Annotated in this window: 40 protein-coding genes, 1 pseudogene and 1 riboswitch (2 of these 42 only partly in view); of the genes and pseudogenes, 23 read left to right on the top strand and 18 right to left on the bottom strand. The window is 71.6% G+C overall.

Going from position 1 to position 57,671, the window contains the following annotated elements; translation table 11 throughout:
* Together AB0E90_RS04875 and AB0E90_RS04870 are read right to left on the bottom strand one after the other, a co-directional pair.
* Window positions 1-1,217, bottom strand: partial view of a fumarate reductase/succinate dehydrogenase flavoprotein subunit gene (locus tag AB0E90_RS04875; protein ID WP_360399197.1) — the 5' portion only. Its footprint begins 724 nt before the window's first position; only the first 1,217 of its 1,941 coding nucleotides appear in the window; its start codon is at window positions 1,215-1,217; its stop codon lies off the left edge, out of view.
* Window positions 1,218-1,865 (bottom strand): succinate dehydrogenase cytochrome b subunit, encoded by a 648-nt coding sequence (locus AB0E90_RS04870; protein ID WP_360399194.1) that lies wholly within the window; start codon window positions 1,863-1,865, stop codon window positions 1,218-1,220.
* 154 nt (window positions 1,866-2,019) lie between these two features.
* On the opposite strand from AB0E90_RS04870, the gene AB0E90_RS04865 reads away from it, so the two are divergent.
* Window positions 2,020-2,943 carry a LysR substrate-binding domain-containing protein gene (locus AB0E90_RS04865; protein WP_360399191.1) on the top strand — a complete coding sequence of 308 codons (924 nt, stop codon included), beginning with the start codon at window positions 2,020-2,022 and terminating at the stop codon, window positions 2,941-2,943.
* Here AB0E90_RS04865 and AB0E90_RS04860 read toward each other — a convergent pair.
* Both AB0E90_RS04860 and AB0E90_RS04855 read right to left on the bottom strand, forming a co-directional pair.
* Window positions 2,940-3,671 (bottom strand): maleylpyruvate isomerase family mycothiol-dependent enzyme, encoded by a 732-nt coding sequence (locus AB0E90_RS04860; RefSeq protein ID WP_360399188.1) that lies wholly within the window; start codon window positions 3,669-3,671, stop codon window positions 2,940-2,942. The two genes, AB0E90_RS04865 and AB0E90_RS04860, sit on opposite strands and share 4 nt — an antisense overlap.
* 9 nt (window positions 3,672-3,680) lie before the next feature.
* Entirely contained in the window at window positions 3,681-8,807 is a 5,127-nt protein-coding gene (locus tag AB0E90_RS04855) for a HEAT repeat domain-containing protein (RefSeq protein WP_360399185.1), read from the bottom strand.
* A gap of 382 nt (window positions 8,808-9,189) precedes the next feature.
* Here AB0E90_RS04855 and AB0E90_RS04850 point away from each other — a divergent pair, with 382 nt between their 5' ends.
* Window positions 9,190-10,914 carry a hypothetical protein gene (locus AB0E90_RS04850; protein WP_360399182.1) on the top strand — a complete coding sequence of 575 codons (1,725 nt, stop codon included), beginning with the start codon at window positions 9,190-9,192 and terminating at the stop codon, window positions 10,912-10,914.
* Here AB0E90_RS04850 and AB0E90_RS04845 read toward each other — a convergent pair whose 3' ends face one another.
* The 9 genes from AB0E90_RS04845 to AB0E90_RS04805 all read right to left on the bottom strand — a co-directional run bounded on the left by AB0E90_RS04845 (window position 10,915) and on the right by AB0E90_RS04805 (window position 20,465).
* On the bottom strand, window positions 10,915-12,318 hold the full coding sequence (locus AB0E90_RS04845; RefSeq protein WP_360399179.1) for an aminotransferase class V-fold PLP-dependent enzyme: 1,404 nt from the start codon (window positions 12,316-12,318) through the stop codon (window positions 10,915-10,917).
* The gene (locus AB0E90_RS04840) at window positions 12,311-13,969 is read right to left on the bottom strand and encodes an ATP-binding cassette domain-containing protein (RefSeq protein ID WP_360399176.1); all 1,659 of its coding nucleotides are present in this window, start codon (window positions 13,967-13,969) and stop codon (window positions 12,311-12,313) included. Before AB0E90_RS04840 ends, AB0E90_RS04845 begins: the two co-directional genes overlap by 8 nt.
* Window positions 13,970-14,035: 66 nt before the next feature.
* Window positions 14,036-15,481 carry a phytoene desaturase family protein gene (crtI, locus tag AB0E90_RS04835; protein WP_360399173.1) on the bottom strand — a complete coding sequence of 482 codons (1,446 nt, stop codon included), beginning with the start codon at window positions 15,479-15,481 and terminating at the stop codon, window positions 14,036-14,038.
* 13 nt (window positions 15,482-15,494) lie between these two features.
* Window positions 15,495-16,604, bottom strand: a complete 1,110-nt coding sequence (locus AB0E90_RS04830; RefSeq protein ID WP_360399170.1) for a glycosyltransferase family 2 protein — start codon at window positions 16,602-16,604, stop codon at window positions 15,495-15,497.
* The gene (locus AB0E90_RS04825) at window positions 16,601-17,377 is read right to left on the bottom strand and encodes a carotenoid biosynthesis protein (protein WP_360399167.1); all 777 of its coding nucleotides are present in this window, start codon (window positions 17,375-17,377) and stop codon (window positions 16,601-16,603) included. Before AB0E90_RS04825 ends, AB0E90_RS04830 begins: the two co-directional genes overlap by 4 nt.
* Before the next feature lie 8 nt (window positions 17,378-17,385).
* On the bottom strand, window positions 17,386-17,964 hold the full coding sequence (locus AB0E90_RS04820; protein WP_360399164.1) for a GNAT family N-acetyltransferase: 579 nt from the start codon (window positions 17,962-17,964) through the stop codon (window positions 17,386-17,388).
* Between the two features lie 2 nt (window positions 17,965-17,966).
* A complete protein-coding gene (locus AB0E90_RS04815) occupies window positions 17,967-18,644 on the bottom strand; it encodes a monooxygenase (RefSeq protein ID WP_360399161.1) in 678 nt (225 codons plus the stop codon).
* A complete protein-coding gene (locus AB0E90_RS04810; RefSeq protein WP_360399158.1) occupies window positions 18,641-19,645 on the bottom strand; it encodes an aldo/keto reductase in 1,005 nt (334 codons plus the stop codon). The genes AB0E90_RS04815 and AB0E90_RS04810 overlap by 4 nt, the downstream gene beginning before the upstream one ends.
* Window positions 19,646-19,652: 7 nt before the next feature.
* Entirely contained in the window at window positions 19,653-20,465 is an 813-nt protein-coding gene (locus tag AB0E90_RS04805) for an SDR family NAD(P)-dependent oxidoreductase (RefSeq protein WP_360399155.1), read from the bottom strand.
* A 75-nt stretch (window positions 20,466-20,540) separates the two neighbouring features.
* On the opposite strand from AB0E90_RS04805, the gene AB0E90_RS04800 reads away from it, so the two are divergent.
* From AB0E90_RS04800 to AB0E90_RS04750, 11 genes and pseudogenes are all read left to right on the top strand, one after another.
* Window positions 20,541-22,493 (top strand): amino acid transporter, encoded by a 1,953-nt coding sequence (locus AB0E90_RS04800; protein ID WP_360399152.1) that lies wholly within the window; start codon window positions 20,541-20,543, stop codon window positions 22,491-22,493.
* Between the two features lie 124 nt (window positions 22,494-22,617).
* Window positions 22,618-23,505, top strand: coding sequence for a bifunctional helix-turn-helix transcriptional regulator/GNAT family N-acetyltransferase (locus tag AB0E90_RS04795; protein WP_360399149.1), 888 nt, complete (start codon window positions 22,618-22,620; stop codon window positions 23,503-23,505).
* 382 nt (window positions 23,506-23,887) lie between these two features.
* The gene (locus tag AB0E90_RS04790; RefSeq protein WP_360399146.1) at window positions 23,888-24,388 is read left to right on the top strand and encodes an SAV_6107 family HEPN domain-containing protein; all 501 of its coding nucleotides are present in this window, start codon (window positions 23,888-23,890) and stop codon (window positions 24,386-24,388) included.
* A 762-nt stretch (window positions 24,389-25,150) separates the two neighbouring features.
* A pseudogene (locus tag AB0E90_RS04785) lies at window positions 25,151-25,792 on the top strand (hypothetical protein); the annotation flags it as partial.
* A gap of 1,198 nt (window positions 25,793-26,990) precedes the next feature.
* Window positions 26,991-29,051, top strand: coding sequence for a DNA polymerase Y family protein (locus AB0E90_RS04780; RefSeq protein WP_360399143.1), 2,061 nt, complete (start codon window positions 26,991-26,993; stop codon window positions 29,049-29,051).
* 14 nt (window positions 29,052-29,065) lie between these two features.
* Window positions 29,066-32,470 carry an error-prone DNA polymerase gene (locus AB0E90_RS04775; RefSeq protein WP_360399140.1) on the top strand — a complete coding sequence of 1,135 codons (3,405 nt, stop codon included), beginning with the start codon at window positions 29,066-29,068 and terminating at the stop codon, window positions 32,468-32,470.
* A gap of 51 nt (window positions 32,471-32,521) precedes the next feature.
* Window positions 32,522-32,905, top strand: coding sequence for an SSI family serine proteinase inhibitor (locus AB0E90_RS04770; RefSeq protein WP_360399137.1), 384 nt, complete (start codon window positions 32,522-32,524; stop codon window positions 32,903-32,905).
* Between the two features lie 47 nt (window positions 32,906-32,952).
* Complete coding sequence (locus AB0E90_RS04765) at window positions 32,953-33,705, top strand: methyltransferase domain-containing protein (protein WP_360399134.1); 753 nt, start codon at window positions 32,953-32,955, stop codon at window positions 33,703-33,705.
* Window positions 33,702-34,850: a nucleotide pyrophosphatase/phosphodiesterase family protein gene (locus tag AB0E90_RS04760; RefSeq protein ID WP_360399131.1), complete on the top strand. Its 1,149-nt coding sequence runs from the start codon at window positions 33,702-33,704 to the stop codon at window positions 34,848-34,850. The genes AB0E90_RS04765 and AB0E90_RS04760 overlap by 4 nt, the downstream gene beginning before the upstream one ends.
* Before the next feature lie 36 nt (window positions 34,851-34,886).
* Complete coding sequence (dinB, locus tag AB0E90_RS04755) at window positions 34,887-36,182, top strand: DNA polymerase IV (protein ID WP_360399128.1); 1,296 nt, start codon at window positions 34,887-34,889, stop codon at window positions 36,180-36,182.
* 95 nt (window positions 36,183-36,277) lie between these two features.
* Window positions 36,278-36,664, top strand: a complete 387-nt coding sequence (locus AB0E90_RS04750; RefSeq protein WP_360399492.1) for a DUF3040 domain-containing protein — start codon at window positions 36,278-36,280, stop codon at window positions 36,662-36,664.
* A gap of 303 nt (window positions 36,665-36,967) precedes the next feature.
* Here AB0E90_RS04750 and AB0E90_RS04745 read toward each other — a convergent pair whose 3' ends face one another.
* Entirely contained in the window at window positions 36,968-37,270 is a 303-nt protein-coding gene (locus AB0E90_RS04745; protein WP_360399125.1) for a hypothetical protein, read from the bottom strand.
* 187 nt (window positions 37,271-37,457) lie between these two features.
* On the opposite strand from AB0E90_RS04745, the gene AB0E90_RS04740 reads away from it, so the two are divergent.
* Window positions 37,458-37,952 (top strand): DUF402 domain-containing protein, encoded by a 495-nt coding sequence (locus tag AB0E90_RS04740; RefSeq protein WP_360399122.1) that lies wholly within the window; start codon window positions 37,458-37,460, stop codon window positions 37,950-37,952.
* A 187-nt stretch (window positions 37,953-38,139) separates the two neighbouring features.
* Here AB0E90_RS04740 and AB0E90_RS04735 read toward each other — a convergent pair whose 3' ends face one another.
* Genes AB0E90_RS04735 through AB0E90_RS04725 form a run of 3 tightly spaced genes read right to left on the bottom strand, consistent with a single transcriptional unit; the run spans window position 38,140 to window position 42,934 of the window.
* Window positions 38,140-40,587 carry a DUF3488 and transglutaminase-like domain-containing protein gene (locus tag AB0E90_RS04735; RefSeq protein WP_360399119.1) on the bottom strand — a complete coding sequence of 816 codons (2,448 nt, stop codon included), beginning with the start codon at window positions 40,585-40,587 and terminating at the stop codon, window positions 38,140-38,142.
* A complete protein-coding gene (locus tag AB0E90_RS04730) occupies window positions 40,584-41,882 on the bottom strand; it encodes a DUF58 domain-containing protein (RefSeq protein WP_360399116.1) in 1,299 nt (432 codons plus the stop codon). The genes AB0E90_RS04735 and AB0E90_RS04730 overlap by 4 nt, the downstream gene beginning before the upstream one ends.
* Before the next feature lie 2 nt (window positions 41,883-41,884).
* Window positions 41,885-42,934 carry a MoxR family ATPase gene (locus AB0E90_RS04725; protein WP_360399113.1) on the bottom strand — a complete coding sequence of 350 codons (1,050 nt, stop codon included), beginning with the start codon at window positions 42,932-42,934 and terminating at the stop codon, window positions 41,885-41,887.
* A 312-nt stretch (window positions 42,935-43,246) separates the two neighbouring features.
* Here AB0E90_RS04725 and AB0E90_RS04720 point away from each other — a divergent pair, with 312 nt between their 5' ends.
* Window positions 43,247-46,081 carry a M36 family metallopeptidase gene (locus tag AB0E90_RS04720; RefSeq protein WP_360399110.1) on the top strand — a complete coding sequence of 945 codons (2,835 nt, stop codon included), beginning with the start codon at window positions 43,247-43,249 and terminating at the stop codon, window positions 46,079-46,081.
* Between the two features lie 201 nt (window positions 46,082-46,282).
* On the top strand, window positions 46,283-49,081 hold the full coding sequence (gene leuS, locus AB0E90_RS04715; protein WP_360399107.1) for a leucine--tRNA ligase: 2,799 nt from the start codon (window positions 46,283-46,285) through the stop codon (window positions 49,079-49,081).
* Window positions 49,082-49,138: 57 nt separating this feature from the next.
* Here leuS and AB0E90_RS04710 read toward each other — a convergent pair whose 3' ends face one another.
* On the bottom strand, window positions 49,139-49,864 hold the full coding sequence (locus tag AB0E90_RS04710) for an NlpC/P60 family protein (RefSeq protein WP_360399104.1): 726 nt from the start codon (window positions 49,862-49,864) through the stop codon (window positions 49,139-49,141).
* Window positions 49,865-49,966: 102 nt separating this feature from the next.
* Window positions 49,967-50,152, bottom strand: a riboswitch (cyclic di-AMP (ydaO/yuaA leader).
* A 363-nt stretch (window positions 50,153-50,515) separates the two neighbouring features.
* On the opposite strand from AB0E90_RS04710, the gene AB0E90_RS04705 reads away from it, so the two are divergent.
* The 7 genes from AB0E90_RS04705 to AB0E90_RS04675 all read left to right on the top strand — a co-directional run.
* Window positions 50,516-51,736 carry a MurT ligase domain-containing protein gene (locus AB0E90_RS04705; protein WP_360399489.1) on the top strand — a complete coding sequence of 407 codons (1,221 nt, stop codon included), beginning with the start codon at window positions 50,516-50,518 and terminating at the stop codon, window positions 51,734-51,736.
* Window positions 51,726-52,439, top strand: a complete 714-nt coding sequence (locus AB0E90_RS04700) for a glutamine amidotransferase (RefSeq protein ID WP_360399101.1) — start codon at window positions 51,726-51,728, stop codon at window positions 52,437-52,439. Before AB0E90_RS04705 ends, AB0E90_RS04700 begins: the two co-directional genes overlap by 11 nt.
* Window positions 52,440-52,491: 52 nt before the next feature.
* Window positions 52,492-53,208: a VTT domain-containing protein gene (locus tag AB0E90_RS04695; protein ID WP_360399098.1), complete on the top strand. Its 717-nt coding sequence runs from the start codon at window positions 52,492-52,494 to the stop codon at window positions 53,206-53,208.
* A 231-nt stretch (window positions 53,209-53,439) separates the two neighbouring features.
* Window positions 53,440-54,429, top strand: a complete 990-nt coding sequence (locus AB0E90_RS04690; protein ID WP_360399095.1) for a DUF559 domain-containing protein — start codon at window positions 53,440-53,442, stop codon at window positions 54,427-54,429.
* Window positions 54,430-55,553: 1,124 nt separating this feature from the next.
* Window positions 55,554-55,985, top strand: coding sequence for a division/cell wall cluster transcriptional repressor MraZ (mraZ, locus tag AB0E90_RS04685; RefSeq protein WP_360399092.1), 432 nt, complete (start codon window positions 55,554-55,556; stop codon window positions 55,983-55,985).
* A 269-nt stretch (window positions 55,986-56,254) separates the two neighbouring features.
* A complete protein-coding gene (rsmH, locus tag AB0E90_RS04680; RefSeq protein WP_360399089.1) occupies window positions 56,255-57,310 on the top strand; it encodes a 16S rRNA (cytosine(1402)-N(4))-methyltransferase RsmH in 1,056 nt (351 codons plus the stop codon).
* Window positions 57,307-57,671 carry the 5' portion of a hypothetical protein gene (locus tag AB0E90_RS04675; RefSeq protein WP_360399086.1) on the top strand. 646 nt of this gene lie beyond the right edge of the window, so the window shows 365 of its 1,011 coding nt (coding positions 1-365); the start codon lies at window positions 57,307-57,309; its stop codon lies off the right edge, out of view. Before rsmH ends, AB0E90_RS04675 begins: the two co-directional genes overlap by 4 nt.

Here is a 57,671-nt window from a genome sequence, read left to right as displayed (position 1 = left end):
TAGATCCGCATCGGCGTCCGGTACGGGTCCTCGCCGGTGATCCGCTGGTACATCTCGAACAGGTTGCCGTACTTCTCCTCGACCGCCTTCTGGCCGAGCCGGCTGATCGCGTCCGCGAAGTCCAGATAGACGCCGAGCCCGCCGGGGCCGACGCCGCGGCCCTCGTCGCAGACGTTCTTGGCGGCCCGGGACGCGATGTCGCGGGGCACCAGGTTGCCGAAGGCCGGGTAGATCCGCTCGAGGTAGTAGTCGCGCTCCGCCTCGGGAATCTCGTTCGGTGCCCGCTTGTCCCCGGCGGCGAGCGGCACCCACACCCGGCCGTCGTTGCGCAGCGACTCGCTCATCAGCGTGAGCTTGCTCTGATGCGTGCCCGACTCGGGGATGCAGGTGGGGTGGATCTGGGTGTAACAGGGGTTCGCGAACAGCGCGCCCTTGCGGTGCGCCCGCCACGACGCGGTGACGTTGCAGCCCTTGGCGTTGGTGGAGAGGAAGAAGACGTTGCCGTAGCCGCCGGAGGCGAGCACGACCGCGTCGGCCATCTCGGTGGTGATCTCGCCGGTGACCATGTCGCGGACCACGATGCCGCGGGCCTTGCCGTCCACGATGATCAGCTCGAGCATCTCGTGCCGGGCGTTCATCTCGACGTTGCCGAGGCCGATCTGCCGCTCCAGCGCCTGGTAGGCGCCGAGCAGCAGTTGCTGACCCGTTTGCCCGCGGGCGTAGAACGTGCGCGACACCTGGGTGCCGCCGAAGGAGCGGTTGTCCAGCAGTCCGCCGTACTCGCGGGCGAACGGGACGCCCTGCGCCACGCACTGGTCGATGATGTTCACCGAGACGCCGGCCAGCCGGTACACGTTCGACTCGCGGGCGCGGAAGTCGCCGCCCTTGACGGTGTCGTAGAAGAGGCGGTAGATCGAGTCGCCGTCGTTGCGGTAGTTCTTGGCCGCGTTGATGCCGCCCTGTGCCGCGATCGAGTGCGCCCGGCGCGGGCTGTCCTGGTAGCAGTACGACTTGACGTGGTAACCGGCCTCGGCCAGGGTCGCCGCGGCCGAGCCGCCGGCCAGGCCGGTGCCGACCACGATCACCGTGAGCTTGCGGCGGTTGGCCGGGTTGACCAGCTTGGCGGAGAACTTGCGGCGCTCCCAGCGGGTCTCGATCGGCCCGTCCGGGGCGGCAGTGTCGGCGATCGGGTCGCCGTCGTTCCAGAAGTCAGTCATTCAGTCCACCAATCCGGTGAGGACCGCGAACGGCACGCTCAGGTAGCCGACGACCAGGACCAGGGACAGGACCAGGGCGGACAGCCGGGCGATCCGCTCGCCGCGGGCGGTCTGCTGGCCCAGGGTGCGGGCCGCGCTGAAGATGCCGTGCCGAAGGTGGAAGCCGATCGCGATGATCGCCACCGCGTAGAGCAGCGTGATGTACCAGCGGCCGGGGGCGAAGTCGGCCACCACGTTCGCGTACGGCTTGCCGTGCTCCGCGTTCGGGTTCAGCGTCAGCGTCGTCAGGTCGAGGATGTGGTAGATCACGAAGAGCAGGATGATCACGCCACCCCAGCGCATCGTGCGGGCCGCGTAGCTGCCCTGCACCTTGGGCCGGTGCGCGTACTTGACCGGGCGGGCCGCGCGGGCCCGGCGGGCCAGGATGGTCGCCGACACGATGTGCGCGATGACCGCGATCGTCAGCCCGCCACGCTGGATCCACAGGAACCAGCCGTAGGGCAGCAGCGGCTCGGCGATGGTGCGCAGCCAGTGTGCGTAGTGATCGAACGTGGTCGCCCCGAAGAAGATCTTCAGGTTGCCGATCATGTGCAGGAACAGGAAGAGGACCAGCAGGATGCCGGTGACTGCCATGATGATCTTGAGCAAAACGGACGAGGTCCGCTTCGTCTTCCGAACCGGGGCAGGAGCAGCCGCTGCCACCTTCGGAGTTCTCGTGTCTACCGCCACAACTGTTGACGGTAGAAAGCCTCTGGCTCATTCGTCCAATGCATGATCGGCTCACTGACCATAGCGATAGGCTATGCACGTGCAGTTGCAGCAGCTCCGATACTTCCTAGCAGTGGTAGAAACACGACATTTCACCCAAGCGGCGGACCTTCTGAACGTCTCCCAGCCGACCTTGAGTAAGCAGATTCACACGCTGGAACAGAGCCTCGGCGCGCCGCTCTTCGAACGCATCCGCGGCGCCGTCGCCCTGACCGTCGCCGGCGAGACGCTGCTGCCGATGGCGCAGCGGATGGTCGCCGACGCCGACGCCGCGCGCGAGGCGGTGCAGGACATCGTCGGCCTGCGCCGCGGCGACGTGCGCCTCGGCGCCACCCCCAGCCTCTGCTCGTCGCTGGTCCCCGAGGTGCTGCGCACCTTCCGCGGCGAAAATCCCGACATCCAGCTGTACGTCATCGAGGGCAGTTCCCAGGACCTCATCGAGAACCTGCTTGCGCACACCCTCGACCTGGCCCTCATCGTGCAGCCCGACCAGGGCGTCGACCCGGCCCTGACCACCACGCCGGTGCTGCGCGAGAGCCTGGTCGTCGCGTCCGCCTTCGACCGGCTGCCGCCCACCACGCACGGTCAGATCGCTCTCTCCGAGCTCGAGCACATCCCGCTGGTCATGTTCCGGGCCGGCTACGACATCCGCGGCGTCACCCTCGAGGCCTGCCGCCAGGCCGGCTTCACGCCGAAGTTCGCGGTCGAGGGCGGCGAGATGGACGCGGTGCTCGCCTTCGTCGAGGCCGGGCTGGGGGTGGCGCTGGTGCCGAGCATGGTGCTGGCCAACCGGCCGCTGCTGCGGTCGACGCCGCTGGCGCCGCCCGGCATGCGCCGGACGATAGCTCTGGCGCATCGCAAACGGTCCGTGCTTCCCCATGCCGCCGAGGCTTTGCGTACGACGTTGCTGGCACACGTGGCCACCGAGGAACTGCCCTCCGGCGTACGCCCGCTCTAGAAGCGCGCGCCTTCCCGGAAGCGCTCGAAGAGCGCGGTGTCGCCCTCGACGTCGGTGGCCGCGCGCCGCCGGTTGAGGATGAGCAGCAGCTCGGCGACCGGGGCCGCGACCGTGACGTCGGCCTTCTCTCCGCCCGGCTGCCAGCGCAGCCCGTCCGGGGTCAGCGTGACCTGCCAGCTGTCCCCGGTGTCGGTGGCGCTGAGTCGCAGTGTCTCGCCGGCGCCGGTCAGTTGCGGGAACATCTCGAAGGTGAGCAGGAGGTCAGCGATGCCGTCCGCGGCCACCTCGGGTGCGAGATCGGCGCTTGCGGCGCCGGCCTCGCCGCCCTCCCCGTCGAGGCGATGGATGATCAGGTCGTGCAGCATGCGGCGCTGCCAGAAGCCGGCCGTCTGATGCTGCGGACGCCACGTCCAGAGCTCGGCGCCGAAACCGAAGTCGTCGACCGCGGCATTGAGCCGCCGCGCCCCGGCCGCCAGCCAGCCGGCCCACTCGCCCTGGTCGCCGGGCGCCTCGATGCGCACGTAGTCGGGCCGGCGGTCGCAGCGCTGCTCGATGGCGCCGGCGGCGAACCGGTGCCCGGTGCCGACGTGGGTGACCAGGTCACGGGTCGTCCACTCGGGACAGTCGGGCACGATCGCGTCGGCCGGGCGGCTGGTGACGGCCGCGCCGAGCCGGTCGGTCTCGGCGATCATCTCGGCGGCATAGCGTTCGGCGGGCAGCCATTCCATGCCCCGACCCTAGTCGTCCACCCGTAGTGGAATCTGCCCCGAGAGCTGGACGTACGCCGCCCGGATCTCGGCCGGGGTGCGCCACAGCACCCGGGCCATCCGCTCGATCCGGCGCCGGTCGATCACCCGGGCCGGGTCCAGTTCGGACTGGCCGCCCGACCGGTGCTCGGTGAGCAGATCGCGCTCGAACTGGTCGGGCCGGGCGCTGGTGAACGCGGTGGCCCAGAGCTGCCGTACCCGCCACGACGGCGAGACCAGCCCGATCCGCACCAGCCGCCGGGCAGCGGGATCACCGGCCGCGGCCAGCGCGCCGATCAGCGACCGCCGCCCGGCCGCGTTGCTCTCCGCCATCCGTTCCCGCAGCGCGTCGAGCGGGCCCCGGTCGCCGAGCGCGGCCAGGCCGAGGGCCGCGACCTGGCGGACGTCGGGGTGCACGTCGGTGGTGGCCGCGGCGAGGGCGGAGCGGGCCGGCGGCGCACCCAGCCGGTAGAGCGCGCCCGCGGCATGGCTGCGCACCCGCGGCGCCGGATCGCCGCGCAGCATCTGGATCAGCGGTCCGACGGCGTCGAGATCGCCCAGGTCGGCAAGGGACCGGGCGGCCTCGGCGCGCACCGTGCTCTCGGCGTCGGCCAGCGCCACCCGCAGCCGCGACGCCCAGGCCACGTCGCGGGCGTGCCGGATCTCCGCGATCGCGGTGAACCGCACCGCCGGGTACGGATCGTCGAGCGCCGCCGCCAGCAGCGGCAGCGCCTCCGGGCCGTCCAGGCGGGACAGCGCCTCGATGGTGATGGCGCGCTGATCGCCGTCGATCTCGCTCAGCAGGGCACGCAGCCGTGGCGCGGCGGCCCGGTCGCCGATCAGGCCGAGCGTCCACACCGCCGCCGTCTGCACGTCCTTGTGCGGGTCGTCGAGCAGTGGCAGCAGCTCCGCGGCGGCGCAGTCCTCGTCCAGCGCCCAGATCGCGCCGCGCCGCACGTCGGGGTGCGGATCGGCCAGCATCGGGAGCAGGGCCTCGAGGCGGTCGGCCGGGCCGAGCACCGCCATCGCCTCGGCCGCGGCCGCCCGGACCTGCGGGTGCGAGTCGCTCAGGAACGCGCGCAGCGCCGGTCGCGCGGCCGGCTGCCCGCCGTGGTCGAGGGCGACGGCGATCTCCCGGCGGACCTCGGGCGCGGGGTCGGCGGCGCGGGCGATCAGGACCTCGGCGGCCCGGCCGGAGTCGAGGCTGCCGAGGGCCTCGGCGGCGGCGCTGCGGACGGCCGGCTGGGGGTCGGCGAGCAGCCCGGTCAGCGGTCCGATCGCCGCGTCGTCGAGCAGCAGCCCGAGGCCGGTCGCGGCGCGGGCCCGCACCGTCGCGTCCGGGTCGTCCAGTCGGGCGGTCAGCACCGCCCGCGCGCCGGTGGCCCCGGCCGCCCCGAACGACTCGAGGGCGCGCGCCCGGACGTCCGGGTCGTAGTCCGCGGCCATCCGCAGCAGCCGGGCCCGGACGGGCTCGCCGTGGGCCTGCCCGAGCGCGGTCGCGGCCGCGGACCGCATCGCCGCGGTCTCGTCGGCGGAGGCGGCGGCCAGCAGCAGCTCCCGCGCCCGGTCGTCGCCGTAGTTGCCCAGCGCCACCACGGCGGCCCGGCGCACGTCCGGGGCGGGGTCGGCGACCGAGACGGCGATCGCGGCGAACTCGGAGTCCAGCCGAATGGCGCCCAGCGAGGCGATCGCCCGGGCGCGGACCTTCCCGCTCTCGTCCCCGGCCAGCGCGACCAGCGCGGTCGCGGCCCGGGTCGTCGCGAAGATGTCGAGCACCCGGGCGGTCTGCGCGCGCACCTCGTCCACCGGGTCGGCGACCAGGCCGAGCAGGCGGTCCAGGGCCGCGTCGTCGCCGAGGGCATGCAGCGCGTCCGCCGCCTTCTCGCGCAGGTCCGGATCGGACGAGGCGGCCGCCTCCTCGATCACCGACCGGTCGGCCGGGTCGGCGCCGCCGAGCTCACCCAGCACCCGGACCGCCCACGACGTCGGCCGTTCGCCGCTCAGGTGCCGGCGGACCACGTCGCGGGCGCGGCGGTCGCCCAGCGTGCCGAGCGCGAAGATCGGCCAGAACGCGCTGTCGCCCATCGCCTCGACGGCCGACATCAGCTCCGGGACCGGCCGGCCGTCGCCGAGCTCGGCCAGCGCGTCGATCAGGTACCAGCGCAGCTCGCCCTCGGGCCGCCGGGCCAGGGCGGCGAGCAGGGGCGCGACCGCGGCGCTGTCCCCGATCTTGCCGAGGGCCTGGGCGACGCGGTAGCGGACCCGTTTCTGCGGGTCGTCCAGCGCGGCGATCAGCGGACCGGTCGCCGGGCTCTCACCGAGCTCGCCGAGCGCCTCGGCGGCCGCGGCGCGCACCTCCGGGTCCCGGTCGGACAACCGGGGCAGCAGCACCGGCGCCGCCGCGGAGCTGCGCAGCCAGCCCAGCCCGGCCACGGCCGCCACCCGGACCGCCGGGACGTCGCTGCCCACCGCCCGGATCAGGGCCGGCAGCGCGGATTCCGAGCCGGAGCGGCCGAGCAGCAGCAGCGCCTTGATCTGGTTGGCCGGGTCGGCGTCACCGGCCGCCTCGGTCAGCGCCGGGACCGCACCCGGCCAGCGGCGCGGCCCGACCACCTCGATCAGCGACAGTCTCGTCGAGATGTCGCTGCCGTCGGCGACGGCGATCATGCGATGCAGGTCGCCGTCGCGCCACCAGCAGTCGTCGAACGGCAGCTGGATCCGCAGCAGGGTCCAGGCCGCCGCGCCGGCCGCGAGCGGATCGGGCCGCTCCAGCAGGTCGAGCAGGGCCTGCACCGGCTCGCTGCCCGGCCCGTCGTTCGGCAGCTCGGCGGCCTCGAAGGCCAGCGCCGCGGTCACCGCCCGGTCGTCGTCGGCGGCCAGGTCGGCGAGGAACGACTCGGCCGTGGGTTCCTCGCCCCGGAACGCCCGCCGCTCCACCAGCACCTCGCCGATCAGGCCGCCCAGCGTGGGAACCGCGCCGGGACCGCGCGACCGCAGCTCGCGGACCAGGTGGCCGACCAGGTCGTCGGCCCACGCGGTGTCGGCCAGCGCGTAGGTCACGCCGGCCGCGGCCGGGTCGGCGGGCAGGGTGGTGGCCAGCGCCCGGAGGATGCCGGCGATCACGTCGGCGCCGGCGTCCGGCTCGTCGAGCAGGCAGCGGGCGGCCAGCACCGGGTTGCGCTCGAGCACCGCCGCCAGCAGCGCGTCCACGTGGTCGCCGTGGCACATGGTCACGCACAGCCGGATGGTCTCCTGCCAGGTGTCTGCGGCCTGGTCACCGGTGTCCACCCGGGCGGTCAGCCGGCCGGCGTGGGCGGCCAGATCCTCGGTGGCCGGGTCCTCCGCCGCCCGGCCGGGGAAGTGCCCCTCCACCATGGCCTGCGCGGTCAGGTATTCCTGGAAGGTGAGGTGGCGGAACTCGACGAGCGGGGTCAGCCGGCCCGACCGGCGGACGTGACCGGTCTCGACCAGGATGCCGGTCCGCCGCTCGAGCAGGCGCAGGAAGTCCGCCGGGTCGTGCCGCTGGATCGCCCGCAGCTGCGGATATTCGGCGCGCATCCGCTCCAGCAGGTCGAGCGCCTCGTCCTCGGTCAGTTGCTGCACGCCGCGGTCGGACATCGCGTAGGCGAGATATTGCAGCTGCGGCTCGGCCTCGCGCGGGCTGACCGGCTCGTCCACCTCGGGCCGCCAGGTCAGCAGCACCTGCACCGCCGCGGCGTACAGGTCGGCGCGGTGGTCGGGCAGCCGCCCGATGCTGCGCTTCACCAGCGCCAGGGTGGTCAGCAGCATCGGGTTGCCGGTGAGCCGCTCGATCCGGTCGGTGCCGTGGATGTCGGCGATCAGCACCTCGGCCGTGCTCTGCCGGCGGTCCGGCGGCTCGGTGATCGCGCACCAGCGGCGCACGAAATCGTCCTTGGCCGGGGCGTCCAGGTCGGCGATGGTCACGTGCTCGAAGCCGCGGCCGAGCCGCCGGCCCATCTCGCGGTAGCCGACGATCCGGCTGGTGACCACGATCGGCACCCGCGGGCGCGAGATGTGCACGCGTTCCAGCAGCTCGGCGAAGCGGGCCCGGGCCCGCGGGTCGCCGATCTCGTCGAGGCCGTCGATCAGCAGCAAGGCGGTGCCGGCCTCGAGCCGCTCGTCGAGCTCGGCGCGCATCGCCTCGATCTCGGCCGGGGTCAGCTCGGCCCGGCGCAGCACGTGCCCCAGGACCTCGTCCAGCGTGCCGTCCACCTGGGCCGGCCCGAGATCACGGCAGCGCACGAGCACCGGCAGCCAGTCCTCGTCCGGCAGGGTCTCGACACCCGGCAGCTCGGCCCAGGCGGCATCGGCCCGCAGGCGCAGCAGGTACGCGGTGGCCATCCAGCGCAGCAGCGTGGTCTTGCCGGAGCCCGGATCGCCCAGCACCACCAGCCGCCGGCCGGCCGCCAGCCGGGCGCCCGGCGGTTCGAGCTCGCCGGGATCGGGTGTCGCCGAGGTCGCCCGGCCGCCGGTGACCCGGCGCTGCTCGATCGCCTCGAGGATCCGCTCCGGGTCGGGGCCGGCCTCGCTCTCCACCCGCACGGTCAGCGGCAGGAACAGGTTGCGCAGCATCAGCTCCTGAGTGGCCAGCCGGCGGTCGGCCGGCAGGTTGGCCAGGTCGATGATGTCGCAGCTGCGCAGCAGCAGGTCGCGGAACCGCTGTTCGGCGGCCGCGCTGCGACCGGCCGGCAGAGCGGCCGGGGCGGTCGGGTAGTGCTGCCGCAGGGCGGTGATCACCGCCTCGATGGCCCGGACCGGGTCCCGCCAGTACTCCGCGATGACGCCGTCCAGGGTGAGCGGCTGGAGGTAGACCTCCTGCTCGACGGCCACGCCGTAGATGCGGATCTGCGGGTCCAGCGCCCGGGCCGCGTGCACCGTGCGATGCGCCCAGCCGGTGCCCATCGCGCGGATCGTGCCGCACAGCACCACCGGGGCGCCCGCCCCGAGGGCCCGGCTGACCTCCTCGACGGCGCTCTCGCCGACCAGCACCGTGCCGCCGTGGACCACCCGGTAACCGGCCGCGGCGATCGGGGCGGCCAGCCGCGCCGCGTGCTCCTCGTCGCCGGCGGCGTGGGCGATGAGGACGGGGCGGGTCACGACTGGGCACGATACCGACATCGGGCTATGTGCGCTCCGTCGCGGGCGGGAACGGCCGGCGCTACCGCGCGCATTCGCGATATTCCGATCTTGATCGTACGGGCCACGAACTTCTCGACCTCCGTCGTCATTCCGTGTCCTTTTGCGACGGTGAGTAACTGTCGATGACAAATACTCTCCGTATCGATCAATAGAGTGGCCGAATTCGGTCGACGGACGAGCCGAATTACGCGATCCAACCTCCACCACCTGGTACTTCGTGTGATGCGAACGGCCATATGCAAGTTTCTCTGTTGCCGGACGTGAGTTCGTGGCTACTATTCGGCCTCGTTCGAAATCGACCACCTGTAATCAGCGGGCGCAGATCTTGAAGGGCGGTGTCATGTCGGATCCACAGTGGCGTGAGCAATGGCCGCCCGTGCCGGGCCACCACGTGTCGGCGGACCCATCGCCCGCGCACGATTCCGATCTCGGGGAGCAGGCCAGCCTCACGACCCGGGCGCTGCTCGCCGCGATGATCGTGGTGACCCTGATCGTGGTGGCCGGCGGCACCACCTGGTGGCTCTATTCGCAGCGGCCGGCCGGCACCGGGGAGCGGGCCGCCGCGACCGGGCCGTGCGCCGACACGCTGCTGCACGTCGTCGCCGCCCCGGAGATCGCGCCGGTGGTGCGCGAGGCGGCGCAGAGCATCAGTTCCGGCGGCGGGTGCGGGCCGATCTCGGTCACCGCGCAGGAGCCGGCCGTCACCGCGATCGCGCCCGAACAGCCCGACGTGTGGATCCCGTCGAGCCGGGTGTGGCTGCGCATCGCCCTGGTCAACGCGTACCGGACGGAGGCCGAGCCGATCGCCCGCAGCCCGATCGTCCTGGCCGCGCCGGCCCCCGTCGCCGCGAAGTTCGCCAAGGGTGACCAGACCACCTGGATGCAGCTGATGACCGGTCTTGCCGGGCATCAGATCCCGGCCGTCACCATGCCCGACCCGCTGCACTCGAGCGTCGGCATGCTCGCCGTCTATGCCATCCAGGCGGCCATGGTGCACAGCACCCCCGACGCCGGCATCGCCCAGTTGCGCGCGCTGACCTTGCGCAGCCGGCTCAAGGACGCCTCGGCCGACCCGGCCGCCCTGCTGCGCCGGGTCGCCGGGCAGACCGACCCGATCGCCGCGGCGAACGACGTGGGTGTCTTCCCGATCACCGAGCAGCAGCTCACCATGTACCAGCGCGGCGGAAACCCGGTCGCGCTCAAGGGCTCCTACCCGTCCGACGGGCTGATCGAGGCGGACTATCCGTTCGCGGTCTCCACCACGACGAAGCACCCCGAGCTGGCCGAGCGGCTGCGGGCGGCGATCAGCGTGCCGGCGCTCACCGACGCGGGTTTCCGGACGTACTCGATGCCGCGCGCCATCGAGGTCCCGGAGCGGTACGACCAGGTCATCGACCCGGCGCTGCAGTGGGCGCAGTACCGCACGCTCGAGTTCCAGGTGCTGCTGCTGATCGACTCGTCCGGCTCGATGAACAAGCCGGCCACCGACAAGACCGGCAAGGCGACCACCAAGGCCGGCCTGCTGCGGCAGTCCGGGCTGGCCGCCGCCCAGCTGTTCGGCGACGAGACCAGCATCGGCCTGTGGACCTTCAACACGCCGACACCGCAGAGCCCGGCGCACACCGACGTGGTGCCGTTCGGGCCGATCACCGCGAAGATCGGGACGACCACCCGGCGGGACGCCCTGGCCGCGGCCATCACCGGCTACACCGCGCCCAACCAGGCCGGCACGCCGCTGTTCCAGACCGTCCTGGACGCCCGGGCAGCGATGAAATCCCGGGTCAAGCCGCAGGCGATCACCCTGATCATCGTGCTGAGCGACGGCACCGACGCCGAGTCGAAGTTCGCGATGCCGAAGAAGACGTTCCTGACCCGGCTGGCGAAGGAGAGCGACCCGCAGCGGCCGGTGCCGGTGATCGGGGTCGGGTTCGGGCCGGACGCCGACATGGCCACGCTGACCGACATCGCGAAGGCGACCGACGGCAAGGCGATCGCCGCCAAGAACCCGGCCGACCTGGCCTCGGCGCTGGCCAAGGCGTTCCTGGCCGCCCACGCTCCGGCCTAGTCAGCAGCGCAGGCGTGGCTCCAGGCCGGCCGCGTCGCAGCGGCGGTCGCGATAGGTGCTCGCCAGGAAATCCAGCAGGCGCTGCACGTCGCCGAACGTCGAGGCGATCCCGAACGAGACCCGGACCGCGCCGCCGGTGGGCAGGCCGATCATGGTGAGGTAATCGTCGATCGTGCGGACGCCCCAGCGGGACGAGCCGCGCAGCCGGCGGCGGCCGATGTCGAACGCGCCCTCGCCGGCGCCCGGATTGCAGAAGCAGCCGGTGCGCAGCGACAGGCCCTCGGCGGCGGCCTCCGCGGCGACCAGCCGCTCGTCGACCACCCGGCCGTCCGGGTCGAGCAGGTTGAAGGCGACCGTGCCGCCGCGGCCGGTCAGATCGGCCGGGCCGTAGATCCGGCACATCGGCCCGCCGTTCGCGTGCCGCAGCAGGACGAGCCGCTCCAGCAGCCAGCCGGTGAGCGCGCGGACCCGCTCGCGGATGACCTCCGGGCCGACCCGGTCCAGCCAGGACAGACCGAACTCGACGTCCGGGATGTGCAGGAAGTTGAGGGTGCCGTCCTCGAACGCGGTCTCGTCCGGGGCCAGCTGATGCCATTCGGTGCCGACGCTGACCGCGGCGATCGTGCCGCCGGCGAACCACGGGCGGCGCAGCCGGGTTAGGGCGTCGCGGCGGGCGACCAGGCACCCGACGCCGGTCGGGTAGCCGAGCACCTTGTACCAGCTGATCGGGACGAAGTCCGGTTTGACGCGGCTCAGGTCGAGCGGGTTGGCCGGCAGGTAGGCGGCCACGTCGAGCAGCACGTCGTAGCCCTGTGCCTGAGCCTCACCCACCCACTCGAACGGGTGCTGGACGCCGGTGAAGTTGCTCTGCGCCGGGAAGGCGAACAGGCCCTTTCCGCGACGCAGCGCCTTGCCGACGCTCTCGCCGGTGATCCGGAGCTCGGGCGGCACCAGCGGGACGTAACGGCGGCGCCCGCCGGCCCGGCGGGCGAACTCGCGGATGCCGTTGACCGAGTTGTGGTTGTCGAACGTCATCACCAGGTCACGGCCCCGGCCGAACGGGTAGGCCTCGCCGACCAGCCGGCACGCCCCGGACGCGTTCGGCGTGAAGATCACCGCGTACTCGTCGGGCGACGCGTTCAGGAAGCGCAGGACCGCGCGCCGGGCCGAGTCGACCAGCTCGGTGGAGGCGACCGAGGCCGGGTTCTCCGAGTGCGGGTTGCCGAACACTCGCGACTGGAGCCGCTCGTGGTGGGCGCGCAACTGGGCCTGCGCGTAGACCCCGGCGCCGGTGTAGTCCAGATAGACGTGGTCGATGTGGGAATACTCGGTGGCCCGCAGTTCGTCGAGCCGTGCCGTGCCGGCGTAACCGGGGTAGCGCTCGAGGAAGGTGGGCTCAGCCACGGCGAGGCCCACGGCTCGGCCCGCAGCGCCGGCGCAGCACCAGCACCGCGCCGGCCAGGAAGAGCAGCGTCATGCCGCCGAGGATCAGCCAGTTCGGCCACGGCTCGCGGGCGAACGAATCGCCGTAGGTGGCGAGCAGCGGCGGCCCGAGCGGGGAACCGCCGTCCCGCCACAGTGTCTCGAGGCCGGCCGAGTGGCCGAGCGCCTCGAACGACCAGCGGTTGGACATCGCGTAGCTGAGCGCGCGGCCGACCGGGGCCATCACCGGGACCGGCAGGATCGCGCCGACGAACAGCACCTGCGGGAAGCACAGCATCGGCAGCAGCAGGCTGGCCTGGGCCACGTCGGAGACGCTCGCCGAGCAGAGCAGTCCGAGCGCGAGGGCGCAGGCCGAGGCGAGCAGGGCGGTCAGGTAGATCGCGGCGAACTCCCGGGCCGGCAGGGACGGGAGGCGGTCGAGGGCCCGGAGCACGGCCAGCAGGAGCAGGTCGACGGCGGCCAGCGGGGGCAGCAGCATGGCAACCTTGGCCGCCAGGTAGGGGCCGAGGCGCAGGCCGGCGAAGACCTCGCGGCGCAGGATCGGCAGCTCCGAGCAGATCTGGAGCAGGCCGTAGGTGAGGCCGAAGAAGAAGACACCGAACGCGATCCAGAACAGGATCATCACGGTGGTGGCCGGATCGGGGTGCGCCGGATCGAACGCGCCCGCCCGGAACAGCATCAGGAACATCGCCAGGATCACCAGCGGGGAGCCGATCAGGATCGCCAGGGTGAGCCGGTTGGCACCCAGGATGTCGACGTTGCGCCTGGTCAGCAGGGCGGTTTGGCGGAGCGCCCCGGGCGCCTTGCCGGCCGGACCGGCTGCCGGCTCGCCCGGCGGGGCATCCGTTGTGGATCTCGGCCACGCCGGCGCGTCCGCCAACCGGCCGTAGACGCCGGCCAGATCGGGGGCCTCGAAGTAGCCGGGCGCCTCCGCCGGTGGGCCGGCGAAGACCAGGCGGCCGCCCGGCGCGAGCACCGCCACGGTGTCGCAGCGGTCGACGTCGGGCGGGTTGTGCGTGGTCAGCACAACCGGGACGCCACCGTCGGCCAGCGCACGCAGCAGCGTCAGCAGCTCGGCCGCGGTCGCCGGGTCGAGCCCCGAGGTCGGCTCGTCGAGGAACAGGGCGCGGGGCCGCGCGAGCAGCTCGACCGCGATGCTGGCCCGCTTGCGCTCGCCGCCGCTCAGGCTGCTCACCCGGGTGTCGGCGCGGCCGGTCAGGCCGAGCACGCCGAGCACCTCGGCCACCCGGGCGTCCACCTCGGCCGGCGATGTGCCGGCCGGCAGGCGCAGGCGGGCCGCGTAGCGCAGGGTGCGGGCCAGCGGCAATTGCTGGTGGATGATGTCGTCCTGCGGCACGTAGCCGACCGCCGCGTCGGGGGCCGGCCGGCCGTCGTGGCGGACCGTGCCGGTCGCGGGCCGGCGCACCCCGGCCAGTGTCTCCAGCAGGGTGGTCTTGCCGGCGCCGCTGGCCCCGATGATCGCGACCAGCTCGCCCGGCCGCACGGCGAGCGAGATGTCGTCGAGCAGACGCCGGCCGCCGCGGACCACCTGGCCGAGCCCGATGGCCTCGATCGGCAGGCCGGGCCGGCGGGCGGCACGCGGATCGTCCACGGTGAACACTGTCAACCTGCCGGTGGCCACGTCAGAAAAGGCACGCCGCCACCGTACTCACCGAACTCAAGCCGGTGGATATGTGCCGATCTCGTCGGCCACGATCTTCGCGGAGAGGGTGACCATCGGCAGGCCGCCGCCGGGATGCACCGAGCCGCCGACCAGGAAGAGGTGGTCGGCCGGGCCCCGGTTGGGCGGGCGGAGCAGGCCGCCGGCGGTGCCGTAGATCGCGCCGCCCGGAGCGGCCGCGGCGTCGGCCAGGTCGGCCGGGGTGCGGGTCTCGGCGAAGATCAGCCGGTCGCGCACGTCGAGACCGCGACGGGCCAGAACATCAAGGACATGCTTCGCGTACGCGTCGGCCAGCCCCGGCCGCCGCCAGTCGATCGCCGACCAGGCAGTGCCGTGGCGCGGGGCGTTGACCAGCACGAACCAGGCCTCGGCGCCGGGCGGGTGCACCGCCGGGTCGGCGGCCCGGGTGATGAAGATCGTCGGATCGTCGGGCAGCGCGGCCCGGCGCCCCGGCGCACCGAAGATCGCGGTGAACTCGGCGTCGTAATAGCTGGGGAAGAAGACGTTGTGGTGGGCCAGTTCCGGCGTCTGTCCGCGGACGGCCAGCAGCAGGACGAAGCCGGCGAGGCTGCGCCCGGTGAGCCGGGCCAGCCGGGCCGGGGTGGGCAGCAGATCGCGATAGAGAGTGAGCGCGTCCACATCGGACACCACGATGTCCGCGTCGACCAGCTTGTTCCCGAGACGCACCCCGGTGGCCCGGCCGCCGGTGGTCTCGATCGCGGTCACCGCCGAGCCGGTGATGATGCGGACGCCCAGTGCGGCGCAGCGGTCCGCCATCGCGGCGCCGAGCGTGCCGAGGCCGCCGGGCAGGTACCAGCCGCCGAAGTTCAGCTCGGCGTAGGGGATCGCGGCCAGCGCGGCCGGGGCCCGGCGCGGGTCGGCGCCGGTGTAGGTCGCGTAGCGGTCCAGCAGCATGCGCAGGCGCGGGTCGCGCAGATAGCGGTAGCTCAGGTCGCGCAGGGTGCGGCCGGGCGCGATCGCGGCCAGGTCGCCGACCCGCCAGGAGAGCGCGGCCAGCGAGGCCGGCGTGACCGGGCGCCGCAGCACCGACCGCCACGAGGCCCGCCAGATCCGCTCGGCCCGCCGCCAGAACCGATCCCAGTCGGCGGCCGCTCCGGCGCCGAACGCGTCGGCGATCCGATCCAGGAAGACGTCGTGCTCCGACGACGAGTCGAGGACCGAACCGTCCGGGAAGAAGTGCCGGACCACCGGGTCGAGCGGTTGCAGCTCGGGCAGGCGCAACCCGAGATCCTCGAACACCTGCGGCAGCGTGAGCAGGCTCGGCCCGGTGTCGAAGCGGAAGCCGTCCCGCTCGTAGACGGCCAGTTTTCCGCCGACGGCCGCCGCGCGCTCGTGCACCTCGACGTCGTGCCCCGCCGCGCCCAGCCGAATCGCGGCGGCCAGCCCGCCGACGCCCGCGCCGACAACCACCACCCGGCTCATGCGGGCCTCACTCTCATAGCCGGCGGCCTCGCCAGGTCAGGCGGCCGGTGCGGCGCAGCTGGAACGAACGGGCGATCAGCCCGGCGAACAGGATGATCGAGAGCGGGTGGGCGAGGGCGGCCGGCCCGGGCTTTGTGCCGGTGGCGGTGGCGGTGATGACGCGGCCCGCTACGCCCAGCAGGTAGGCGCACAACGCTACTGCCGCGAGAACGCCTGAGCCGGTGACGGCCAAGACCGGCGCGGCCGCGGCCGGAAGCGCGTACAGGCAAAGCAGAAGGACCACGACGATGCTGGCCGCGGTCGCCGAGCCGAAACTCGCCCAGAGGGATTTGGTGTAGCCGTTCGTCAGATCTCGCCAGTTGTCGTACATGCGGCATGTCGCGGCGCCGGAGGCGTCGGCCAGCGCGATGCGACCGCCGGAACGCTTGATCTGCCGGGCCAGGGCGATGTCCTCGAGGACCTCGGTGCGGACGGCGGCGTGCCCGCCGGCCTGGCGGTAACCCGCCGCGTCGACCATCAGCCACTGGCCGCCGGCTGCCGCCAGCGATGGGCGCGGCGAGCGCTCCATCGCGCGGAGCGGGAGAAACGTCAGCCAGGACCACTGCAGGAGAGGCTGAAGCAGGCGACTTCCGGTTCCGGTGATGTGCGGGTACGGCGACAGCAGCGTCACGCCGATCCCGCGCATGAGGGTCGCGGCCCGGGCGATCGCGTCCGGTTCGAGGACCACGTCGGCGTCCACGAAGGACAAGATGTCAGCATTTTTCGTGGCTTCGGCGAGTTGATGGCATGCGTGCGGTTTGCCGAGCCAGCCGGGTGGCAGGTCGGTTCCGGTGATCAGCTGGACCTGGTCGCCCGCGATCGCCCGGACCACGTCGGCGGTGCCGTCGGTCGAGCCGTCGTCGAGGACGTGGATGGTCAGGTCGGCGACGCCGCGCTGGGCCAGCAGCGCCTCCAGGCAGGGCGTGACCCGGCCGGCCTCGTTGCGCAGGGGCAGCAGGACGGCAACGCGCTCCGTGACCGGCTTTTCGGATTTGCCGGCTTTCGGGAGGCGGCGCAGCAGAGCCGCGTTGGTCGCGGTGTGGGCGGCCAGCGCCAGCCAGGGCAGCAGGATCAGCCAGATCACGGCCGTACCTCGATCGTGGCCGGCCTGGCCCTGATCATCTTGGCGGCGACCGGGAGGACGGCGGCGCCCATGACGACGGCGCCCCAGGCCGCGGAGGCGGGAAGGCCCAGGAAGACCGCGTGGGCGAGCACGGAGGAAGCGTACGTCCAGAACCAGAGCGTGAGGATCGGCGCGTCACCCTCGGTGGGGGTTTTGATGCTCCGGCCGCCGGCGGCGGACAGGGCGAGCATCAGCAGCAGGGCGAACCCCAGCCAGCCGAGATAATTGCCGATCGGGATGCCGGGCACGCCGGGCAACGCGGGGGTGGGGGAGTGCCAGCGCCAGTAACCCTCGGCGACCATCTGCGGATCGAGGAAGAGGTCCCAGGCGGCCAGCCCGAGACCGGCCAGCCCGATCCGGGCGAGGGGGCGTTTGGTCAGATGTGTCGCGGCGATCCAGGCCGGCCAGGCCATCCAGGTCCAGGCCAGCGGGATGATCAGCGGCACTTCGAGGAGCTTCGGCCCGAGTTCGCCGGAATAGTCGTAGGTGCCGAACGGGAAGCCGGTGGCGACGCCGATGGCCTCCACCGCGAAACCGCCCACAGTGGCCGTCCCGATCAGCGCACCGGCCGCGCGGAGGCCGCGAGTCAGCGCCGCGTGCGCCACCGACATGGCGTAGCCGAGCACGACCGTCGCGACGGTCAGGCCGGCCCTGGCGTTTCCGCCGGTCAGCGGGTAACAGATCTGGGCGAGAACCAGGACGGCCAGCAGCGCCCACGGCAGGCGGGTGCGCATCGCCGGAGTCAGATGCCGACGATGCCGGGCGCGTCCTCGGCCGGCCGCTCCATCAGCGGCAGCTCCCGGCCCAGGATCGCGAATGCGCGCTCGTCGCCGGGGAACAGGAAGTCGCGCAGCACGTCGACGAAGTCGAACCGCCTATACAGCCGCCAGGCCCGGGACTTCTGCTCGTCGGCCTCGGGCGTGGACAGCAGCACCGTCTTGCCGTCGGCCATGGCCAGCAGCGCACGCAGCTGGCGGGCGCCGACGCCGTGACCCTGCGCGGCCGGGCGGACGTGCAGCTCGACCACCTCGAAGCAGTCGCTCAGCCAGTGCTCGCGGGACGGCTCGTCGAGGGCCGAACGCACCTGGTCGTGCCACCACTGGCCGGGGCCGGAGGCGTAGCCGTAGCCGAAACCGGCGAGCCGGCCGTCGGTGGTGAGCGTGGCCACGGCCCGGAAACCGGAGCGGCGGACGTGGGCGCCGATGTAGCCGCGCCGGGTCTGCAGCAGCTCCTGGCGGTAGCCCATCGCCTCGCCGTAGACGGCGACGACGTCGTCCAGGCGGCGGAGCAGATCGTCCGGCTGCCACGCAACGAGCCTCATACCTAAATCTGCCCCTCTTCCAGCCACCCCAGCACAGCCCGGTCGCCGGTGATGCCGTCCACCGCGAACCGGGCGAACAGCTCCTCGGCGTACCACCTGGCTGCCGGGGTGCGGGCGATCACCGCACGGTGCTCCGGCTGACGGTACGCGAAGGCGGTCAGGTCCGCCGCATCACGCCACACGCTGACCGTGCCCTGCCAGCCGATCGGCGCCTCACCCATGCCGAAACGGGCGAGCAGCCCGGGGGCGGCGGCGATCTCCCGGGCCACCGGCGGGATCGCCCGCCAGAACGTGAGGGCTCGGGTGGGGCGCAGGCGGGCCCGGGTCAGGGCGAGGACCATGCCGTCGCTCCGGGCCGCCGTGACCGTGCCGAACGGGGCCCGGCCGGACCAGGTGCCGCGGCTGGTCAGCGGGGTGAGGTCGACCGTCGCCTTGGCCGTCGCCAGGCGGTCCCAGCCGGGGATCTCGATCTTCTTGTCGCTGACGACCAAGGCCGCCCACCGGGTCAGATCGGCGTCGCGGGGACCGAAGCCTACGCCCGTGCCCGTACCCAGAAATTTAGCGAAACGGACACCGCGCAGCCTGCGCCCCGCCAAGGGCATGCGCAGCATGACCGCGCCGATCTTCGGTCTGGGCACCCGCCAGACATGCAGCGTGACCAGCATGGGCATGTCGCTCATTCTTTACCGATATGTCCCTTGCCGAAGACCCATGGGGCGATGCCGTTGACGAAGTCGTGCGGGAAGCCGAGCTTGAAATCGGTGGCCGCGGTCAGCGCGCCGACCTGCGCCGGGGTCAGCTGCACGTCGACCGCGCCGAGGTTGTCGGTGAGCTGGGCGAGCGAGCGGGCGCCGATGATCGGGACGATCGCCGGCGAGCGGGCGATGGTCCAGGCGATCGCGACCTGCGACGGGGTGGCGCCGGCCTCGTCGGCGACCTTCTGCACGGCGGCCGCGGCGGCGTGCTGGCGCTCGTCGATGTCCTCGGCCTTGTGCCTGGTCCTCGAGTCTGATTTCGCGGTGTATTTGCCGGACAGGATGCCGCCCGCGAGCGGACTCCACGCGGTCACCGCGAGGCCCAGCGACTCGGCCATCGGCAGCAGCTCGCGCTCGATGTCCCGGTCGAGCACGTTGTAGGGCATCTGCAGCGCCGTGAACGGCGACCAGCCGCGCAGCTCGGCGAGGGTCTGACCACGGGCGATCACCCAGGCCGGCGCGTCCGAGATGCCAACATAAAGAACCTTTCCGGCGCGTACGGCGTCGTCTAGCGCCCGCATCGTCTCCTCGATCGGAGTGGCGGCATCCCAGACGTGCACCCAGTAGATGTCGAGGTAGTCGGTGCGCAGGCGGCGCAGGCTGGTCTCGAGGGAGGCGCGCAGGTTCTTGCGGGCGTTGCCACCGGCGTTCGCGTCGTCCGGGTTGCGGGTGGCGGTGTATTTGCTGGACAGCACGAACGACTCGCGGCGGCCGGCCAGCAGCTCGCCGAGGATCTGCTCGCTCTGCCCGTCCCGGTAGTTGATCGCGGTGTCGACGGTGTTGCCGCCGGCCTCCGCGTACGCGTCGAGGATGCGCCGGCACTCCTCGATGGGCGCGCCGACGCCACCCTGCTCGCCAAAGGTCATCGCGCCGAGGATCAGCTCCGACACGCGCAGCCCGCTCGGGCCGAGGGTCCGGTATCTCATCCCGCCGTTATATCCCCACGGCGTCTTCGCTCGCCGCCCATAATTTCGCGGCGGCGGCCGGGTCGGCGGCGTACGAGGCCGGTTTCTTCGCGTCGTGGCCGACGTAGTAACCGCCGTCGACCAGGTCCTGTTTCGGCGCGGTGGCCAGCCACACGAGCAGCGCGCCGGCCTTCTCCGGAGTGACCAGGAACGGCGCGAAGCGATAGAAGAGCCTGGTCAGCGTGCCGTCGCCGAAGTTGGTGCGGACCACGCCCGGGTGGAAGGACACGCTGGTGACGTCCGGCCAGCGGCGGGCCGCCTCGGCCGCGAACATGATGTTGGCCGACTTGGCCCCGCCGTACGTGCGGAAGCCTTGGTAGCTTCGGTGATCGCCGCTGAAGTTGTCGGGATCCGGACGCCCCGATCGGTGCGCGTCCGAGGCGGTGCTGACGATGCGGCCGCCGGCCAGCCGCTCCCGCAGCAGATTGGCCAGCAGGAACGGGCCGAGATGGTTGCCCTGGATGGTGGCCTCGTGACCATCGGCGGTCCGCCGGTAGTTTGCGATCATGCCGCCCGCGTTGCTGGCCAGAACATCGATCTTCGGGTACGCCTCGAGCAGGTGCCGGGCCAGCTCACGGACCTCTGTCAGCGACTCGAAGTCGGCGCGGAACTGGCCCGGCTCACGCCCGTTGCCGGCCTGCCGCACCCGCGCGACCGCCGCGGCCAGGCGCTCCGGATTGCGGCCGATCACGACCACCTGATCGCCCTGCGCCGCCAGCTGCTCGGCGGCGGCCAGGCCCACGCCGGAACTGGCGCCTGTGATCACTACGGTCCGGTCCATCGTCCCGTCCTCCTTCTTGTCGCACCCGTGGTGCATCCTGACACCTGCAATTCACCACGGCCCCCTGGGGAGCGGATGAGCACCGAGATCAACGTGCCGGCGGTTGTCGACAGCCCGGTGCACCCGCACGTGCCCAGTAATGCGGTGAGCCGCTGGCTGCTCGCCAACCGGGTGCAGCCGGTCGGCCCCGAGGCGGCGCAGACCGACCACGAGCAGCCGTGGTGGAAGGTCATGTGCCTGACCGGCGTCGACTACTTCTCCACCCTGTCCTACCTGCCCGGCATCGCGGCCCTTGCGGCCGGCGCGCTCTCCCCGCTGGCCACTCTGCTGATCGTGGCACTGACCCTGTTCGGCATGCTCCCGATGTATAGACGGGTCGCCAAGGAGAGCCCGCACGGGCAGGGCTCGGTGGCGATGCTCGAGCACCTGCTCCCGTTCTGGCGGGGCAAGCTGTTCGTGCTGGTCCTGCTCGGGTTCGTGTGCACGTCGTGGATCATCACGATCACCCTGTCGGCGGCCGACGCCACGGTCCACATGTCGGAAAATCCGTACCTTCCGGGTTTTCTGCACGGTCACGCCGTGCTCATCACCGTCGTTCTTCTCCTGGTCCTCGGTTTTGTCTTTCTGCTCGGCTTCAGTGAGGCCGTCGGCGTGGCGATCCCGCTGGTCGCGATCTTCCTGGTGCTCAACGCGGTGGTCACCGTGGTCGGCCTGGTCGACGTCTTCGGCACCGCCGGCGCGTTCTCCACCTGGGTCGACGCGCTGCCCTCCGGCAGTTTCCTCAGCGTGATCGGGCCGTCCGTGCTGGCCTTCCCGGCGCTGGTGCTCGGCCTGTCCGGCTTCGAGACCGGGGTCAGCATGATGCCGCTGATCAAGGCGCGCGACATGGCCGATCGAGTCCGCAACACCCGCAAGCTGCTCACCACGGCCGCGCTGATCATGAGCGTCTACCTGATCGCCACGTCGTTCGTGACGACCGTGCTGATCCCGGCGGAGGAGTTCAAACCGGGCGGCGCGGCGAACGGCCGGGCCCTGGCCTACCTCGCCCACGAGAAGCTCGGCGAGGTCTTCGGCACGGCGTACGACATCAGCAGTGTTTTGATCCTCTGGTTCGCGGGCGCCTCGGCGATGGCCGGCCTGATCAACATCGTGCCCCGCTACCTGCCCGGATACGGCATGGCGCCGGAGTGGGGGCGCGCCGTCCGGCCGGTTGTGCTGGTCTACACCGGCATCAGCATCGGCATCACGCTGGTCTTCCGCGCCGACGTCAACGCCCAGGCCGGCGCGTACGCCACCGGCATCCTGGCGATGATGGTCTCCGGCGCGGTCGCGGTCACCATCTCCGCATGGCGAGCGGGGCAACGGCGGGCCGGCGCCGGCTTCGCGATTCTCACGCTGATCTTGTTGTACGCGCTGGGCGACAACATCATCGAGAAACCGGACGGGATCGCCATCTCCGCGGTGTTCGTCGCCGGGATCATCCTGGTCTCGCTGATCTCCCGGGTCAGCCGCACCACCGAACTGCGGGCCGAGCGGATCGAGTTCGACGAGTCCGCCCGGCAGTACATTGCCGACTCCATCGCCAACGACGGCGAGCTCGACATCGTCGCCAACCGGCGGGAGACCGGCAAGTCCGCGGAGTACGCGTACAAGGAGGACGAGCAGCGCCGGATGAACCCGGTGCCCGGCCGCAACGACATCCTCTTCCTCGAGGTCGAGGTGGTCGACCCGTCCGGGTTCAGCGAGGTGCTCGAGGTGCAGGGCGCCGAGGTCGACGGCCACCGGGTGCTGCGGGTGCGGAGCCCGGCCGCGCCCAACGCGATCGCCGCCGTCCTGCTGGCCCTGCGCGACGCGACCGGGGTGCGGCCGCACTGCTACTTCGCCTGGGCCGAGGGCAGCCCGCTGATCCACCTGTTCCGCTACCTGCTGCTCGGCCGCGGCGACACCGCGCCGGTGGTGCGCGAGATCATCCGCAAGACCGAGCCCGACATCGAACGCCGCCCGGTCATCCACGTCGGCGGCGTCTAGGGCTTATCTGGTGGATCACGCGGGACGCCAGCCACGACCTGGACCTCGCCTCGCTCCCACGTGATCCACCAGATAAGCCCTATTTCTCTGACCTGAGTCAGAGAAATCGGTCTAGCCTCGATCCGTGGACCAGATCGAGCTCGTGCGCGACTTCAACCGGTTCTACACCCGGCGCCTCGGCGTCCTGACCGATCAGTACCTCGGCCTCGACCGGCCGTGGAGCGAATCGCGGCTGCTGTTCGAGATCGGCGCCGGGGCCGGCGTGCGTGATCTGCGGGAACGGCTCGGGCTCGACTCCGGATACCTGAGCCGGATGCTCCGGTCGCTCCAGGAGCAGGGCCTGGTGTCGGTGCGGCCGCACCCGGGTGACGGGCGGGTGCGGGTGGCCGAGCTGACCGCGGCCGGGGAACGGGCGCGGGCCGATCTCGACGCCCGGGCCCGGGAGAGCGTGGGGGAGATGCTGGGGCAGCTGACCGCTTCCCAGCGGGACCGGCTGGTCGAGGCGCAGCTGCAGGTCCGGCGGCTGCTGTGGATGGCGGGGGTGATGGTCGAGGCGGTCCCCGACGACGCGCCGGTGGCGCGCGAGTGCCTGCGGCGGTACGCAGCCGAGCTGGCCGGCCGGTTCCCCGAGGGGTATGACGAGAGCGCGCTGATCCGGCCCGGGGAGCTGGTGGTTACGGGCGGGGAGTTCGTGGTGGCGTTCGAGGGGGCGCCGGGGGACCCCGGCCGTTCGGCGGTGGGGTGCGGCGCCTGGCAGCCGCTGTCTTCCTCCGGTCTTGCTGAGATTCGGCATCTGTGGATCGGGCCGGAATGCCGGGGTCTCGGTCTGGGGCGGCGGGTGCTCTCCCGTCTGGAGCAGGGTGCCGCCGGCCAGGGGATCCATACGCTGCGGCTGGGCACGCACTCGTCGTTGTCCGAGGCTGCGGCGCTCTATCGGAGCAGCGGTTACCGCGAGATCCCGCCGTACAGCGACTCGATCTACAACCAGCTCACTTTCGAGAAGCCGGTGTAGCGCGCGGGGTTGCGTTTTTGTCGTACGCCAGTGCTAGTCTCTTCAGTAGTTAGAACGGATGTTCGAAAGCCTCGAACATCCGGTCTGGCAACCGGGAGCGGTGTTTCGCGGCACGGCCCCCGGGTGCGGCACCCGCGAAGTGCTGCACGTGAGGCTCCGGGCATTCGCGGGTCCGGTGCCCTCGAGACAAGGCAGGACCGCCGTCCGTCGCCCCCCGACCCCCGGGTGGCGGGCGGCGGACCCGCCGGCTAGGTCCGGCCGGGTGTGGTGTGGGGAAGCTTCACACCCGGCCGGTTCGCCCTCCGGGGCAGCTGCGCCTTCCTCCGCAGCGGATCGGTTCGACCACGGCACGTCGGATGCGAGCACGCGAGGAGAACGACCTATGGCGAGCAATACGGCGCCGGGCCTTCGGCAGGTTCCCGGCTTGGCGCACGCGCCGACCGCGGCCGTGCAGGAAGCACCCACGGTCCCGGCGCACATGCTGCCGAACCGCACACCGGCCCAGCTGCTGGTGATAGCGCGGCAGGGCCTGACCGAGGCAGCACACACCCGTCCCGACGGCCTCCGCTACGCCGCGGCCCACCTGGCCGCCCTGCGAGCAGCTGCCGCAATCCTGGCGGCCCGGGCCCGCCCCGCCGCACCCACCCGCCGCAGCCGGGTGACCAGCGTCTGGTCCCTCCTGGTCCTGGTGGCCCCCGAGTTCGGCGACTGGGCAAGCTACTTCGCCCTGGGCGCCGCCAAACGAGCCGCCGCCGAAGCCGGCATCCCCCGAGTCGTAAGCCCCCGGGAAGCCGACGACCTCTTGCGAGCAGCCGAACAGTTCGTCGCCGTCGTCGAGTCCTCCCTGGCCCTGAGCTACCAGCCTCCACTGGCCGCCGCCTAACCGCCCCGACCCGCCCGCCTGGCCTGACCGGCTCGGCTTGGCCGGCTCGCTCGGCTTGGCTGGCTCGGCTTGGCTGGCTCGGCTTGGCTGGCTCGCTCGGCTTGGCTGGCTCGCTCGGCTTGGCTGGCTCGCTCGGCTTGGCTGGCTCGCTCGGCTTGGCTTGGCCGACTCGGCTCGGCCGGTGTGACCCGGACGGGTCGACCGTGACCGCGGCCACGGCGAGGGCGGGCGCGTCGGATGGCCTTTGCCAGCCGGAGCGGTCCCGCGATTTTGACGGACGACTGTCTGACCTGACTTCTCCCGGCTGAGGCGGTTCACCGCTTCGGCGGACGACTGCTGTCTGCCTCAAGTGGACAGCGCGATTTCTCAGCGTCGCGTGCCGTCCGAAACGAGTGGCGCGGTCGCGATTTGACTTCCGCCCGGCGTGCTGGCGGCGGCTTGGCCGCTTGGTCCGGGCGGGTGGCTTGGCCGCTTGGTTTGGGCGGGTGGCTTGGTTCGGGCGGGTGGCTTGGTTGCTTGGTTCAGGCGGGCGGGTTGGTTGCTTGGTTCGGCGGGCGGCTTGGCCGCTTGGTTCGGCAGATGGGTTGGTTGCTTGGTCCGGCGGGCGGGTTGGTCCGGCGGAGCCTGGCCATGGCGAATGGGCCGTCGGCTGACGGTTTGGAGAGTTCGGTTGCCGCGCTGGAAGAGCGGCTCAATCGGCTGGCGTGGCCCATCCGGGTTCCGGGTGGGCGGGAAACACTGTGACACGGAGCGTGGCAAACGATGGCGGGACGCATGATCAACGGTGCGGCCGCCCTCGCGGAGCTGATTCGGACGGCGGAGGAGACCGACGAACCGGGCGTGCACCGGGTATTGCCGGTGGCGCCCGAGCTGAGCGGTCTGCTGCCCGGCCGCGGGCTGCGCCGGGGGAGCACCGTCTCGGTCGCCACCGGGCGGGCGGCGCCGGCCGGCGGTGGCACGTCGCTGATGCTCGCGCTGCTGGCCGAGGCGTCGCGGACCGGTTCCTGGTGTGCCGTGGTCGGGGTGCCGGCCCTGGGCGCGCTCGCCGCGCAGGAGAGCGGCATCGCCCTGGAACGGCTCGCCCTCGTGCCCAACCCCGGCCCCGACTGGCCCACCGTGGTGGCCGCGCTGATCGACGGCGTTGACGTGGTGGTCACCGCCGTGCCCGGCCCGGTGGCGGCATCCATAGCCGGCCGGCTGGCCGCGCGGGCGAGGCAGCGGGGCAGCGTGCTGGTGCCGTTCGGCCAGTGGGACGGCGCCGACGTGACACTGCGCGTCACCGAGAGCCGCTGGGAAGGCCTGGGCGCCGGCCACGGCCGGCTGCGCCGCCGCGAGGTGACGGTCCTGGCCCGCGGCCGGGGCGCCGCCGCCCGCCCCAAGGAGATAACCATGTGGATGCCGGGCGTCACGCTCCGCCCGTTCACCATCCCACCCCCACCCGCCACCACCGACCTGCCCACCGTCGGCGCCTCCGAGCCACCGCCCGCCACTTCCACCCGCGGCCTGCGCGCGGTCCCCGATCCCGCCACGCGCGCGGCGTCCAACTTCGGGCAGCGCGCGGCTCCCGGCCTTGGGCCTCCTGCCGCTCCCGGTCCCATGCCGGGTGCGGCGTCTGACTCCGGTTTCCGTGCGGTCTCGGGTTTTGGGCGTTCTACCGCCCCTGGTCCCATGCCGCGTGCAGCGTCCGGCTCCGGTTTCCGTGCGGTCTCGGGTCTTGAGCCTTCAACCGCCCCTGGTCCCATGCCGCGTGCAGCGTCCGGCTCCGGCTTCCGTGCCGTCTCGGGTCTTGAGCCTTCTACCGCCCTTGGCTCCGTGCCGCGTGCAGCGTCCGGCCTCAGACTCCTGGCCGTCTTCGGCCTTGGCTCCACGTCGCCAGCCCTGGGCGGCTCCGGGTCGCAAGTCGTCGAGTTGCCTGCTGCTTCCGGCCCCGCGCAGCGCCTGGCCTCTGGCCACGTTCTGCCTGTCTCCGGCCCCGAGTCGCCCATCGCTTCCGGCCCCGAGTCGCCCATCGCTTCCGGCCCCGAGCCGTCCATCGCTTCCGGCCCCGAGCCGCCGGGGGAACCTTCGGCGTCCAAGGCCGACAGCCATGCGAGTTGCCCGCCCAAAACCTTGAAATCGGAGCCTCTACGGCACTCCGAGACCCCAACTTCAAGGAACCCGGCGTCACCGTGGCCGCAAAAGATCTCCAGTGGCTGGCAGCCACTCAGAGCCTCATCGATCTATGTTGCCGCCGACTCCGATTTGCGTGGTTTCTCCGGTCGAGCCGCGTTCGGTGGGAACGGGGGAGCGCTTGCACTCGCCGAATGGCCGGCGGGGCCCTCCCTCCGTTCCGTCCATGGAGGTCAATCACCCGCCGTAACTGAAGCTCTGCCGGGACCGGATCGTGGCGGCCCGCGCCGGAGCCCGGTGCATGGAGTGTCCACGGTGGCCGGTGAGCTGCGGTCTTCCCGGCGGGCTCGGCAGCCGGAGGCGGTGGAGCGGATCGGCGGGGCGGCGCCGGGTGGGGAAGCCGGCGCCGGGCGGGTGGTCTCCGTGCCGCCCCGCCTGCTGCCCGCGGCCGAAGCGGACGCCCGGTTCAGGGCGGGCGGGGCGGTGGAGCGACGTGGGTGAGGTGCGGACCCTGCTGGTCTGGTGCCCGGACTGGCCGGTGACGGCGGCGGAGATCGTCGACGGGGTGGAGGCGGCCGGGCCGGTGGTCGTGCTGAAGGAGAACCGGGTGGTCGCCTGTTCGGAGGCGGCGCGGCAGGACGGCGTACGCCGGGGGTTAAGGCGCCGGGAAGCGCAGAGCCGATGCCCTCGGCTGGTTGTTGTTGATCATGATGCTGGGCGGGACGCCCGAGCCTTCGAGGCGGTCGTCGCCGCGGTCGAGGAGGTCGCGGTGGGGGTCGAGGTGATCCGGCCGGGGGCTCTCGCGCTCGCCGCCCGGGGTCCGGCCCGGTACTTCGGCGGGGAGGAAGCGGCCGCCGAGCGGATCGTCGAGCAGATCGCCGAGGCCTGCGCGGTGGAGAGCCAGGTGGGGATCGCCGACGGGGTGTTCGCGGCCGGCCTGGCGGCTCGCGCGGGCCGGGTGCTCGGCGCGGGGGAGACGGTTGCGTTCCTGGCCGGCCTGCCGATCGACGCGCTGGACCGGCCCGAGCTGGTCGACCTGCTCAAACGCCTGGGTGTCAAGACGCTCGGCGACTTCGCGGCGCTGCCGCCGGGAGACGTGCTGACCCGGTTCGGCTTCGACGGCGCGCTCGCCCACCGGCTCGCCGCCGGCCGTGATCATCGCCCGCTGGCCGTCCGGCAGCCGCCGCCCGACCTGGACGTGGCCGACACCTACGACGAGCCGCTGGACCGGGTCGACGTGGCCGCGTTCGCCGGCAAGGTGCTGGCCGAGCGCCTGCACGAACGGCTCGCCGGGCACGGTCTGGCCTGCACCCGGCTCGGCATCGAGGCGGTCACCGCCGACGGCCAGGAGCTGCACCGGGTGTGGCGGCACGACGGCACGCTGACCGCGGCTGCCATCGCCGAACGGGTCCGCTGGCAACTGGACGGCTGGCTCACCGGCGCCCGGCGCGGCGCACCCGCCCGGCCCACCGCCGGCCTGGTGCGGCTGCGCCTGATCCCCGACGGCGTGCTGGTCCACCTGGGACTCCAGCCCGGACTGTGGGGCGACGCCGGCGCCGACCGGGAGCGAGCCCACCGGGCCTTCAGCCGGGTGCAGGGCCTACTGGGCCCGGAGTCCCTGGTGACACCGATCCCGACCGGCGGCCGCTCCGCCGACGACCAGATCCGCCTCATCCCCTGGGGCGACGAACGCACCCCCAACCGCCCGACGGCTCCCCACACCGACCCCATCCCCGACCTGAAGACCATCCCCCTGCAGTCCCATGCCGAGGCCGAGCCCCTCCCCTTCCTGTCCCTGGTCCCCCCACTACCGGAAGACCAGGAGACCCAAGACCACGGCGCCTCGGCGGAGGCTTCTTCAGGTGTACGCCCGGAGCCCCCCGAAGCCGGCGCCGAAGTGATCGACCTGTCCTCCCGCAGACCGGCCCCGCCCGTAGGGGAGCAGGAACTGCCCGGCGAGGACGGTCCGGACCCGGTCCCCGCAGCCGTCAAGGCCGGCGAGTCCGCGATCAGCCGGCTTCGGAACGGCCGCCCTGAGTCTGAGGCCGGCCGCCCTGAGTCCGAGGCCGGCCGCCCAGAGGCCGAAGCAGCCCGGACCGGAGCCGGGGGTCCCGCGGATCGACCGGCCGCGGACAGCCGATCGGCCGGCGGGCTCACGGTGATCGCCGTGCCGCCGGGCCGGCGTAAGGGCGGTGGACGCCGGGCCACCGCCCCCGAGACCGGGCTGCCGCCGTGGCCGGGCCGGCTGCCGAAGCCGGCCCCCGCGGTCGTGCCGCTGCAGCCGCTGGCCGCGGTGGTGATCGACGGCAACGGCACGCCGGTCGGCGTCAGCGCCCGGCTCGAACTGACCGGTGAGCCGGCGGCGCTGATGGTGGAGCGAGGCACCCCGATCGAGATCAGCGGCTGGGCCGGGCCGTGGCCGGTCGACGAGCGCTGGTGGGCCACCGGCGAGAGCCGCCGCCGGGCCCGCTTCCAGCTGGCGCTGGCCGACGGCCGGGCGTTGCTGCTGGTGCTGACCGGCGGCCACTGGGCGGTGGAGGCCATCTATGACTGAGACAGGGGGCGGGAATGGGCTTCCATAACCCGAAGATGTCCTGGTCCCAGCTGGAGAAAACGCTCTCCGGGAAAGCCGAGCGGCCGAGCGGCGAGAAGAAAGAGCCGGGCCGGACCTGGCAGATCGGCCGGGACGACGGAGCGGCCCATCCCGTTGTCGATCCGCTGGCGGTGGACGCCGACGGTGGGGACTCGCCCGCCTACAGCCGTAAGCGGCAGCCCTACCAGGCGCCCGCGCTGGTGCGCTCCGAGAGCGGCGTTCCCTATGCCGAGCTGCACTGTCACACCAACTTCAGCTTTCTCGACGGGGCCAGCCATCCCGAGGAACTGGCCGAGGAGGCGGCCCGGCTCGGCTTGACCGGGCTCGCGGTCACCGACCACGACGGCTTCTACGGTGTGGTCCGCTTCTCGCAGGCCGCTCGCGAGCTCGGCCTGCCGACGATCTTCGGGGCCGAGCTCTCCCTCGATCTGACCAAGCCGCAGAACGGGGAACCGGACCCGGCGGGCCGGCACCTGCTGGTTCTCGCGCACGGGCACGAGGGATACGCCCGCCTGGCCCGGACCATCTCGCGTGGCCAGTTGGCCGGTGGGGAGAAAGGCAAGCCGCAATACGGTGACCTGGAGGACATCGCCGCGGTGCTGCGCGACCACGTGCTGGTTCTGACCGGATGCCGGAAGGGAAGCGTCCCGAGGGCACTGACCACCGGTGGGATCGAGGCGGCGGCCTACGAGCTGGACCGCCTGGTGCGCCTCTTCGGCCGGCCCAACGTCGCGGTGGAGCTGACCAGCCACGGCAACCCGGATGACGACGACCGCAACGACGCCCTTCACGCGCTGGCGAGGAGTCGAGGGCTGGCGGTGGTCGCCACCAACAACGTGCACTACGCGGTCCCGGCCCGGCGGCGGCTCGCCACCGCGGTGGCCGCGGTCCGGGCCCGGCGCAGCCTCGACGAGATCGACGGCTGGCTGCCCGCCGCCGGCACCGCTCACCTGCGCAGCGGCGAGGAGATGGCCCACCGGTTCGCGGCGTATCCGGAGGCGGTGGCGAACGCCGCGATGTTCGGTGAGGACCTCGCGTTCGATCTGAATCTGGTCGCCCCCAAACTGCCGGACTTCCCGATCGAGCCGGGCCACACCGAGATGAGCTGGCTGCGGAAGCTGACCATGGAGGGCGCCCTCGAACGGTACGGGCCGCCGGCGGCGCACCCGAAGGCCTACGAGCAGATCGAGCGCGAGCTGCGGATGATCGAGGAGCTGAACTTCCCGGGCTACTTCCTGGTCGTCTACGACATCGTCAAGTTCTGCCGGGACAACAAGATCTATGCGCAGGGCCGGGGCTCGGCGGCGAACTCGGCGGTCTGTTACGCGCTGCGGATCACCAATGTGGACGCGGTCCATTACGACCTGCTTTTCGAGCGGTTCCTCGCGCCGGAGCGGGACGGGCCGCCGGACATCGACGTGGACATCGAGTCGGACCGGCGCGAGGAGGTCATCCAGCACGTCTACCGGTTGCACGGCCGGGAGCACACCGCCCAGGTCGCCAACGTGATCTCCTACCGGCCCCGGTCGGCGGTCCGGGACATGGCCAAGGCGTTCGGTTTCTCGCCCGGCCAGCAGGACGCCTGGAGCAAGCAGATCGACCGGTGGGGGAGTGTCGCGACCGTCGACGTGGAGGAGATCCCGGAGCAGGTCGTCGCGTTCGCGAACCAGCTGCAGACCTTCCCCCGGCACCTGGGCATCCACTCCGGCGGCATGGTCATCTGCGACCGGCCGATCATCGAGGTCTGCCCGGTGGAGTGGGGCCGGATGCCGGGCCGCACGGTGCTGCAGTGGGACAAGGACGACTGCGCGGCCATCGACCTGGTCAAGTTCGACCTGCTCGGGCTCGGCATGCTGTCCGCGCTGCACTACGCCTACGACATGATCGAGTCCGATCTGGACATCAGCACGATGCGGCTGGACGACGACGAGGTCTACGTAATGCTGTGCCGGGCCGACTCGGTCGGCGTCTTCCAGGTGGAGAGCCGGGCCCAGATGGCGACGCTGCCCCGGCTCAAGCCGACGGAGTTCTACGACCTGGTCGTCGAGGTGGCTCTGATCCGGCCCGGCCCGATCCAGGGCGGCTCGGTGCACCCCTTCATCCGCCGGAAGAACGGGCTCGAGGAGATCACCTTCCCGCATCCGCTGATGCGCAACGCGCTGGAGAAGACCCTCGGCGTGCCGCTCTTCCAGGAGCAGCTCATGCAGCTGGCGATCGACGTCGCCGGCTTCGACGCGGGCGAGGCCGATCAGCTCCGCCGGGCGATGGGCTCGAAGCGTTCGGTGGAGAAGATGGAAGAGATCAAGACGCGGCTGTACGAGGGTATGGCCGAGCGGGGGATCACCGGCGAACTGGCGGACGATCTCTTCCTGAAGCTCTCCGCCTTCGCCAGCTACGGTTTCCCGGAAAGCCACGCCATGAGCTTCGCCTACCTGGTGTACGCGAGCGCCTGGCTCAAGCGTTACCACCCGGCCGCGTTCTGCGCGGCGTTGCTGAACGCCCAGCCGATGGGCTTCTACTCGCCGCAGTCGCTGGTCGACGACGCGCGGCGGCACGGGGTCGAGGTGCGCCGGCCGGACATCAATCTGAGCGATGCCGCCGCCACCCTGGAGTCCACGCCGGTGACGAGGTGGGGGTCGCTTCCCGACGAGCCGCCGCACGCGTGGGGGCTGGGTGGGCCGGCTGTTCGGCAGGGGCTGGCCAGCATTCGCACCATCGGGGATGAGCTGGCCGGGACCATCGAGGCGGAGCGGCGAGCCAATGGGCCGTATCGCAGCATGACCGATCTTTCCCGGCGTACCGGATGTGGGACCGCTCATCTGGAAGCTCTCTCCACCGCCGATGCCTTCGCGGGTTTCGGTCTTTCGCGCCGTGAGGCGCTCTGGGCGGCCGGGGCCGCCGCGCAGGACCGGCCGGACCGGTTGCCGGGGACGGTGACCGGGACCGACGCGCCGACGCTGCCGGGGATGGACGAGGTGGATCGGCTGCGGGCGGACGTGTGGGCGACCGGGCTGTCGCCGGAGGCGCATCCGGCGCAGTTCCTGCGGGGGGAGTTCGAGCGGGTCGGCGCGTTGCCGATCGCGCGGCTCGGGGGCGTCGAGGCCGGCACCCGGATCCGGGTGGGCGGGATCGTCACGCACCGGCAGCGGCCGGCGACCGCGGGCGGGGTGACGTTCGTGAACCTGGAGGACGAGACCGGGATGTTGAACGTGACCTGCTCGCCGGGGCTGTGGCAGCGGTATAGGCGGGTGGCGCGGACCAGTTCGGCGCTGATCGTGCGCGGCCGGCTGGAGAAGGCGGAGGGGGTGCTCAACCTGGTCGCGGACCGGCTCGACGCGGCCACCCCGCCGGTGACGCCGGCGTCCCGCGACTTCCGGTGATGAGTCGGTATTGTCCGCTTTTTCCGATACGAAAAGCGGGGACAGCGCACCATGCTCAGCACCATCGCGGGTCTCACGGCGGCCGCCGCCGTTCTTGCCGCCGGTCCGGCGGCGCCGAGGGACCATCAGGGGTACGGCGAGACGAAGCTGACGCTCAGTTATCTGGCGGACGCCGGCTTCGCGCGGGCGGTCAAGCTCGAGTGTGATCCGGCCGGCGGTGGGCACCCGCAGCCCGATCAGGCGTGCGCGGAGCTGGCACGGGTCAATGGGGATGCGGGCCGGATCGAGCCGGGCCACAGCGCGTGCTTCCTGATCTACGCGCCGGTCACCGCCGAGATCACCGGCACGTGGCACGGCGCCACGGTGACCTGGAGTCACAAGTTCGGCAACATCTGCGAGATGCGGCGGGCAACCGGTGACCTCTTCACCTTCTGAGGCAGGCGTTCCCGGTAACCCGTAGCGGGGGCCGATACGCTGCCGGAGTGGAAACCGCATCGACGCGCACGGCCCGACCGCTCGTCAACGCCCGCACCGCCGCCGTCTGGGCGGTGCTGCACCGTGAGCTGGAGCAACACGAGGGGCGAGAGCTGACCGTCCTCGACGTCGGCGGCGGGACGGGTGGGTTCGCCGTGCCGCTCGCCCTCGCCGGGCACGCGGTCACCGTGGTCGACGCCAGCCCGGACGCGCTGGCCGCACTCACCCGCCGGGCCGCCGACGCGGGCGTGGCCGCGCGCGTGCGTGCCGTGCAGGGCGACGGCGACGCGCTCGCCGGCCTCGTCGAACCGGGCAGCGTCGATCTCATCCTCTGCCACGCGGTGCTCGAGGTGGTCGATCAGCCGGCCGACGTGGTCGCCGCGGTGGTGGCGGCGCTGCGCCCGGGCGGCGCGGTCAGCGTGCTGGTCGCGAGCCGCGCGGCGGCCGTGCTCGGGCGGGCCGTCAACGGGCATCTGCGGTCGGCGCTGGCGCTGGTCAACGACGCGGACGGGCACGCCGGCGCGCGCGACACGCTGCGCCGCCGCTACGACGCGGAGACCGCTGAGGCTCTCCTGCGCTCGGCGGGGCTCGAGGTGGAGCAGACCCATGGCGTACGCGTTCTGGCCGATCTCCTGCCGGCCGCGGTCGTCGAGGAGGACCCGCAGGCGCTGCTCGACCTCGAACTGGTGCTGTCCTCCCGGCCGCCGTTCCGCGACATCGCCTCCCAGCTGCACCTGTTCGCGCGCCGCCCGCGGTCGTGACCGACGATCAGCTGCCGGCGTCGGCCTTCGCGACGGTGCGTCCCGCCTACGGGTCGGGCAGCCTGGCCGACCTGATGCCGGGCGTCGCCGCGGCGCTCGGGGTGCCGGGCACGGCCGACGTGCTGGACCTGGGACTGGACGGCGTCGACCGGGTTGCCGTGCTGCTGGTCGACGGTCTCGGCGCCTACCAACTGCCGATCGCCACGGCGTACGCGCCGATCCTGGCCGATCTCGCGGCCGGGTCGCGCACGCTGACCGCGGGTTTCCCGTCGACCACGCCGGTCAGCCTGGTCAGCCTCGGGACCGGGGCGCTGCCGGGGGCGCACGGGGTGCTCGGCTTCACCGTGCGCCGGCCCGACGGGTCGATCCTCAACCACATCTTCTGGGACGACGAACCGGATCCGCGCAGCTGGCAGCCGGTGCCGACGATCTTCGAGCGGTCGGTTGCGGCGGGCGTGCCGGTCACGGTGGTCAACCGGCCGGAGTACGCCGGAAGCGGCCTGAGCGTGTCCGCGAATCGGGGCGGGACGTACTCCGGCGCCGCGGATGCCGACGAGTTGGCCGCCGGGATGCTCGCGGCGCTGTCGGCCGGCCCGGGCATCGTCTACGGCTACCACCCCGACCTCGACAAGGCCGGCCACGCCACCGGGGTCGACTCGGATCCCTGGCGAACCGCCGCCACCGAGTTGAACGTGCTCCTCGACCGCCTCGTGCACGGCCTGCCGCCACGGTCGGCGCTGCTGCTCGTGGCCGACCACGGTCAGCTGAACGTCCCGCCCGACGGCCGCATCGACATGGCCGACATTCCGGAACTGTCGGAAGGTGTGGTGGCGGTGGCCGGCGAGCCCCGGGTCCGCTATCTGTACGCGTCGCCCGGCGCCGAGGCCGACGTGATCGCCACCTGGAAGGGCGTCTTCGGCGCCTCCGCCTGGGTGCTGAGCAGGGCGGAAGCGATCGACGCAGGGCTGTTCGGCCCGGTGCCCGCCGACCATCAGGACCGCATCGGCGAGATCGTGGTGATCTGCCGCGACCGTGCAGTCTCCCTGGCCACCGGGTGGGAGCCCGAAATCATCGGCAAGCTGGTCGGCTACCACGGCGCGCTGACCGCCGCCGAGATGACCGTGCCCCTGCTGATCGCGCGCTGACCTTTTTTGTCAGAGGGTCCGGCTAGGGTCCCTTCCGTGGGACGAAGTCAGGTGGTGCCCCGGGGCCGTGACCCGCGGTTCGGGCCGGAGGCCGACGACACGGGGTGCACGATCCTGCACGTCGACATGGATGCGTTCTTCGCGTCGGTGGCCGTCCGTTCCCAGCCCGAGCTGCGCGGCAAGCCCGTGGTCGTGGGTGGGGTCGGGCCGCGCGGGGTGGTCAGCTCGGCCAGCTACGAGGCGCGCCGCTACGGGGTGCGCAGCGCCATGCCCACCGCGCGAGCCCGGGCCCTGTGCCCGGCGGCGATCTTCCTGCCGGTCGACGGCCCGTCCATCACGGCCGCCTCCCGGGCGGTCATGGCGATCTTCCGGGACGTGACGCCCCTGGTCGAGCCGCTCTCCTCGGACGAAGCGTTCCTTGACGTTGCGGGCGCGCAGCGACTGCTCGGCCGGCCCGCCGAGATCGCCCGGCAGATTCGCGAGCGGATGTCCGCCGAGCAACAGCTGACCTGCTCAGTGGGGGTCGCGCCGACCAAGTTCGTGGCCAAGCTCGGGTCGACCCGGGCCAAACCCGACGGCATGCTGGTGATCCCGGCCGGCCTGGTGCTCGACTTCCTGCACCCGCTGCCGGTCGACGCGCTCTGGGGCGTGGGGGAGCGGGCCGCCGAGACGCTGCGCCGGCTCGGCCTCACCACCGTGGGTGAGCTGGCCCAGGCGCCGTTCGGCATGCTGCGCCGGGCGGTGGGTGAGGCGTCGGCCGCCCACCTGCACGAGCTGTCCTGGGGGCGGGACCCGCGCCGGGTCACCCCGGAGCATGTGGAGAAGTCGATCGGCGCCGAGATGACCTTCGATACCGATGTGGCCGACCCGGGTCTGATCCGGCGGAGCCTCCTCGGCCTCGCCGAAAAGGTCGGCGCCCGGCTGCGCGCGAGCGGCCAGGTGGGCCGCACGGTGGCGATCAAGGTGCGGCTCGCCGACTTCCGCACCGTCAACCGATCTCGCACCGTGGCGGCGAGCACCGATGTGGCCCGGGAGATCTTCGAGACCTCATGGGCGCTTTTCGAGGCACTTGCGGCAACTGATCACATTCGTCTGGTTGGTGTGCGAGTGGAGGGTCTGACCGATGCGGCCACCACATCCCGGCAGCTCACCCTCGGCGAACCGGACCGCGGCTGGCGCGAGGCGGAGGCGGCGGCGGACGCTGTTGCGGCCAAGTTCGGCGGCGCAAGAGTGGGTCCAGCCAGTCTTTTGGGACGAAGCGATCTCCGTCGCACCGAAAATCACCCCCAGCGGACGGTCGTCCCGCTTTCCGAGCCGCCAACCCCCTCGTAGACTTGCTCGGTAAGGCAGCCCGACGGCTGTCCCGCGCCACCTACCTGTTTCACCCCGACCCCTGAAGGTCGGACATGCGCCCGGGGAGGAATGCCGTGCCGCTCTCGGATCACGAGCAGCGGCTGTTCGATCAAATCGAGCGGTCGCTTGCCGAGGACCCCAAGTTCGCCTCGGCTGTGCGGGCCAACGACCCGCGTTTCCATGCACGGCGCCGACTCCTCGTCGCCGCTTTCGTGATCATCCTTGGTCTGGCCCTCGTCGTCTACGGAACGGTGAGTAGCAACACGCTGCTCGGCGTCGGTGGCTTCGTGGTGATGCTCGGCTCGGCCGCCTTCGCGATGCAGTCCCGTCGCAAGGTCAACGCGCCCGATCTCCACGCGGTCGGAGGCACGGCCAGCCGCCGCACACGGCAGACGCGAAAGGCCGGATTCATCGATCGGCTCGAGGACCGGTGGCGTCAGCGTCCGGAGGGTCACCGCTGACGGCGCTCAACGACTGAGCGCCCAACCTGAACAACGCCGGCGCCCGCACCAGCGGGCGCCTGCGACCGGCAGATGGCGGCCTCCGGCCGCCATCGCCGTTTCTCCATTCCCCCACGCCCTAACGCCATCCTTCTCCCGGACAGAGCCGGCCTTCGGCCGCCGCAGGGCCGCAGCACCCGGCCGCCGCAGGGCCGCCGCGCCCTGCCGCCGCAGGGCCGCCGCGCCCGGCCGCCGCAGGGCCGCCGCGCCCGGCCGCCGCAGGGCCGCAGCCCGGCCGCCGGCTCTCAGTGCGGCGGTGGTTGATTACTCCGCGCGCAACGGTGGCCAGGCGTCCAGGACCTCGCCGTGGCGGAGGCCGCCGGATTCGGCGATGTGCTCGAACCACGCCGCGCACTCCGGGACGGTGTTGATCTGCGCGGCGGCTTCCTCGGCCTCGGCCCGGCTGCGCCACACCGGCACATCCACCCAGGTGCCGTCGTCCTCCCTGGTCAGGCAGGCCGGGAACCGCGCCCGCAGCGCGGCCAGCATCGCCGGGCGGTCGGCGACCAGCTTCGCCTCGGCACCCGCACGAACGGTGAAACGGGCGAACTCCACGGTTGTCGTCACACGCGGGACACTAGAGACCCTTCGGTGCCCGGGTCCGACGGGTTATGCGAGTCGACTGCCAACTTCGTTGAAATCGGGGTCTCCACGGCATTCGAGACCCCGATTTCAAGGAAACCGGCGTTACTCCGGCCGCGAAAGATCTCCAGGCGCCGCCTACGACAATTCGGGGGGCCGAGCGTTGATCGAGATGCGGTACACGAAGTGGGGCGGCAAGCGGCACTGGCGGTTTGTGGCCGAGCCGCTGGGCAGCGACGAGCACGGCTGGTGGTACGGCTGCCCGGCCGGCACGTCGATGCGCCGCGGCCTCGAGGAGCCGGTCATCGTCGACTACGACTTCATCGTGCTGGTGCCGGTCGCGGGCTGGTGGATCGCGTCCTGGAACGGCGAGGGCCACCGCAACGTCGCCGTCTACGTCGACGTGACCACCGAGCCGGTCCGGGTGGACGGCCTGGTCGAAGCGGTCGACCTCGACCTCGACGTGATCCGCCTCCGGGACGGCGGGGTGGAGCTGCTGGACGAGGACGAGTTCGAGGAGCACCAGGTCCTCTACGGCTACCCGGCCGAGGTGATCACCCAGGCCCGGGCGAGCGCCGACGAACTCCTCGAGATGATCGCCCAGCGCCACGAGCCGTTCGGCGAGGCCGGCGACGCCTGGCTGGCCCGCTTCGTGACCAGCCGCTGACGGCTGCCTGCGGGCGGGGGCGGCCGGGCCGTTGACCGCGGTTTATCGGTGGTCGGCCGCTGACGGCTGCCTGCGGGCGGGGGCGGCCGGGCCGTTGCCCGCGGTCCATCGGCGGTCGGGAGATGCGCGAAGCGCCACCCCCGCGAGCAGGGGTGGCGCTTCTGCGATCGTTCGCCGGTGCGGGCCGTCAGCGGCGGCCCGGGAGCAGGCGGAGGGGGCTGAAGCGGGCCATCGCGTCGCGGAAGCGGCCCGAGACGTTGACCGTGCGGGCCGAGGCCTCGGCCAGGCCGAGCCGCCACCGCAGCAGCACCGACGGAGGCAGCAGAACGGCGGCGATCCGCGTGCGGCGGGTGGCCGAGAGGGACAGCCCCTTGCGGACGTTCCCGAGCGCCGCCGTCAGCTCCCCGCCCTGCATCGGCTGGCGGGCGTAGCGCGCCCGTTCCTCCGCCGTGCCGAGCAGTGTGGCCGAGGCGGCCGGGTCCTCGAGCAGGACCGCGTCCTGGATCAGCCGTTGCGCGGTGACCCGTGGCGTCTCGGCCGGATCGACCGGGATCCGGAAGTCGACCATGGTGTCGAGGAGCTCTTCCCAGGCGGCGTGCGCGTCCTGCCGGGCCTGCACCGCCTCGGGCGTCACCACGATGTCGAGGTTGCCGCCGGTGCCGTCGGTCGCCGAGATGACCTTCGGGGCCCGGGGCACCGTCGCGGCGTGCCGATGGCGGCGCAGCAGGACCCGGCGCAAGGCGGGGATCAGCAGCAACGCGATCAGCAGGGCCACGAGGCCGGCGATCCAGAGAGCGGTCGACGACGTGTTGTCGGTCGAGGTGTCGAAACCGCCGGAGGCAGCCGGGTCGTTACCACCCCGCTCGGCCTGGTCGGCGCCGGGCGCCGCGGCCGACGGGTTCGCTCCGGGCGCCGCCGTGGACGTCGACGACGAGACCGTCGGGGCCGGGGCGTCGGTGTCCGGGGCGTAGTCGGAACGGGCCGCGCCGAGCACGTTCGCCGCCGGGGTGGCGTCGAACGGGATCCAGCCGAAGCCTTGGAAGTAGACCTCGGTCCAGGCGTGCGCATTGCGGTTGGTGATCGACCAGCCGCCCTGGTCGGGGGTGCCGCGGGTGAAGCCGAAAGCGACCCGCGCCGGGATCCCGGCCACCCGGGCCATCCAGGCGAGCGCCGCGGCGTACTGCTGGCAGTAGCCGACCTTGGTGCGCAGGAACGCCGCGATGTCGGAGGCGTTGCCGGCCGACTGGGTGGACAGGCTGTAGCTGAAGCCGTTGTCCTTCGAGAAGTAGTCGTACAGCGCGCGCATCTTGTCGTAGTCGTTGGTCTTGCCCTTGATCAAGCCGGTGACCAGCGCGTTTACTTCGTCGTCAGGCGGGGTGTTGGTGAACTGCGTGCGGAGCGGGTTGTCCTTGCCGAGCGCGTCGGCGGTGCGCAGCTCGGCGGTGGTGTAGGACGCCCGTACGTAATCGAAGGAGTATTTCTTGCCCTTGGTGGTCTGCCGGTTGGAGAAGATCACCTGCTGGTTCGGGTCGAAGGACCAGCCGCCGCCGATGTCACCGATGCGCACCGTGTTCGAGTAGATCGGCAGCATGTTCTGCCGCAGCGCGTCGGTGACCTCGATGGTCGCGCGATATTGCGTGAAGTCGCCGCCGGCAGTGCCGCCACGCGGGTCGGGCAGCCCCCGGTTGACCGAGTTGCCGGCCGGCGTGCGGTTGCCGAAGCCCTGCGTGGTGAGCTGGTCGGCCACCCCGAAGCGCAGGTAGAACGGCTGCTTCTCGCTGGTGGTCAGCTTGAGGAGCTGCTCGGTCTCGTTCTGCTGGAGCTTGCCGGAGAGCGAGGCGAACAGGTTGATCCGGCCGCCACCGCCGCTGCCGCCGGCCCCCTGGCCGAGCCCGCTGCCGCTCTGGGTGATCTGCGAGAGCAGGCCGCCGCTGACGGTCGGGACGATCAGCGGCAGCAGCACCGCCGCGGCCACCCCGACCACGCCGAGCCGGCGACCGGCCGCGGCGAGCGGGGACGGCTCCCAGACGTCGACGTCGCGGCCGTCGCCGGTGAAGCGGCGGCCGAACCGGCGGACCCGGTCGACGTTGTCGGAGACCAGCAGCCACATGAAGCCGACCGCCCCGATGATGAACGGCAGCACCGGGACGCTGTCGACGTAGACCGCGACCGGCACCGAGTAGATCGCCAGCATCGGCAGGCCGGCCAGGGCCGGGCGGCGGACCACCACGGTGAGCAGGTCGACCGCGATCGACACCGAGCCGACGCCGAGCGCCGTGATGAACAGCAGGCCGTCCCGGTCGGGGACGGGCACACCATATGACCGGGTGTCCTGCCCGGCCTGCTGGAACAGCTCGGCGAAGTGGGTGAACGTGGCCGGGCCCGGGATCAGGATCTCGTGACCGCTGGGGAACATCCAGGTCAGCACGAGCAGCAGCACCGCGACCTGGATGACCACCTGCGCCCACACCGGGAACCGCAGGGTGCGGGCCAGCAGGACCGCCCCGGCGATCAGGCCGACCACCAGGATGCAGCGCAGCAGCCAGTTCCACGAGTCGAAGATGGACGAGATCGGCGCGGCCGCGAGCAGCGTGGCCCCGGCCGCGATCACGCCGAGCCGCCTGCGCCCGGTCATCGGATCACTCCGCCGACGGTCTCGGCCATCGCGGCCCGCCAGGCGAACCCGCTGGATCCGCGGGCCGCGGCCGGCCACAGGTTGGGCAGGGTCGCGCCGTGCACCACCGGCACCGAACGCCAGCCGGAGTGCACCAGGGCGAGCGCCGCGGCGGCGTGCTCCCGGTCGGAGTCCGACCGTTCGCCGGTCGTCATCGACACCCAGGTGGAGCTGTCGATGGCGAAGCCGATGCAGGTGGCGCCGTTGCCGCGCAGGCCGGCCAGCAACTCGGCCTCGGCGACGGTCAGCGTGCCGAAGATGCCGATCACCAGACCGCCGTCGGAGCGGCGGCGCACCTGCTCGACGAGGATCGAGATGTCACCGTTCTGGGCGAGCTTCACGTCGGCCAGGGTGTCCAGGATGACGCCCTCACCGGCGGTCTCGGCGGCGTCGATGTCGATGCCGGAGCCGGTGACCAGGCGCAGCTTGTAACCGGCGTGACGCAGGTGCATGGCGATGCTGGCGGTGGCCGACACGGCCCACTCGAAGCTGGCCGTCGGTCCCTCGCCGCGGTGGGCGAAGACCCGGGTGTCCAGCACGACGGTGGCTCGGCTCTCCCACGGCTGTTCCTCACGGCGCACCATCAGCTCACCGGTGCGGGCGGTGGACCGCCAGTGCACCCGGCGCAGGTCGTCGCCGCGGCGGTATTCCCTGGTCGCGGCGTCGTCCTCGCCGTGCACGGCGACCGACCGGGCGCGGCTGTCGCCGGTGCCCGCGTATTCCCCCGCGAGGCGCACCGTAGGCAGCGCGACCACCTGCGGGATGACGGTGAGCCGGTCGACGCTGGGGAACGAGCGGGTCAGCTCGCACAGGCCGAACGGGTCGGTCAGCCGGATGACCAGCGGGCCGATCGGGTAGCGGCCGCGGACGTCGGCCCGCACCGTGTACGCCACCGAGCTGGCCTGGTGCGCGCCGAGCCGCTCCAGGACGACCCGGGGGCGGCTGCCCAGCGCGTACGGCAGTTTGTCCTCCAGCAGCAGGGTGCCGGTGGGCAGGCGGGACATGTTCTGCAGGCGCAGGATGATCCGCGCGCTGGAACCGACCGGCGCCCGGCCGGGCTCGAGCGACCGGGTGCAGGCCAGTTTGTACCGGCTGCGGCCGACGTACGCCGCGGCGAGCAGCGGCAGCGCCGCCAGCAGCACCGCCACCCGCAGCAGGTCACGCTCGCCCAGGACGATCGCCGAGATGCCGGCCGCCGCCGCCGCGGCCAGGAAGGATCGGCCGCGCGTGGTGAGTCCCCGCAAGGCCTCCCGCATGATCAGCGCCCCCGCGGCTCGTACTGGGTGCCGCCGTTGCTCGAGGGACGGGTGTCGTACGGCGAGCGGCTGCGCTCGTGCGGCAGCGGCAGGCGGTGCACGATCTCGGACACGATCGCGTCGGTGGTGCGGCGGTTGAGCTGGGCGTCCGCCGTCGGGATGATGCGGTGCGCGAGGACCGGCACGGCCAGGGTCTGCAGGTCGTCGGGGAGCACGTAGTCGCGGCCCTCGAGCGCGGCGACCGCCTTGGCGGTGCGGATCAGCTGCAGCGTGCACCGCGGGGAAGCGCCGAGGCGGATCTCCGGGGCCTCACGGGTCGCGGTGACCAGCGCGATCGCATATTGCTGGACGGCCTCGGCGGCGTGCACGTCCCGGGCCGCCTGGATCAGCCGGCGGACGGTCGCCGCGTCGGTGACCGAGCGCAGGTCCATCAGCGGGTCGTGGGCGCCGTGGCCGTTGAGCATGGCCAGCTCGGCACGCGGGTCGGGGTAGCCCATCGCGATGCGGGCGGTGAACCGGTCGCGCTGCGCCTCGGGCAGCGGATAGGTCCCCTCCATCTCGATCGGGTTCTGCGTCGCGATCACCATGAACGGCGCCTGCAGCTCGTACGTCGTGCCGTCGACGGTGACCTGGCGCTCCTCCATGCACTCGAGCAGGGCGGACTGGGTCTTCGGCGACGCCCGGTTGATCTCGTCGCCGACCACCAGGTTCGCGAACACGGCGCCCGGCTTGAACTCGAAGTCGCGCGTCTCCTGGTTGTAGACGCTGACGCCGGTCACGTCGCTGGGCAGCAGGTCGGGGGTGAACTGGATCCGGCGCACCGAACAGTCGATGGATCGGGCGAGGGCCTTGGCGAGCTTGGTCTTGCCGACGCCCGGCACGTCCTCGATCAGCAGATGGCCCTCGGCGAGCAGCACGGCCAGGGCCAGCCGGACCGTCGCGCTCTTGCCCTCGATGACCTGCTCGATGTTCGCCATGATGGCAGAAGTGGCGATGCGGAATTCGTCGCCGGTCATCGGTCCACCGGGCTCGTCCCAGGTCGGGGTTGTCACGGGCCTCCTCCAAGTCGTTCCTGCCGCGTATTCAGCGGCTCCGGCGCCGCATAAATAGGGCAGCGAAGGGGTGCGCGGGCTGTGGAGCACGCGCCCGTCCCCACAGGTTAGCCCGATCACACCAACTCGCCGAGTGCCGCCGTCGGCGGCCATTCGACGACCGTCAACCGGACACGAATATCGGATAGGTAAAGAATCAGACATCGGTCTAGTTACATTTCCCGATCTTCAGACAGAGTCAGCCATCGACGGGCCACGCAAGTGCGGCCCGGCCGAGAGGGGCTTGACTTGAGACCGTTATCCGTACCGTCCGTGACCCGGCGGGTAGGGGCGGCGACCGCAGGCGTGTTTTTGCTGGCCGGGCTGTTGCCGGCAACCGCCCAGGCCGCACCCGATCCGGGGAAGGGGGCGGCGAAGGCGACCGATAGCAAGAAAGACCAGCGTCGCGCCGACTACGACAGCCGAGAAAGCCTCGAGGGTGCCCCAGCGGCCGCCTCCCTGGCTCGCTCGAGTGTTCCGCAGACGAACACCGCGGCGGCGAACAAGCTGCGTGACGCGCTCGGTGTGCAGGGCATCGTCGACATGAACAAGTCGACCGGGACGCCGCGCCGGGTTGCCCGCCTCGACGGGTTCCTCACCGTCGCGAGCAAGCAGAAGCCCGAGAAGATCGCCCGGGACTACCTGGCCGCGCACGCCGACGTCTTCGGTCTCGACGCGGCCACGCTGGCGAACCTCAGCCTGCGCCAGGACTACGTCGACGTCGAGGGCACCCACCACCTCAGCTTCGTGCAGACCGTGGGTGGCATCCCGGTGTTCGGCAACGGGCTCAAGGCCCACGTCACCAAGTCCGGCCAGCTGGTGCAGGTCGACGGCTCGCCGCTCAAGGCGCTGCCGGCGGCGGCCGGCGCGGCCAAGGTGACCGCGGCCGGCGCGCGGGCGGCCGCGGTCAAGGATGTCTTCGGCAAGTCCACCGCGAAGGTCGTCAAGTCTTCTCCCAGCACGGCGACCTTCTCCGACGGCGGCAACGCCAGGCTGGTCTACTTCCAGGCCGCCGGCGGTCCCCGCCTGGCCTGGCAGACGATCGCGGTCGACGAGGGCTACGTGCACGTGGTGGACGCGGCCAGCGGCGAGATCCTGTACCGGCAGAACACCACCGAGTCCGACTCCGGACTGGCCTGGACGAACTACCCGGGCGCGCCCAAGGGCGGCACCCAGAAGAAGGTCGACCTCAGCAAGTGGCTGCCGAACAACTCGCCGTGGCTCGCCGGTAACGTCGCGCACGTCTATTCCGACGTCAACGACGACAACGTCGCGAACCCCACCGAAGAGGTCAAGCCGTCCGGGAAGAAGAGCTTCGCCTACCCGTTCACCGACTTCTCGGCGACCGTGGGCGGCAACTGCTCGGCGCAGTACAAGTGCTCGTGGGACCCGAACACGCCGAACTCGTGGCAGGTCAACCGCGAGCAGAACGCGGTCCAGATGTTCAACTTCCTGGGCACCTGGCACGACCACCTGCTGGCCAAGCCGATCGGCTTCACCCGCACCGCCGGCAACTTCGAGGCGGTCGACGGCGACGCCGTGCAGGCCCAGTCGGACGACGGCGCGAACACCGCGGACGGCCTGCCCGACGGCAACCACGTCGACAACGCCAACATGAACACCCCGCCGGACGGCACTCCGCCGACCATGCAGATGTACCTGTTCCTGCCGGACGACCTGTTCATCGCCGGCAACTCCGGCGACGAGTCCGACATCGTCTACCACGAGTACACGCACGGCCTGTCCAACCGGCTCGTGGTCGACGCGAACGGCAACTCCACGCTGGGCGACGTCCAGGCCGGCTCGATGGGCGAGGCCTGGAGCGACTGGTACGCGATGGACTACCTGATCAACGAGGGCCTCGAGAAGGACACCTCGGCGATCGGCGACGTCCTGGTCGGCAAGTACGTCACGGCCGGCACCACGATCCGCAGCGAGCCGCTCGACTGCACCGTGGACGCCCCCGCGACGGTCTGCCCCGGCACGGCCCTGTCGGGCCCCGGCGGTTACACCTACGGCGACTTCGGCCGGGTCTACCCGTTCGGCCCGGAGGTGCACGCCGACGGTGAGATCTGGGCGCAGACCCTGTGGGACCTGCGCAAGGCGATCGGCAGCAAGCAGGCCGAGTCGCTGGTGACCCGGGCCATGGAGCTCTCCCCGGAGAACCCGTCCTTCCTGGACGAGCGCAACTCGATCCTGGCGGCCGACCGGGTGGTCTACAACGGCAAGCTGTCGGCGACGATCTGGAAGGTGTTCGCCAAGCGCGGCATGGGCTACTTCGCCGCCGCGCTGGACGGCAACGACGCCGCGCCGGTCGAGGACTTCTCGGTGCCGCCGGCGGCGAACACCCCGAAGGGCGCGCTCACCGGCAAGGTCAGCGACCAGGACACCGGCGGCCCCGCTGCCGGCCTGACCGTCGGCTTCGGCGGCCACGCCTCCGGCTTCGCCGGTGACCTCGAGGCCACCACGGCCGCGGACGGCACCTACACGATCTCCGGGATCATTCCGGGGACGTACGCCAAGGTCTTCGCCCGTGGCGCCGGTTACGACCAGCAGGTCGCCACGCTGTCCATCCCCTCGCACACGGTCCGCAAGGACTGGGTGGTCCGCAAGGACTGGGCGGCTTCCAGCGGTGGCGGCACGGTGGTCGACTTCAGCGGCCCGGACTACACGCCGTACGCGTGCGGCCCGGTCAAGCTGATCGACCAGTCGCAGAGCTCCGGCTGGGGCTCGGACGTCGCCGACGGCGGCCAGTGGATCATCCTGCAGCTGTCGGGCCAGGTGAACATCTCCGATCTGGTGATCAACCCGTCCGCGACCTGCGGCGACGACGAGACCGCTTCGACCGGTGGCTACCGGGTGGAGACCTCGGTCGACGGCACGACCTGGACCGCGGCGGCGTCGGGCACGTTCCCGAACGGCACCGTCACGCCCACCTCGGTCGCGCTGGCCGCGGGCACCGGCACCGGCGTGGAGTACGTCCGGTACACGATGATCACGACCCAGGGCCAGGACGCCGGGCTCTGCCCGGCCGACCAGCCGCCGGCGTACTCAGGTTGTGTCTTCCAGGACTCGACCGAGCTCGCCGTCTACGGAGGCGCTGCCTAGCAGCACGAGTGATACCGGTCGCCGTCGAGAGGCGGCGGCCGGTATCATGCACGCATGGCCCGGCCGAACCTGCTTCTTAGCCGGCCGTGCTGCCCCTGCTTTTAGAAGGCCCCGACGCCGATAGACGCGGGCACAGCACGGCGAACCCCTCCTGCGTGAGGGGTTTTTTCGTGCCCATCGACTGATTGAGATGCCGACACCATGAGCGAGTCCGAGACACCGCGGTTCCGTTACACGGCCGCGCTGGCCAACGAGATCGAGCCGCGCTGGCAGGCCTGGTGGGCCGAGCACGGGACGTTCCACGCGCCGAACCCGTCCGGTGAGCTGGCCGACCCGGCGCATCCGCGGGCCGGCGCGCCCAAGCTGCACGTGCAGGACATGTTCCCGTACCCCTCGGGCTCGGGTCTGCATGTCGGTCATCCGCTCGGGTATATCGGCACCGACAGCTACACCCGCTACAAGCGGATGGCCGGCTTCAACGTCCTGCACCCGATGGGCTTCGACGCCTTCGGCCTGCCCGCCGAGCAGTATGCCGTGCAGACCGGCACCCACCCGGCGGTGACCACGGCCGCGAACGTGGAGCGCTACAAGGGCCAGCTGACCCGCCTGGGCCTGGCCTACGACGAGCGCCGCACCTTCGCCACCACCGACCCGGACTACTACCGCTGGACCCAGTGGATCTTCCTGCAGGTCTTCAACTCCTGGTACGACGAGAAGATCCGCAAGGCCCGTCCGATCGACGAGCTGATCGCCGAGCTGGAGGCCGGCACCCGGCCGACCCCGGAGCAGCCGTGGGCGCTGATGTCTCCGCTGGAGCGCCGCAAGCTGATCGACGACCACCGCCTGGCCTACATCAGCGAGGCGCCGGTCAACTGGTGCCCGGGCCTGGGCACCGTGCTGGCCAACGAGGAGGTCACCCCGGACGGGCGCAGCGAGCGGGGCAACTACCCGGTCTTCAAGCGCAGCCTGAAGCAGTGGATGATGCGGATCACCACGTACGGCGACCGCCTGATCGAGGATCTGGACACGCTGGACTGGCCGGAGCCGGTCAAGATGATGCAGCGCAACTGGATCGGCCGTTCGCGGGGCGCGCACGTCGACTTCCCGGTGGGCGGCGAGAAGATCACCGTCTTCACCACCCGGCCCGACACCCTGTTCGGGGCGACCTACATGGTGCTGGCGCCCGAGCACGAGCTGGTCGACCAGATCGCGCCGGCCGAGTGGCCCCCGGGGACAAATCGGGCATGGGTGGGCGGTCATGAGGATCCGGCCACCGCAATTGCCGCATATCGGGCCGATGCTGCCGCCAAGACCGACGAGGAGCGCACCGAGTCGAAGGTGAAGACCGGCGTCTTCACCGGCGCCTTCGCGACCAACCCGGTCAACGGCGCGAGCATCCCGGTCTTCATCGCCGACTACGTGCTGGCCGGCTACGGCACCGGCGCGATCATGGCGGTGCCCGGCCAGGACGAGCGGGACTGGGAGTTCGCCGAGGTCTTCGAGCTGCCGATCATCCGTACGGTGAAGGCGCCTGATGATTGTGAAGGTCCTTTCACCGGTGACGGACCGGCGATCAACAGCGACTGGCTGGACGGCAAGGAGGTCGCCGAGGCCAAGGCCGCGATGATCGCCTGGCTGGAGCAGCACGGCCATGGCCGGGGCGCGACCACCTACCGGCTGCGCGACTGGCTGTTCAGCCGGCAGCGCTACTGGGGTGAGCCGTTCCCGATCGTCTACGACGAGACCGGGCTGCCGATCGCCCTGCCCGACGCGATGCTGCCGGTGGTGCTGCCGGACGTCGACGACTTCTCGCCGCGCACCTTCGACCCGGACGACGCGAACAGCGAGCCGGAGACGCCGCTGTCGCGCAAGAAGGACTGGGTCAACGTCGAGCTGGACCTGGGTGACGGTCTGAAGTCGTACACCCGGGAGACCAACACCATGCCGCAGTGGGCCGGCTCCTGCTGGTACGAGCTGCGCTACCTGGACCCGCACAACTCCGCCGAGATGGTCGGCAAGGAGAACGAGGCCTACTGGATGGGCCCGCAGCGCGACGGCGAATCCGGCGGCGTCGACCTGTACGTCGGCGGCGTCGAGCACGCCGTGCTGCATCTGCTCTACTCCCGCTTCTGGCACAAGGTGCTGTACGACCTGGGTCACGTCTCGTCGTTCGAGCCGTTCCGGCGGCTGTTCAACCAGGGCTACATCCAGGCGTACGCGTTCCGCGACGCCCGGGGCATGATCGTGCCCGCCGACGACGTGGTCGAGCGCGACGGCAAGTGGTTCCTGGGCGAGCAGGAGGTCGTCCGCGAGTACGGCAAGATGGGCAAGGGCCTGAAGAACGTCGTCACTCCCGACGAGATGTGCGACGAGTACGGCGCCGACACCTTCCGCGTCTACGAGATGGCCATGGGCCCGCTGGACGTCTCCCGCCCGTGGGACACCCGCGCGGTGGTCGGGGCGCAGCGCTTCCTGCAGCGGGTCTGGCGCCTGGTCGTCGACGAGGAGACCGGTGACGTCCGCGTCACCGGCGACGCGCTGGACCCCGGTGTGAAGAAGCACCTGCACCGCACCATCGCCGGGGTCCGCGAGGACATGGACGAGCTGCGCTTCAACACCGCGATCGCCAAGCTGATCGAGCTGACGAACGCGCTGACCCCGCTGCCGGTCGCGTCCCGCGAGGCGGTGGAGCCGCTGGTGCTGATGACCGCGCCGTTCGCGCCGCACCTGGCCGAGGAGCTGTGGCGCAAGCTGGGCCACGACGACACCCTGACCTACGCGGGCTTCCCGGTCGCCGACCCGGCGCAGCTGAAGGCCGAGTCGATCACCTACCCGGTGCAGGTCAACGGGAAGGTGCGCGGCCGGGTTTCCGTCGACCCATCCGCTGATGAAGCGGCTGTCCGGGAGGCGGCCCTGGCTGCGGTCGCCGAGGCGGTCGACGGCCGTACACCCAAGAAGGTCATCGTCGTCGCCGGCCGCATGGTGAGCGTGGTTCTGTAAGAGACGCCGAAAGGGCGCCGCGCATCATTGCGCGGCGCCCTTTTCGTTTCGGTCTACCTAGGCGGCGAGCCGGCGTACGACATAGTTGCTGCCGTAGATCTTGTGCTTGCCGACCCGGGCACCGGTGTGCGGGGAGTCGTACATGTAGCCGCCACCCGCGTAGATGCCGGCGTGGTAACCGTATGAGCCGGACCGGAAGACGATCAGGTCGCCCACCTTGACCTGGCTCTTGGCGACCGCAGTGCCGTACTTCTGCTGCGAGTTCGCCTTGTGCGGCAGCGACTTGCCGACCGCCTTCTTGTAGACGTACTTGGTGAAGCCGGAGCAGTCGAAACGGCTCGGCCCCTCAGCGGCGAACTTGTACAGCGCGCCGGTGTGCTTCTTGGCCTCGGCGAGGATCTTCGCGCCGCCGGCAGTCTTCTTCACGGTGAAGCGGTACGACGACGTGTACTTGACGTTGTAGCCGCCGTTGCCGAGGAAGACCGCGCGGTAGGTGACGCTGGCCAGCGGCTTGGCGTAGAGGTTGACGACGCCCTTGCTGTTGACCTTCGCCGCCGTCCAGGCGGTCCACTTGCCACCCCGGTTGCCCTCGAGCCGGACCCAGCCGGTCGTAACCGGCTTGCCCGTCGCGGGGTTGTAGAAGTAGGCGGTGACCCTTGTCCTCGTGCCGTACGCAACCGTGAGGCTGCTGTGCGAGGTCTTGACTGCGGGGGTGACCTTGGCGGTGGCCTGGACTGCCGTCACGACGGACGTCGTGGCGGCGCTTGCCGCGGTCGGTGCCATGAGCTGACCTGCGCAGAGGCAGAGGCCCAGGGACAGAGCGGCAGTACCGGTGCCGACGGACAGCCGTCGACGCCGGCTCGAGTTGTGCTCGTGCACGGTAAGGGTTTCCCTCCGGCACGCCTGCGAGGTTAGCTGTCGGGTTCGGGCGGGAAGGTGTGCCCGGTCGCTTTCGCGGCTTCACCCCAAGGTCGCCTCGTGTCCCACCACCGGAGCGGGTGGTGGCGAGGCGGACCAGATATGGGTCCCCCGTCCCTGCCCCCGTATGCCTGGTTGTGGTTACACAAGTGCTTGGTCGCGGGATCGGCCCGGGGCAGGGCTCGGCGTGAACCAGATTCGCCGCGAGCCGGTTCGGTGTGAACCGGCGACACCCTTGCTACCTGAAAAATCGAGTGATCGTTGCGCACGATTTCGTCACTCTCCGTGTTTGGCACGCGGACCGGTGTCCATTTTGTTATCTCCGCGAGACAAATGCCATGACGATCGGTAATTTCACAGCTACTGATCGTCCAAGGTTACGGGTGAAACAGAACACACAAAAAATGCCGGTAACCTGCCGTTTCCCGGTCAGAAACGGTTAAGCGGCCGGCGGAGCGCCAACAACTCGACGTAACCGCCGGGTCCGGTACCCTCGCTGGCGTGACGGACGGGAAGATGCCCCTGCGGGCCAAGGTCGCAACCTCGGTGTCGAAGACCGCGGCTGCGCTGTCGCGGGCCGCGGGCCGCGGCGACGGCTCGGTCATCGGCGGCTGGATCGGCCTCAAGATCGATCCTGAGCTGCTGAACCACCTGGCCGGCGGCCGGGCGATCGCGCTGGTCTCAGGCACCAACGGAAAGACCACCACGACCCGGCTGACCGCGGCCGCGCTCGAGGTGATGGGCCGGGTCGCCACCAATTCGTTCGGCGCCAACATGCCCACCGGGCACACGTCCGCGCTCGCCAAGGCCGGCAGCACGCCGTTCGCCGTCCTCGAGGTCGACGAGCACTACCTGGCCCGGGTGATCGACGCCACCGAGCCCCGCGTCGTCGCTCTGCTCAACCTCTCCCGCGACCAGCTCGACCGGGCCAAAGAGGTCGCGATGATGGCCCAGCTGTGGCGCGACGCCCTCGCCAACCACCCCGACGTGCGGGTGGTCGCCAACGCCGACGACCCGATGGTGGTCTGGGCGGCCGAGGGCAGCGGCCATGTCACCTGGTTCAGCGCCGGCCAGCGCTGGCACGACGACTCGTTCGTCTGCCCGCAGAGCGGCCACCCGATCGAGCGCTCCGGCGGTGACTGGTGGTGCGCGGGTTGCCCGCTGCGCCGCCCGCAGCCCCAGTGGCGCGTCGAGGACGAGGGTGTGGTCGACCCGCGCGGCGACTGGCACCTGGTCAAGCTTCAGTTGCCGGGCACGGTCAACCTCGGCAACGCGGCCACGGCGCTCGCGGTCGCGGCCGAGTTCGGGGTTCGCCCGATAGAGGCTCTCCCTCGGCTGGCCACGGTGTCGTCGGTCGCCGGCCGATATGCGCAGGTTGACCGGGACGGACGAAATGTCCGGCTACTTCTCGCCAAGAATCCGGCAAGCTGGCTCGAGGCGTTCGACATGGCCGAGCAGGCACCCACACTGCTCTCCGTCAACGCCCGCGACCCGGACGGCCTGGACACCAGCTGGCTGTACGACGTCGACTTCTCGCCGCTCCGCGACCGCCCGGTGCTGATCACCGGCGACCGCGCCTATGACCTGGCGGTTCGCCTCGAGGTGAACGGTGTGGCGTTCCGGCACGTTAAGACTTTCGACGAGGCGATCCAGGGAGTGCCCGCGGGCCGCCTCGAGGTGATCGCCAATTACACGGCGTTCCAGGACATCCGAGCGGAGTTGGACCGTGTCCTCTGAGAGCACACTGCGCATCGTGTGGATCTACCCCGACCTGCTCTCCACCTACGGCGACCGGGGCAACATGCTCATCCTGGCCCGCCGGGCGGCGGTGCGGGGGATCCCGGTCGAGGCGTACGAGATCCGCTCGGACCAGCCGATGCCGTCCAGCGCCGACATCTACCTGATCGGCGGCGGCGAGGACGGCCCGCAGGCCCTGGCCGCGCAGCGCCTGATCGCCGACGGCGGCGTGCACCGCGCGGTCAACCAGGGCGCCGCGGTGCTGGCCATCTGCGCCGGTTACCAATTGTTCGGTCACTCGTTCTTCGCCAAGGGCACCAAATGCCCCGGACTTGGCCTTCTCGACCTGCACTCCGACCGCGGCGAGACCCGCGCGGTCGGCGAGCTCCGCGGCGACATCGACCCCCGGCTGGGCCTGCCCCCGCTGACCGGCTTCGAGAACCACGGCGGCCGCACCCACCTGGGCCCCGGCGTCTCCCCGCTGGCCCGGGTCACCGCCGGCATCGGCAACGACAGCCAGACCGAGGGCGCCTGGCACGGCAAGATCCTCGGCACCTATTCGCACGGCCCCGCGCTCGCTCGCAACCCAGCTATAGCCGATCTGCTACTGCGTTGGGCGACAGGCGCGGATAGCCTTGCACCCGTTGACGACACCTGGCCCGACCGGTTGCGAAGCGAAAGACTCGCCGCCGCGGGCGCCTGACCAGCACGAATCCAGATCATGAGCCGACGATGAGTTGGGGCGGTAAGCCTGCATGACTGACACCTTGATCGCACCCCCGGCCCCGGTCGAGGCGCTGCCCGCGCCGCAACCGATGGGCTGGAAGCGCCGAATGATCCGCGTCGGAACCCTGGCCGCAGTGGTCGGCGCTCTCGCCGCCGCCGCTGCCCTGCTTCCGCTGCGCGACATCGGCAACGCGATCCTGGACATGGGTCACGCCGCCCCGGTGGCGATCGCCGTGGTCGGCGGCCTGCTCCTCTCGGTCCTGGTGCCGCGTACCGCCATCACCCTCGCCTGCGGCGCCCTGCTCGGCGCGGCCACCGGCGCGATGACCGCCCTGGCCGCCGCGGTGATCGCCGCAACCGCGACGTACTACGCGGGCCGCTGGGCCGGCCGCGGCGCCCTGAACGCCCGCGCCGGCGGCCGCCTGGCCCGCCTGGACGTCTGGCTGAACCGCCGCGGCCTCTCCGCGGTGTTGCTGGTCCGCTTCCTCCCACTGGCCCCGTTCGGCCTGATCGGCTACGCCTACGGCACCACGAGCGTCTGCCGCAAGCGCTACCTCCTGGGCACCACGCTGGCCTCGATCCCGTCCGCGGTGAGCTACGCCGTGATCGGCGCCGCCGTCGCCAACCCGCACGGCATCAACCCGCTGACCCTGGCCCCCGCCGCCATCGGCTTCGCCCTGACGACCACGATCGTCTGGCGCTGGAAGCGCTCCGCCCGCCGCGAAGCCGCCCTGAACCCCGCCTGACCACAGCTCTCCCGAAGGCCCACCGCTGAGCGGTGGGCCTTCACCCATATATAAGAGGTACGCAAGGCCTCTCCCACACCCGCAGCGAGGCCCGCCCCCACCTGCTCATGCCCTGGGTCTTCGCCATCGTGTCCGCTTCCGCGTCGCCGCTCCGGACCGACCCACTCGCGCGTCGCCGGGGTTATCCACAGGCCCGCAGCGCCGGCCGGCCGGATGGGCGAAAGTCTCCGGATGCGATCCATCCCCGCCCCGCACGCCGACGGGCTCGAGTGGGCGATCTTCGACCAGGCGGCCGTGCTGACCACTGCCCAGGCCGGGCGATACCTCAAGCCGGGAACCGTGCGGGGCCATCTCGGCCAGCGCCGGTGGCGACGAATCTGCCGAGGTGTGCTGCTCGCCGAGAACGGCAGGCTGACACGTGATCAGCAATTGTGGGTGGCGGTGCTCGCGGCCGGGCCGGACGCGCGGCTGGCCGGCTCGGCCGCGGCGACGGAGGGTGGCGTCCACGGCCTCCCGGCCGAGCCGATCGACGTGCTCGTGCCCGCGGAACGGAAGCGGAGTGTCGTGCTGCCGCGGTTGCCGCCCGACATGGCCGAGGTTCGCGTGCATCGGACCGCCCTCCTGCCCGAGCACCACCGGCGGACCGGGCGACCGCCGCGCACGACCGTCGCGCGAGCGGTGATCGACGCCGCCGCGTGGGCCCGCGGTGACCACGAGGCGCGTGACCTGATCGCGCGGGCGCACCAGCAGGGCCGGGTCACCGCCGAGGAACTGCGGGCGGTGCTCGACCTCTTCCCGAGGATTCGGCGGCACAGGCTGATCGGCACGGCAATCGCCGACGCCGCCGGGGGTGCCGCCGCCCTGTCGGAGATCGACTTGATCGCGCTGTGCCGCAAGCACCGGATTCCGGCGCCCGAGCTGCAGACGCGTCGGACCGACGCTTCGGGCCGTACCCGCTTCGTCGACGCGCATTGGCCGGATGCGCGCCTGCTGGTCGAGGTCGACGGCAGCCACCACATGCAGGTCGTCCACTGGGAGGCCGACATGCTGCGCCAGAACGAGATCTGGATCAGCGGCGACCGAATCCTGCGCTTCCCAGCCACCTTGGTCCGCTCCTCCCCCCTGGCAGTGGCCGCCCAGATCCGAGCCGCCCTACAAGCAGCCCCCACCACCAGCAAGGTCCCCCCAAACCCGCCAACCCTCCCGACCTTGGGCAGTTAGCGCGCGGCTCGGGCACCAGGTTTCCAAGATCGCGGGTGGGCCGCGGGCCTGGGGCCAATCCTCCCGATCTTGGGGAGTTAGCGCGCGGCTCGGGCACCAGGTTTCCAAGATCGCGGGTGGGCCGCGGGGTGGAGGGCCGGCCCTCCCGATCTTGGGGAGTTAGGGCGCGGCTCGGGCACCAGGTTTCCAAGATCGCGGGTTGGCCGCGGGTCCGGGGGCCAATCCTCCCGATCTTGGGGAGTTAGCGCGCGGCTCGGGCGCCAGGTTTCCAAGATCGCGGGTGGGCCGCGGGGTGGAGGGCCGGCCCTCCCGATCTTGGGGAGTTAGGGCGCGGCTCGGGCGCCAGGTTTCCAAGATCGCGGGTGGGCCGCGGGGTGGAGGGCCAATCCTCCCGATCTTGGGGAGTTAGCGCGCGGCTCGGGCACCAGGTTTCCAAGATCGCGGGTTGGCCACGGGTCGGAGGGCCTGCCCTCCGATCTTGGTGACTTGGTGCACGTGCCGGACGGTAACTCCCCAAGATCGCGTGGGTTGAGGGCGCGGTGCGGTGCGGCGGTGCGGCGGTGCGGCGGTGCGGCGGTGCGGCGGTGCGGCGGTGCGGCGGTGCGGTGCGGCGGTGCGGTCTGGCGGTGCGGTGCGGTGCGGGGCGGCGGGACGGTGTGGCGGGGGTGGCGTGGGCGCGGTGGAGGCGTGGGGTGCGGTGGAGGCGTGGGGTGGGGGGTGAGTGGGTCCAGGGGCCCACGGTGCGGGGAGCGGGGCCTCGTGGTGCGGGGCTCTCCACGTCGCTCCACTGGGGGGCTCCACTTTCCTCCCCTGGCGGGCTTGACACGGTGCGGCTAACGGAGAAATGGGACATTTTGCGGTGGTATGTGGTGGGTCGGTTGTGCATTGTCGGCTACCGGACGTGGTTGATCATGGGGATGTCCTCCACTCGGGGGACACCCGTATGACCAGGCATTTTGGGCTTGACGATCAATCAACGACGTGCTCAATCGGCTTGCGGGTGGAGGGAAGTGGAGTAGAGTGGAGCGCAGTGGCAGGGCCGAAGGGGAGCTGGAACCGAGGAGCCTGCCGGCCCGAGTTGACAAGCGGACCGCGAACCGCTGGGGGCAGGGGGTGGACGGCCGATGTTCCTCGGCACGCATACCCCACGCCTCGATGACAAGGGGCGGCTGATTCTTCCGGCCAAGTTCCGAGATGAGCTGGCTGGGGGTGTCGTGATCACCAAGGGGCAAGAGCGCTGCTTGTACGTGTTCCCGATGCCGGAGTTCCAGAGCATCGCGGGCCAGCTTCGTCAGGCGCCGGTGACCAACAAGGCCGCCCGGGCTTACAGCCGGGTGTTCTTCGCCAGCGCGCATGACGAGGTGCCGGACAAGCAAGGGCGGGTGACCATCCCGGCACACCTGCGGGAGTACGCGGCGCTGAACCGCGATCTCGTGGTGATCGGGGCGAGCACCCGGGTGGAGATCTGGGACAAGCAGTCCTGGGACGACTACCTCGCGGCGAGCGAAGACGAGTTCGCCGACATCGAGGAGGGGGTGCTGCCCGGCGGACTGTGAGGCGTGGCACCCGGCCGGGCCTGCGAACAGTCCCGGACGTCACCGCCGCCGTACTGCGAGATCTCCAGCCGCTCCGGCTCCTGGCACCTCTTCCCCGGTGCCAGGCGCCCGCCAGGCAAAGCGTGCCCGCTGGCAACGGGTCGCGGAAACCCGGCACGAGCGGATGGGGATCTGGCGGTACGGACGCGGTGCGGACGACGTGCGGGACGACGTCCGGACGGGCCGGTGCGACGACTTGGGGTACGGCCGGGGTGCGAGGGGGGTCGACAATGGGGGAGCCGCGTGGCACGCACGTGCCGGTGCTGCTCGAGCGCTGCCTCGAGCTGCTCGCCCCGGCCCTCGACATGCCCGGCGCCGTGCACGTGGACTTCACTCTCGGGCTGGGCGGGCACGCGGAGGCGGTTCTCGACCGGCACCCGGATGTGGTCCTCATCGGACTCGACCGGGACACCGAGGCGCTCGCGCATTCCCGGCAGCGCCTGGCCCGGTTCCGCGCCCGCACCCACCTGGTGCACGCGGTCTACGACGAGCTCCCGCAGGTGCTCGCCGACCTCGGTTACGAGCAGTTCCACAGTGGCCTGTTCGACCTCGGTGTCTCCTCGCTGCAACTGGACGAGGCGGACCGCGGTTTTGCGTACGCGCAGGACGCGCCGCTGGACATGCGGATGGACCAGACGAAGGGGACGACCGCCGAGGAGGTCGTCAACTCCTACGAGCCGGGCGAGCTGGTCCGGATCCTCCGGCAGTACGGCGAGGAGAAGTTCGCCACCCGGGTCGTCTCGACGATCGTGCGGGAGCGGGCGAAGGCGCGGATCACCTCCACGAGCCGGCTGGCCGAGCTGGTCAAGGAGTCGATCCCGGCCGCCGCACGACGAACGGGTGGAAATCCCGCGAAAAGAACGTTTCAAGCACTACGCATTGAGGTAAATGGCGAACTCGCCACGCTGGCGTCGGCCGTCCCGGCCGCTTTGGACGCACTTGCGCCCGAAGGCCGACTTGTGGTGATGAGCTACCAATCTCTGGAGGACCGGATCGTCAAGCGTGCCCTCACCGCGAGGACACGCAGCACGGGACCGATCGACCTGCCGGTCGAGCTGCCCGGGACCGGTCCGACCTTGCGGCTGCTGACAAAGGGGTCGGAGCCGCCGACGGACGAGGAAGTCGAGGCCAATCCGCGAGCGGCCTCGGTGAAGCTGCGCGCGGTCGAGCGGATCGGCCAGAACACGGCAACGGGCGCCGACCGCGAACGGTCCCGGTTGTCAACGCACGGGGGACGAGGGCGGTTACGCCCGGGGGAACGCAACGAGGGGGAGGGGAAAGCATGAGCGAGCGCACTGCGCCGCGGCCGGGGGGCCGGGTCACGGATCATGCGGACGCCCAGGGAAGTGACGCCCGGGGGGCGCGTCACTTCGCCGGTGCGAAGGACGAGCGGTCCGACACGCGCCGGTCAGGGACCGCCGTCGGCAAGCGCGGCCGCAAGGCCGAGGGGGCAACAACCGATCAGGGTGTACGCGGCGGAAACCCCGGACTGGTTCGCGGCACGGGCCGTCGCCCGGAGCCGGCGATCCTGACGCGCCGCGAGGAGGCTCTCGCGGAGAAGGCGGCTCGTGGCCGCAAGCCGGGGCCGGCCGCGGGCCCGCGCCGCCCGGTCACGGACGCTCCGGTGGACGGCACCGCGGCGCTGCG

The sequence above is a fragment of the Actinoplanes sp. NPDC026619 genome (assembly GCF_040638295.1).
Taxonomy (GTDB): Bacteria; Actinomycetota; Actinomycetes; order Mycobacteriales; family Micromonosporaceae; genus Actinoplanes.
The sequence above is the reverse complement of the archived record's forward strand: the minus strand, read 5'-3'. Positions and strand labels throughout refer to the sequence as shown.

Bases quoted from the DNA above. Each gene is read 5' to 3' on its own strand.
- AB0E90_RS04705 (WP_360399489.1), top strand. From the start codon at position 50,516: ATGCCCCTGCGGGCCAAGGTCGCAACCTCGGTGTCGAAGACCGCGGCT.
- AB0E90_RS04690 (WP_360399095.1), top strand. From the start codon at position 53,440: ATGCGATCCATCCCCGCCCCGCACGCCGACGGGCTCGAGTGGGCGATC.
- AB0E90_RS04815 (WP_360399161.1), bottom strand. From the start codon at position 18,644: ATGAGCGACATGCCCATGCTGGTCACGCTGCATGTCTGGCGGGTGCCC.
- AB0E90_RS04695 (WP_360399098.1), top strand. From the start codon at position 52,492: ATGACTGACACCTTGATCGCACCCCCGGCCCCGGTCGAGGCGCTGCCC.
- AB0E90_RS04865 (WP_360399191.1), top strand. From the start codon at position 2,020: ATGCACGTGCAGTTGCAGCAGCTCCGATACTTCCTAGCAGTGGTAGAA.
- AB0E90_RS04860 (WP_360399188.1), bottom strand. From the start codon at position 3,671: ATGGAATGGCTGCCCGCCGAACGCTATGCCGCCGAGATGATCGCCGAG.
- AB0E90_RS04820 (WP_360399164.1), bottom strand. From the start codon at position 17,964: ATGAGGCTCGTTGCGTGGCAGCCGGACGATCTGCTCCGCCGCCTGGAC.
- AB0E90_RS04810 (WP_360399158.1), bottom strand. From the start codon at position 19,645: ATGAGATACCGGACCCTCGGCCCGAGCGGGCTGCGCGTGTCGGAGCTG.
- AB0E90_RS04800 (WP_360399152.1), top strand. From the start codon at position 20,541: ATGAGCACCGAGATCAACGTGCCGGCGGTTGTCGACAGCCCGGTGCAC.
- AB0E90_RS04770 (WP_360399137.1), top strand. From the start codon at position 32,522: ATGCTCAGCACCATCGCGGGTCTCACGGCGGCCGCCGCCGTTCTTGCC.
- AB0E90_RS04850 (WP_360399182.1), top strand. From the start codon at position 9,190: ATGTCGGATCCACAGTGGCGTGAGCAATGGCCGCCCGTGCCGGGCCAC.
- AB0E90_RS04790 (WP_360399146.1), top strand. From the start codon at position 23,888: ATGGCGAGCAATACGGCGCCGGGCCTTCGGCAGGTTCCCGGCTTGGCG.
- AB0E90_RS04710 (WP_360399104.1), bottom strand. From the start codon at position 49,864: ATGGCACCGACCGCGGCAAGCGCCGCCACGACGTCCGTCGTGACGGCA.
- leuS (WP_360399107.1), top strand. From the start codon at position 46,283: ATGAGCGAGTCCGAGACACCGCGGTTCCGTTACACGGCCGCGCTGGCC.
- AB0E90_RS04730 (WP_360399116.1), bottom strand. From the start codon at position 41,882: ATGCGGGAGGCCTTGCGGGGACTCACCACGCGCGGCCGATCCTTCCTG.
- AB0E90_RS04735 (WP_360399119.1), bottom strand. From the start codon at position 40,587: ATGACCGGGCGCAGGCGGCTCGGCGTGATCGCGGCCGGGGCCACGCTG.
- AB0E90_RS04805 (WP_360399155.1), bottom strand. From the start codon at position 20,465: ATGGACCGGACCGTAGTGATCACAGGCGCCAGTTCCGGCGTGGGCCTG.
- AB0E90_RS04740 (WP_360399122.1), top strand. From the start codon at position 37,458: ATGCGGTACACGAAGTGGGGCGGCAAGCGGCACTGGCGGTTTGTGGCC.
- AB0E90_RS04825 (WP_360399167.1), bottom strand. From the start codon at position 17,377: ATGCGCACCCGCCTGCCGTGGGCGCTGCTGGCCGTCCTGGTTCTCGCC.
- rsmH (WP_360399089.1), top strand. From the start codon at position 56,255: ATGGGGGAGCCGCGTGGCACGCACGTGCCGGTGCTGCTCGAGCGCTGC.
- crtI (WP_360399173.1), bottom strand. From the start codon at position 15,481: ATGAGCCGGGTGGTGGTTGTCGGCGCGGGCGTCGGCGGGCTGGCCGCC.
- mraZ (WP_360399092.1), top strand. From the start codon at position 55,554: ATGTTCCTCGGCACGCATACCCCACGCCTCGATGACAAGGGGCGGCTG.
- AB0E90_RS04775 (WP_360399140.1), top strand. From the start codon at position 29,066: ATGGGCTTCCATAACCCGAAGATGTCCTGGTCCCAGCTGGAGAAAACG.